53 protein-coding genes and 2 pseudogenes are annotated in these 56,080 nt (G+C 61.3%); 31 read left to right on the top strand and 24 right to left on the bottom strand.

The features are described from left to right. Nucleotides 1-490 precede the first annotated feature (490 nt). Nucleotides 491-1,297 (bottom strand): IclR family transcriptional regulator, encoded by an 807-nt coding sequence (locus VI234_RS10535; RefSeq protein WP_008309652.1) that lies wholly within the window; start codon nucleotides 1,295-1,297, stop codon nucleotides 491-493. Between the two features lie 536 nt (nucleotides 1,298-1,833). Here VI234_RS10535 and VI234_RS10530 point away from each other — a divergent pair. The 7 genes from VI234_RS10530 to VI234_RS10500 all read left to right on the top strand — a co-directional run bounded on the left by VI234_RS10530 (nucleotide 1,834) and on the right by VI234_RS10500 (nucleotide 9,455). Further along, complete coding sequence (locus tag VI234_RS10530; protein WP_008309654.1) at nucleotides 1,834-2,559, top strand: DUF7260 family protein; 726 nt, start codon at nucleotides 1,834-1,836, stop codon at nucleotides 2,557-2,559. Between the two features lie 242 nt (nucleotides 2,560-2,801). Further along, complete coding sequence (locus tag VI234_RS10525; RefSeq protein WP_008309655.1) at nucleotides 2,802-3,314, top strand: plastocyanin/azurin family copper-binding protein; 513 nt, start codon at nucleotides 2,802-2,804, stop codon at nucleotides 3,312-3,314. 1 nt (nucleotide 3,315) lies between these two features. Further along, nucleotides 3,316-5,298 carry a TAT-dependent nitrous-oxide reductase gene (gene nosZ, locus VI234_RS10520; RefSeq protein WP_336329952.1) on the top strand — a complete coding sequence of 661 codons (1,983 nt, stop codon included), beginning with the start codon at nucleotides 3,316-3,318 and terminating at the stop codon, nucleotides 5,296-5,298. Nucleotides 5,299-5,328: 30 nt separating this feature from the next. Next, on the top strand, nucleotides 5,329-6,129 hold the full coding sequence (locus VI234_RS10515; protein ID WP_008309659.1) for a hypothetical protein: 801 nt from the start codon (nucleotides 5,329-5,331) through the stop codon (nucleotides 6,127-6,129). Continuing rightward, complete coding sequence (locus VI234_RS10510) at nucleotides 6,126-7,520, top strand: right-handed parallel beta-helix repeat-containing protein (RefSeq protein WP_336329951.1); 1,395 nt, start codon at nucleotides 6,126-6,128, stop codon at nucleotides 7,518-7,520. The genes VI234_RS10515 and VI234_RS10510 overlap by 4 nt, the downstream gene beginning before the upstream one ends. Continuing rightward, a complete protein-coding gene (locus VI234_RS10505; RefSeq protein WP_336329950.1) occupies nucleotides 7,507-8,514 on the top strand; it encodes an ABC transporter ATP-binding protein in 1,008 nt (335 codons plus the stop codon). Before VI234_RS10510 ends, VI234_RS10505 begins: the two co-directional genes overlap by 14 nt. Further along, nucleotides 8,511-9,455 carry an ABC transporter permease gene (locus tag VI234_RS10500; protein ID WP_336329949.1) on the top strand — a complete coding sequence of 315 codons (945 nt, stop codon included), beginning with the start codon at nucleotides 8,511-8,513 and terminating at the stop codon, nucleotides 9,453-9,455. Before VI234_RS10505 ends, VI234_RS10500 begins: the two co-directional genes overlap by 4 nt. Nucleotides 9,456-9,463: 8 nt before the next feature. On the opposite strand, the gene VI234_RS10495 is transcribed toward VI234_RS10500, so the two are convergent. The 3 genes from VI234_RS10495 to VI234_RS10485 form a co-directional block, all read right to left on the bottom strand. Then, the gene (locus VI234_RS10495) at nucleotides 9,464-10,360 is read right to left on the bottom strand and encodes a hypothetical protein (RefSeq protein ID WP_336329948.1); all 897 of its coding nucleotides are present in this window, start codon (nucleotides 10,358-10,360) and stop codon (nucleotides 9,464-9,466) included. A gap of 39 nt (nucleotides 10,361-10,399) precedes the next feature. Continuing rightward, on the bottom strand, nucleotides 10,400-11,497 hold the full coding sequence (locus tag VI234_RS10490; protein ID WP_008309668.1) for a hypothetical protein: 1,098 nt from the start codon (nucleotides 11,495-11,497) through the stop codon (nucleotides 10,400-10,402). Between the two features lie 171 nt (nucleotides 11,498-11,668). After that, nucleotides 11,669-12,502, bottom strand: a complete 834-nt coding sequence (locus tag VI234_RS10485; protein ID WP_008309670.1) for an MBL fold metallo-hydrolase — start codon at nucleotides 12,500-12,502, stop codon at nucleotides 11,669-11,671. Between the two features lie 113 nt (nucleotides 12,503-12,615). Here VI234_RS10485 and VI234_RS10480 point away from each other — a divergent pair, with 113 nt between their 5' ends. Then, nucleotides 12,616-13,065, top strand: a complete 450-nt coding sequence (locus VI234_RS10480) for a universal stress protein (RefSeq protein ID WP_008309672.1) — start codon at nucleotides 12,616-12,618, stop codon at nucleotides 13,063-13,065. 153 nt (nucleotides 13,066-13,218) lie between these two features. Here the strand turns inward: VI234_RS10480 and VI234_RS10475 are convergent, their stop codons facing one another. Further along, a complete protein-coding gene (locus tag VI234_RS10475) occupies nucleotides 13,219-13,617 on the bottom strand; it encodes a YlbF family regulator (protein ID WP_008309674.1) in 399 nt (132 codons plus the stop codon). A gap of 266 nt (nucleotides 13,618-13,883) precedes the next feature. Between VI234_RS10475 and VI234_RS10470 the strand changes: the two genes are divergently transcribed. From VI234_RS10470 to VI234_RS10440, 7 genes are all read left to right on the top strand, one after another. Beyond that, a complete protein-coding gene (locus VI234_RS10470) occupies nucleotides 13,884-15,158 on the top strand; it encodes a methyl-accepting chemotaxis protein (RefSeq protein WP_008309676.1) in 1,275 nt (424 codons plus the stop codon). A 54-nt stretch (nucleotides 15,159-15,212) separates the two neighbouring features. Continuing rightward, the gene (gene dph2, locus VI234_RS10465; RefSeq protein ID WP_008309677.1) at nucleotides 15,213-16,259 is read left to right on the top strand and encodes a diphthamide biosynthesis enzyme Dph2; all 1,047 of its coding nucleotides are present in this window, start codon (nucleotides 15,213-15,215) and stop codon (nucleotides 16,257-16,259) included. 64 nt (nucleotides 16,260-16,323) lie between these two features. After that, nucleotides 16,324-18,255 (top strand): PAS domain-containing sensor histidine kinase, encoded by a 1,932-nt coding sequence (locus tag VI234_RS10460; protein WP_336329947.1) that lies wholly within the window; start codon nucleotides 16,324-16,326, stop codon nucleotides 18,253-18,255. Next, on the top strand, nucleotides 18,248-18,694 hold the full coding sequence (locus tag VI234_RS10455; protein ID WP_336329946.1) for a response regulator: 447 nt from the start codon (nucleotides 18,248-18,250) through the stop codon (nucleotides 18,692-18,694). The genes VI234_RS10460 and VI234_RS10455 overlap by 8 nt, the downstream gene beginning before the upstream one ends. A gap of 2 nt (nucleotides 18,695-18,696) precedes the next feature. Further along, the gene (locus VI234_RS10450; protein ID WP_336329945.1) at nucleotides 18,697-19,770 is read left to right on the top strand and encodes a hybrid sensor histidine kinase/response regulator; all 1,074 of its coding nucleotides are present in this window, start codon (nucleotides 18,697-18,699) and stop codon (nucleotides 19,768-19,770) included. 96 nt (nucleotides 19,771-19,866) lie between these two features. Next, complete coding sequence (locus VI234_RS10445) at nucleotides 19,867-21,426, top strand: PAS domain-containing sensor histidine kinase (RefSeq protein WP_336329944.1); 1,560 nt, start codon at nucleotides 19,867-19,869, stop codon at nucleotides 21,424-21,426. 50 nt (nucleotides 21,427-21,476) lie between these two features. Next, nucleotides 21,477-22,103 (top strand): METTL5 family protein, encoded by a 627-nt coding sequence (locus VI234_RS10440; protein ID WP_008309681.1) that lies wholly within the window; start codon nucleotides 21,477-21,479, stop codon nucleotides 22,101-22,103. Here the strand turns inward: VI234_RS10440 and VI234_RS10435 are convergent. Both VI234_RS10435 and VI234_RS10430 read right to left on the bottom strand, forming a co-directional pair. After that, nucleotides 22,100-23,758, bottom strand: a complete 1,659-nt coding sequence (locus VI234_RS10435) for a rhomboid family intramembrane serine protease (protein ID WP_336329943.1) — start codon at nucleotides 23,756-23,758, stop codon at nucleotides 22,100-22,102. The two genes, VI234_RS10440 and VI234_RS10435, sit on opposite strands and share 4 nt — an antisense overlap. 115 nt (nucleotides 23,759-23,873) lie before the next feature. After that, a complete protein-coding gene (locus tag VI234_RS10430) occupies nucleotides 23,874-24,293 on the bottom strand; it encodes a DoxX family membrane protein (protein WP_008309686.1) in 420 nt (139 codons plus the stop codon). Between the two features lie 136 nt (nucleotides 24,294-24,429). Here VI234_RS10430 and VI234_RS10425 point away from each other — a divergent pair, with 136 nt between their 5' ends. Next, on the top strand, nucleotides 24,430-24,780 hold the full coding sequence (locus VI234_RS10425; protein ID WP_008309689.1) for a winged helix-turn-helix transcriptional regulator: 351 nt from the start codon (nucleotides 24,430-24,432) through the stop codon (nucleotides 24,778-24,780). A gap of 46 nt (nucleotides 24,781-24,826) precedes the next feature. Beyond that, nucleotides 24,827-25,153: a hypothetical protein gene (locus VI234_RS10420; RefSeq protein WP_008309691.1), complete on the top strand. Its 327-nt coding sequence runs from the start codon at nucleotides 24,827-24,829 to the stop codon at nucleotides 25,151-25,153. Between the two features lies 1 nt (nucleotide 25,154). Here the strand turns inward: VI234_RS10420 and aglJ are convergent, their stop codons facing one another. After that, on the bottom strand, nucleotides 25,155-26,225 hold the full coding sequence (aglJ, locus tag VI234_RS10415) for an S-layer glycoprotein N-glycosyltransferase AglJ (protein ID WP_336329942.1): 1,071 nt from the start codon (nucleotides 26,223-26,225) through the stop codon (nucleotides 25,155-25,157). A gap of 328 nt (nucleotides 26,226-26,553) precedes the next feature. Here aglJ and VI234_RS10410 point away from each other — a divergent pair, with 328 nt between their 5' ends. Then, nucleotides 26,554-27,402, top strand: coding sequence for a TrmB family transcriptional regulator (locus VI234_RS10410; protein WP_336329941.1), 849 nt, complete (start codon nucleotides 26,554-26,556; stop codon nucleotides 27,400-27,402). On the opposite strand, the gene VI234_RS10405 is transcribed toward VI234_RS10410, so the two are convergent. From VI234_RS10405 to VI234_RS10390, 4 genes are all read right to left on the bottom strand, one after another. Beyond that, the gene (locus tag VI234_RS10405) at nucleotides 27,393-28,847 is read right to left on the bottom strand and encodes a sulfatase (RefSeq protein WP_336329940.1); all 1,455 of its coding nucleotides are present in this window, start codon (nucleotides 28,845-28,847) and stop codon (nucleotides 27,393-27,395) included. The genes VI234_RS10410 and VI234_RS10405 overlap by 10 nt on opposite strands. Before the next feature lie 2 nt (nucleotides 28,848-28,849). Beyond that, a complete protein-coding gene (locus tag VI234_RS10400; RefSeq protein WP_336329939.1) occupies nucleotides 28,850-29,827 on the bottom strand; it encodes an alkaline phosphatase family protein in 978 nt (325 codons plus the stop codon). 68 nt (nucleotides 29,828-29,895) lie between these two features. Beyond that, a complete protein-coding gene (locus VI234_RS10395) occupies nucleotides 29,896-31,077 on the bottom strand; it encodes a glycosyltransferase family 4 protein (RefSeq protein ID WP_044951784.1) in 1,182 nt (393 codons plus the stop codon). An 88-nt stretch (nucleotides 31,078-31,165) separates the two neighbouring features. Beyond that, nucleotides 31,166-32,113 (bottom strand): hypothetical protein, encoded by a 948-nt coding sequence (locus tag VI234_RS10390; protein WP_336329938.1) that lies wholly within the window; start codon nucleotides 32,111-32,113, stop codon nucleotides 31,166-31,168. Nucleotides 32,114-32,296: 183 nt separating this feature from the next. Between VI234_RS10390 and VI234_RS10385 the strand changes: the two genes are divergently transcribed. Continuing rightward, the gene (locus VI234_RS10385) at nucleotides 32,297-33,697 is read left to right on the top strand and encodes a flippase (RefSeq protein WP_336329937.1); all 1,401 of its coding nucleotides are present in this window, start codon (nucleotides 32,297-32,299) and stop codon (nucleotides 33,695-33,697) included. Nucleotides 33,698-33,700: 3 nt separating this feature from the next. Here the strand turns inward: VI234_RS10385 and VI234_RS10380 are convergent, their stop codons facing one another. Both VI234_RS10380 and VI234_RS10375 read right to left on the bottom strand, forming a co-directional pair. Then, entirely contained in the window at nucleotides 33,701-34,846 is a 1,146-nt protein-coding gene (locus tag VI234_RS10380) for a glycosyltransferase family 4 protein (RefSeq protein WP_336329936.1), read from the bottom strand. A 105-nt stretch (nucleotides 34,847-34,951) separates the two neighbouring features. Then, nucleotides 34,952-36,652, bottom strand: a complete 1,701-nt coding sequence (locus VI234_RS10375) for a glycosyltransferase family 39 protein (RefSeq protein ID WP_336329935.1) — start codon at nucleotides 36,650-36,652, stop codon at nucleotides 34,952-34,954. Between the two features lie 235 nt (nucleotides 36,653-36,887). Here VI234_RS10375 and VI234_RS10370 point away from each other — a divergent pair, with 235 nt between their 5' ends. Together VI234_RS10370 and VI234_RS10365 are read left to right on the top strand one after the other, a co-directional pair. Continuing rightward, the gene (locus VI234_RS10370) at nucleotides 36,888-37,922 is read left to right on the top strand and encodes a glycosyltransferase family 2 protein (RefSeq protein WP_336329934.1); all 1,035 of its coding nucleotides are present in this window, start codon (nucleotides 36,888-36,890) and stop codon (nucleotides 37,920-37,922) included. Nucleotides 37,923-37,947: 25 nt separating this feature from the next. After that, nucleotides 37,948-38,913 carry a lysylphosphatidylglycerol synthase transmembrane domain-containing protein gene (locus VI234_RS10365; protein WP_336329933.1) on the top strand — a complete coding sequence of 322 codons (966 nt, stop codon included), beginning with the start codon at nucleotides 37,948-37,950 and terminating at the stop codon, nucleotides 38,911-38,913. 35 nt (nucleotides 38,914-38,948) lie between these two features. Here VI234_RS10365 and VI234_RS10360 read toward each other — a convergent pair. Beyond that, nucleotides 38,949-39,769, bottom strand: a pseudogene (locus VI234_RS10360) (IS5 family transposase). Between the two features lie 133 nt (nucleotides 39,770-39,902). On the opposite strand from VI234_RS10360, the gene VI234_RS10355 reads away from it, so the two are divergent. Continuing rightward, complete coding sequence (locus tag VI234_RS10355; RefSeq protein WP_064287911.1) at nucleotides 39,903-41,006, top strand: sulfatase-like hydrolase/transferase; 1,104 nt, start codon at nucleotides 39,903-39,905, stop codon at nucleotides 41,004-41,006. 24 nt (nucleotides 41,007-41,030) lie between these two features. Here the strand turns inward: VI234_RS10355 and aglG are convergent, their stop codons facing one another. After that, complete coding sequence (gene aglG, locus VI234_RS10350) at nucleotides 41,031-41,966, bottom strand: glucosyl-dolichyl phosphate glucuronosyltransferase (protein WP_336329932.1); 936 nt, start codon at nucleotides 41,964-41,966, stop codon at nucleotides 41,031-41,033. A gap of 96 nt (nucleotides 41,967-42,062) precedes the next feature. Here aglG and VI234_RS10345 point away from each other — a divergent pair, with 96 nt between their 5' ends. After that, nucleotides 42,063-44,888, top strand: coding sequence for an oligosaccharyl transferase, archaeosortase A system-associated (locus VI234_RS10345; RefSeq protein WP_336329931.1), 2,826 nt, complete (start codon nucleotides 42,063-42,065; stop codon nucleotides 44,886-44,888). 133 nt (nucleotides 44,889-45,021) lie between these two features. On the opposite strand, the gene VI234_RS10340 is transcribed toward VI234_RS10345, so the two are convergent. The 4 genes from VI234_RS10340 to VI234_RS10325 all read right to left on the bottom strand — a co-directional run bounded on the left by VI234_RS10340 (nucleotide 45,022) and on the right by VI234_RS10325 (nucleotide 46,674). Then, the gene (locus VI234_RS10340) at nucleotides 45,022-45,201 is read right to left on the bottom strand and encodes an HEWD family protein (RefSeq protein WP_014040080.1); all 180 of its coding nucleotides are present in this window, start codon (nucleotides 45,199-45,201) and stop codon (nucleotides 45,022-45,024) included. A gap of 130 nt (nucleotides 45,202-45,331) precedes the next feature. Continuing rightward, a complete protein-coding gene (locus tag VI234_RS10335; protein ID WP_336329930.1) occupies nucleotides 45,332-45,787 on the bottom strand; it encodes a hypothetical protein in 456 nt (151 codons plus the stop codon). 110 nt (nucleotides 45,788-45,897) lie between these two features. Next, on the bottom strand, nucleotides 45,898-46,341 hold the full coding sequence (locus VI234_RS10330; RefSeq protein ID WP_336329929.1) for an acyl-CoA thioesterase: 444 nt from the start codon (nucleotides 46,339-46,341) through the stop codon (nucleotides 45,898-45,900). Between the two features lie 57 nt (nucleotides 46,342-46,398). Next, complete coding sequence (locus VI234_RS10325) at nucleotides 46,399-46,674, bottom strand: PadR family transcriptional regulator (RefSeq protein ID WP_004515723.1); 276 nt, start codon at nucleotides 46,672-46,674, stop codon at nucleotides 46,399-46,401. Nucleotides 46,675-46,921: 247 nt separating this feature from the next. Here VI234_RS10325 and VI234_RS10320 point away from each other — a divergent pair, with 247 nt between their 5' ends. Genes VI234_RS10320 through purM form a run of 3 tightly spaced genes read left to right on the top strand, consistent with a single transcriptional unit; the run spans nucleotide 46,922 to nucleotide 50,202 of the window. Further along, entirely contained in the window at nucleotides 46,922-48,451 is a 1,530-nt protein-coding gene (locus tag VI234_RS10320) for a TraB/GumN family protein (protein WP_336329928.1), read from the top strand. Further along, the gene (locus VI234_RS10315; RefSeq protein WP_008309725.1) at nucleotides 48,451-49,125 is read left to right on the top strand and encodes a site-2 protease family protein; all 675 of its coding nucleotides are present in this window, start codon (nucleotides 48,451-48,453) and stop codon (nucleotides 49,123-49,125) included. Before VI234_RS10320 ends, VI234_RS10315 begins: the two co-directional genes overlap by 1 nt. A 60-nt stretch (nucleotides 49,126-49,185) precedes the next feature. After that, the gene (purM, locus tag VI234_RS10310; protein ID WP_008309728.1) at nucleotides 49,186-50,202 is read left to right on the top strand and encodes a phosphoribosylformylglycinamidine cyclo-ligase; all 1,017 of its coding nucleotides are present in this window, start codon (nucleotides 49,186-49,188) and stop codon (nucleotides 50,200-50,202) included. A gap of 27 nt (nucleotides 50,203-50,229) precedes the next feature. Here the strand turns inward: purM and VI234_RS10305 are convergent, their stop codons facing one another. The 3 genes from VI234_RS10305 to VI234_RS10295 all read right to left on the bottom strand — a co-directional run bounded on the left by VI234_RS10305 (nucleotide 50,230) and on the right by VI234_RS10295 (nucleotide 51,481). Beyond that, nucleotides 50,230-50,409 carry a hypothetical protein gene (locus VI234_RS10305; RefSeq protein WP_008309729.1) on the bottom strand — a complete coding sequence of 60 codons (180 nt, stop codon included), beginning with the start codon at nucleotides 50,407-50,409 and terminating at the stop codon, nucleotides 50,230-50,232. A gap of 86 nt (nucleotides 50,410-50,495) precedes the next feature. Beyond that, the gene (locus VI234_RS10300; RefSeq protein ID WP_008309731.1) at nucleotides 50,496-51,038 is read right to left on the bottom strand and encodes a CBS domain-containing protein; all 543 of its coding nucleotides are present in this window, start codon (nucleotides 51,036-51,038) and stop codon (nucleotides 50,496-50,498) included. A 71-nt stretch (nucleotides 51,039-51,109) separates the two neighbouring features. Continuing rightward, a complete protein-coding gene (locus VI234_RS10295; RefSeq protein ID WP_336329927.1) occupies nucleotides 51,110-51,481 on the bottom strand; it encodes a DUF555 domain-containing protein in 372 nt (123 codons plus the stop codon). A 273-nt stretch (nucleotides 51,482-51,754) separates the two neighbouring features. On the opposite strand from VI234_RS10295, the gene VI234_RS10290 reads away from it, so the two are divergent. From VI234_RS10290 to VI234_RS10270, 5 genes are all read left to right on the top strand, one after another. Next, nucleotides 51,755-51,925 carry a hypothetical protein gene (locus VI234_RS10290; protein ID WP_004593118.1) on the top strand — a complete coding sequence of 57 codons (171 nt, stop codon included), beginning with the start codon at nucleotides 51,755-51,757 and terminating at the stop codon, nucleotides 51,923-51,925. 102 nt (nucleotides 51,926-52,027) lie between these two features. After that, nucleotides 52,028-52,741, top strand: a complete 714-nt coding sequence (gene psmB, locus VI234_RS10285) for an archaeal proteasome endopeptidase complex subunit beta (protein ID WP_008309732.1) — start codon at nucleotides 52,028-52,030, stop codon at nucleotides 52,739-52,741. A gap of 133 nt (nucleotides 52,742-52,874) precedes the next feature. Beyond that, nucleotides 52,875-54,242 (top strand): phosphopentomutase/phosphoglucosamine mutase, encoded by a 1,368-nt coding sequence (locus tag VI234_RS10280; RefSeq protein ID WP_008309734.1) that lies wholly within the window; start codon nucleotides 52,875-52,877, stop codon nucleotides 54,240-54,242. Between the two features lie 71 nt (nucleotides 54,243-54,313). Next, the gene (gene cdd, locus VI234_RS10275; protein ID WP_004962275.1) at nucleotides 54,314-54,700 is read left to right on the top strand and encodes a cytidine deaminase; all 387 of its coding nucleotides are present in this window, start codon (nucleotides 54,314-54,316) and stop codon (nucleotides 54,698-54,700) included. Beyond that, a complete protein-coding gene (locus tag VI234_RS10270; protein WP_008309739.1) occupies nucleotides 54,697-55,521 on the top strand; it encodes a nucleoside phosphorylase in 825 nt (274 codons plus the stop codon). Before cdd ends, VI234_RS10270 begins: the two co-directional genes overlap by 4 nt. Nucleotides 55,522-55,749: 228 nt before the next feature. Here VI234_RS10270 and VI234_RS10265 read toward each other — a convergent pair. Next, nucleotides 55,750-56,080, bottom strand: a pseudogene (locus VI234_RS10265) (NAD(P)/FAD-dependent oxidoreductase); the annotation flags it as partial.

Here is a 56,080-nt window from a genome sequence, read left to right as displayed (position 1 = left end):
AGTATTATGGGCCAGATTAGTGGCGTATTTGCGGAATATTCCATAAATATGGATTTGATATGCCCAATATGAGCAAGACCACATTGGTCAGATGAAGCTGCGCCAGATAGCATAAATGTCGATGCAGACGTGCTGTACCATGGCCTGGTACTGAACAGAGAATTATCGCGTATTTTGACTATTTCAAAAATAGACTTGGCACGGCAGTGTCGGAGCACTGTACTGGGAGAGACCACCCACGACAGGTATAACTCCCGCGGCGACCCGCCGGAAACAGCCTGTAGGCATGGCTATCGGGCCTGATACGCTACCTCGACCTCTTACTAACGATGGTACGACTGTTATTGTGACACATTTGCCGGGTGAGTCGCTCCGTTCGACGGTCACAGTAGCACAGCCGAGATTTGAGCTATCCAAATGTCGGAGACCGGACGCCGTCGTCGTTTCATGGTCGTCGCCGACACATGGCGACGAGTGTCCGACGCCGTCGTTACGTGCCCCGGTCAAACGAGGTCATTTCGAGATTGACTTCGATGAGGTTCGCGGCCTCCATCACCATCTCTGGGATTTCGGTGTCGAAACGGGTCCCTTTCAGACGGCTGGTCGGTGCAGTCACACTGACCGCGCCGACGACGGTCCCGTCGTTGTCCAGAATCGGCGCACCGACCGCCCGAAGGCCCCGAATCTCTTCCTCGTCGTTCGTCGCGTACCCTCGCTCCCGGATGGTCTCTAGCTCGTCGCAGAGCGTCTCTCGGTCCGTAATCGTGTGCTGTGTCTGTCGGGAGAGCCCTTCACGGTCGATTATTTCCTCGACGCGTTCGGACGGGAGACACGAGAGGATCGCCTTCCCCGAAGCACTGTCGTGGAGGTGCTGTGGGGCCTCCCGCAACTGGAGGTGATAGTCCATCCCGACGGCGTGTTCCCCTCGCCGCTCGTAGATGGCGACTTCGCGCCCGTCGTTTTCGACGACCAGATGGACGTATTCGCCGGACCTGTCCGCCAGTTTGTCCACTTCCTCCTGTCCGGCGGTGTAGAGTTCCGTCTCGTTGCGGACGTGTTCGCCCATCGTGACGAACCGAAAACCGAGCTGGTACGTGTCGTTGTCCTTCGTGAGGAAGCCACAGTCGGTCAGCGTCGCGAGATACGTGTGAAGCGTTCCCTGGGAGAGCTCGATTCGCTCGTTCAGTTCCTGCAACGTCGCGCTGTTTGACTCCTGAACAGCTTCGATGATCTCGCAGGCGTTCTCCACGGACTGTATCCGCCGGCCCGTGTTTTGTGTGTCGGCGTCGTCGGTCATTACCCCAGTAGAGTTGCCGTCATTATTTAAAAACCCGGATGTGAGCGATGAGCGACCGGAACACCCGCTTGGACGCTACCGACCGACAGGAAGTAATGCCACGCACAGTATGACCGTCCGACTCATTGCGGACAGAATCGGTAACAGCCGAGCTGTGAGTGTGTCTGTGCTGTGAGCCGTAGGGCGCTGTCTTATCGAGGCGTTCAGATTGACGGCCGATCTGCACCTACTATTGGTTTATAAATTCTTAAGCTATCAATTCCAATATCGTATATTGCACTTCTAGATTGAAAGTCCTGAATTCTCTCTAATATAGTCCGTTTTGCAATCCAGAAATGGCGAATATAGATATATAGTCACCTCTGATAGAATCTGCTGCTATTTTACAGTACCGTAACGCTGCTAGATCGAAACCGCACGATGGGTCCCGGAGACGGTGGTGCTAGCCGACAAGGCTATATAAATAGTCGTCCAGAACACGGGGGTGTTGTCCGGTAACTAAAACACTTATTGTTGTTACCGGCCGAGACACTAGTATGTCAACGACGCCTGCGCAGGACGGCACGCAGTGGTTCCTGCATACATGGCGAGACCACATTCTCGAGCCGATAGAGACGGCTCTCTCCGTGCTTGACGTGGAGCATACGGAACTCGCGGCCGAGCAAGGTGGTCTCGAAGACTTCCTCCAGCGCCTGCGTGCCGTCGACCCCGCCGACCAGCCCTCCTCCCCCGTCGGTGCGCGAGGTCGACAGTCCGCATCAGACCCCGTCGAAGCGCTACGGGACGCCTACGCCGACACGGTGCTGGCTGTCGACCACTACGAATCAGTGTACGACGAATCGCTGGTCGAGAACGTCGCTATCGAGTTCGGGCCGGACTACGCAGCGCTGTTTCACCCCGAGACGAACGTCGGGTTCTCGCCGCCGCTCAAACGCTCGCTGGTGGCAGCGACCGAGCAAGCAATCGACGAACGGACCTCGCTGGACCGCGCTGTCAAAATCGAACAGGAGTCGATGCGGAAGTATCGCGGCAGTCTGCAGGAGATCATCGAGACGCTCGACAGCACAGTCGTGCCCGAGTGGTATCGCGAGACGTTCCAGAGTGACGTTACTGCGCTTCTACAGGAACGCCAGGACCAGCTCCACTCAAGCGTCTACCGGTTCGAGACACACGAGTTCTGCACGTACATGTACGAAGAGCAACTCTGGACGTATCCGGTGTTGACCAGTCTCGCGCGGTTACAGGAATCTGTGGACAGCTGAACGGGCGGCTCTCTGGCAGACAGGTGTAGGCGTCACTGAAGCGCGGTGAACTGGACGCCGGCACACCCTCCCAACTTGGGGAGTACTGAGACGAGTACACAGTCGTTGTATTCTGCGGCAACCGTCACGAGAGGACACCATTCACTATCTCCGGGCGAACATATTCGCCCCGCTTCCTGCGAGATGAGAGTGCGGTTCCCTATATATACAGGTTGGTCTTCGAGTTGCAGCCGTGAGCTACCATGGAAACGCGTAGAACATTCGTGCGCGGTCTGGGTCTCGCGGCTGGAGTTGCGCTAGCTGGCTGTTCATCGGGCGGCGGCTCCGACAGTAGCGGGGACGGCGACTCAGGAAGCGGCGGTGACGGAGCAGACGGCGGCGAGACCGAGTCCAGCGACGGCGGGAGCGGGTCCGAATGGACCGAGACGAGCACCGTCGAAATGACGGACGAACTGGCATACGAGCCGAAGAAAATCCAGGTCGAGGCAGGCACGACGGTCACGTTCGAGAACGTCGGCAGCATCGGCCACACGGTGACGGCCTACGAGGACGAGATCCCCGACGGCGCGGACTACTTCGCGTCCGGCGGGTTCGACTCCCTGCAGGCCGCGAAAGACGGCTACAGCAACGGGCAGGAAGGCAACATCCCGAAAGGCGAGAGCTACGAGGTCACGCTGGAGACGACGGGGACCTACGAGTACTACTGCATCCCCCACGAGATGAACGGGATGGTCGGCACAATCAAGGTGGTCTGATATGAGCAAAAACGAAACCCCACGCGATCCGAACGAAGTCCTCGAAGAGTACGAAGAAACCCTCGACTCGGTACTGGCAGAGGTCGAGTCTCCGGACGAAACGACTGAGGACGACGATATCTCGCTGGGACTGCCCGGCCTCTCGCTCGGTCGCCGAGACTTCATGAAGGCCGGCGTCGCCGCCGGTGCGATGGGCTCTGTCGCCGGCTGTTCGGCGCTGACCGGCGGTGGCGATGGCAGTGCCGGCAGCCAGTCGACACCCTCGGGCAGCGGCGCGAGCCACACGGTCGAACCCGGCGAACACGACGAGTACTACGGCTTCTGGTCCGGTGGCCACTCCGGCGAACTACGGGTCATCGGCATCCCGTCGATGCGCGAACTCACCCGCATTCCGGTGTTCAACACCGACTGTGCGTCTGGCTATGGTTTCACCGATGATACCAGGGAACTGCTCGAAGAGAGCGGCGGCTACTCCTGGGGTGACAACCACCACCCGAACCTCTCGGAGACAGACGGGGACTACGACGGCGAGTACCTGTACGTCAACGACAAGGCCAACGGCCGCATCGCTCGCGTGAACCTCACGTACTTCGAGACGGACGCCATCACGGACGTCCCGAACATGCAGGCCATCCACGGCTGTTGTGTCCTCTCGCCGGACACGAAGTACGTGCTGGGCAACGGCGAGTTCCGCGTGCCGCTGCCCAACGACGGGACCGACGCGAAGAACCCGGACAACTACACGTCGCTGTTCGTCGCCGTCGACCCCGAGTCGATGGAGACCCAGTGGCAGGTCAAGGTCGACGGCAACCTCGACATCGTCGACACCGGCAAAGAGGGTCGGTGGGCCATCTCCTCGGCGTACAACAGCGAGGAGGCCACCGACATTCAGGGCATGACGAAGGACGACCGGGACAACGTCAAGGCCTTCGACATCCCGGCCATCGAGCAGGCCGTCGAGAACGGCAACTACGAGGAGGTCAACGGCATCCCCGTCGTCGACGGGACGCAGGAGAGTTCGCTCAACCAGGGCGACCGCCCCATCGTGAAATACATCCCGACGCCGAAAAGCCCCCACTGTGTCGAGGTCGGGCCGAACGGCGACTACGCCTTCGTCGCGGGGAAGCTCTCGCCGACGGTGACGATGATCGACCTGAACGCGCTGGCCGATTCCTCCGACCCGGAGGATGTCGTCGCCGGGCGACCGCGCGTCGGGCTCGGCCCGCTGCACACGACCTTCGACGGCAACGGACACGCCTACACGTCGCTGTTCATCGACTCCCAGGCCGTCAAGTGGGACATCGAGGCGGCCGTCGAGGCCGAAGAAGGATCCGAGGACCCCATCATCGAGAAGCAGGACGTCCACTACAACCCGGGCCACATTCAGGCGCTCGAGGCGATGACGACCGACCCCGACGGGGAGTGGCTGGTTAGCCTCAACAAACTCTCGAAGGACCGGTTCCTCCCGGTCGGCCCCATCATGCCCGACAACGACCAGCTCATCCACATCGGGCAGGGCGAGGAGGAGATGGAACTGGTCGCGGACCACCCGGCCTACCCCGAGCCACACGACTGCGTGTTCGCCCACAAGGACAAGATCGACGCCAAGAAGGTGTACGACAAGGACGACTACGAGGAGACCTACATCACGGAGGAGGACTCCGGCGTCGAGCGCACGGGCGACAACAGCGTCCACGTCAAGATGACGACCAAGCGCTCGGAGTTCGGCCTGCCGGACTTCACGGTCCAGGAGGGCGACGAGGTGAAACTCTCCACGACCAACATCGAGGGCGTGCAGGACATCATCCACGGCGTTGCCATCCCCGAGCACGACATCAACTACGCCGTGGCCCCACAGGACACCCGCGAGGTCACGTTCACAGCTGACGACCCCGGTGTGTACTGGATCTACTGCACGTACTTCTGTAGCGCCCTGCACCTGGAGATGCGCAGCCGGATGATCGTCGAACCGGCGGAGGGGTAGCGCCACAACCCATTTCGGAGGTGTTCAGCCATGCAACGACCCACCATCGACGACTTCCGTGAGATACGGCGGGGCCTCCCCGTGGGAGCGGCGCTGCTGTTCGTCGCGGCGCTCGCGTTCCCGATGTGGCAAATTAGCGTCGACGCGGTCCAGTACCCCAGCACGACGCTCCACGTCTCGCTGTACGCCTACCCCAGACTCGCCGGGGACTTTACCGAGATGGCAAGGTTAAACCACTACGTCGGGTTCTACTTCCCCGACCCGGTGCTGATCGAGCCGAACTTCCCCGTCGAGGAGAACGCCATCGACGTGCCCGAGTGGTCGCTGGGTCCGGTGGCGTTCATCGGCGTCTCGCTGCTGTCGGTGTTCGTCGCTATCGCCCCGACCACCGAGAAGCTCAAACGCGGTCTGAAGTACCAGTTCGCCGGCACGGTGTTCGTGTTTACCGCGATGCTGGTGCTCATCCAAGCCCGACTCTGGCAGGCCGGCCACACGCTCGATCCCGGTGCGCCGGTGATGGGCGTCGACGGCTTCACGCCGCCGCTGTGGGGCCAGTATCAGGTCGCCAACATCACGAGCGTCTCCCGGTTCGGCCTCGGCGCGTACATGGCCGCAGCTGCCGTTGGACTGCTCGCGGTTTCGTACTACTACCGCGACCAGGCGGCGACGTTCGGTGAGCTCCCGGTCCGAGTTCGCGACGGACTCACCGGGCTTCCCGACGCCGTCCGGGACCGCCTCGGCCGTGACGGCGACACCGACGACGAGGAGGACGCCCCGCACCGCCCGACGACCACCGCGGTCAAATCTGACCAATCAGAAACTCACTCATGAGCCCACTGTCCCACGATTTCGAGCGCGCGTTCGCCGTCGCTACCGCGGTCCTGCTCGTGCTGTCGGTCGTCGCTGTCGGGATGGCCAGCGCCGGCCCAACTGACAGCGCAGGCAGCGACGACCTCGCCTTCGACCCCGACGTGCCCGACACTGACTCGTTCACCGCCCCGTCGGCCGACGGCACCGCGACGGTCGACGGCGAGACCTACGACAGCGCGCAGGCGGCGGTTGACGCCGCAGACCCCGGCGACACCGTCACGCTCGACGGTCGCTTCGACGAGACTCTCGTCGTGACGACGCCGAACGTCACGCTCTCCGGGAGCGGTCCCGGGTCAGCGCTGCTGCACGGCGACGGCGAGGGCGACGTGCTCGCCGTCGAAGCACAGGGCGTCACCGTGACGGACCTCTGGGTCCGCAACAGCGGCTACAGCACCGCGACGAACGACGCCGCGATATTCGTCAACGGAAGCGACGTCACCGTCCGCGACAGCCGCGTCACCGACATGACCTTCGGTATCTGGCTCGACGGCGTCGACGACGCCGAGATCCGCAACAACACCATCGTCGGCCGCGAGGAGATTACGCAGCTGACCAAGCGCGGCAACGGCGTCCAGATCTGGAAGACCGAGGACAGCGTCATCCGGAACAACGACATCACCACCGTCCGGGACGGACTCTACTTCAACTGGGCGAAAGACGTCAACGCCAGCGGGAACACGATGTGGGACCTCCGCTATGGAGTCCACTACATGTACTCGGACGACTCGCACCTGCGGGACAACACCGCCTTCGACAACGACGTCGGGTACGCGCTGATGGTGTCGAAACACCTCGTCATCGCGGACAACGTGGCGGTGAACAACAGCGGGCAGTCCGGCCACGGCATCCTTGTCAAGAGCATCGACGACACGGACATCCGCGGCAACCACCTCGTCGACAACGAGAACGGGCTGTTCGTCTACAACTCCGTCAGCAATCGCATCGTCGGCAACCTCGTCGTCGGCAACGACATCGGTGTCCACATCGCCGCGGGGAGTACCGACGGCACCGTGACCGAGAACAGTTTCATCCGCAACAACAGACCGGTGCTGGCGGTCATGAGCGACCAGGTCCACTGGAACGAGAGCGTCGGGAACTACTGGTCCCGGGCGAACCCGACGGACGTTGACGACGACGGCGTCGGCGACACCCGCTACCAGCCGGCCGGGACCGTCCAGCAGGTCACCGCGAAAAAGCCCGCCGCGCGAGTGTTCGCCAGCAGCCCGGCCTTCGACGCCGTTCGGCTGGCCGAGTCGTCCGTCCCGGTCGTCCAGTCGCCCGGCGTCGTCGATGCCCGCCCGCTGACCGAACCACCCCACGAGAACTGGAGGAGCTACTATGAACGTGATTGATGTCGACGACGTATCGAAATCCTACGGCGACGTGCAGGCGCTTGACGGACTGAGTCTGTCTGTCGAACAGGGGGCCACCCTCGGCGTGTTCGGCACGAACGGGGCCGGCAAAACGACGCTGTTCAAACTGCTCGTCGGACTGAACCGACCGGACGATGGCAGCGTCTCCGTCGCCGGCGCGGACCCGACCGACGGGACCACCGTTCGTGAACGAGTACGCTACCTGCCGGAGCACGCCGGTTTCCCGCCGAGCCTGACCGGCCGCGAGATACTCAGCTTCCACGCCCGGATGCGCTCGGTGCCCCGGGAAGACCGGGCCCACCACGTCGAGCGCATCCTGCACACAGTCGGACTCGCAGACGCCGCGGACCGCCGCGTCGGCGGCTACTCCAACGGGATGAACCGTCGGCTCGGCCTCGGCACCGCGCTCGTCGGCGAGCCGGCCGTGCTGATACTCGACGAACCGACCGCGGGGCTCGACCCCGACGGCATCCGGGCGTTCCACGAGGTCGTGGAGTCCCTGGCGGCCGAGACGGACGTGACTATCGTCTTCTCCTCGCACGCGCTCGGGGAGATTCAGCGACTCTGCTCGGAGGCGGTCATCATCGCCGATGGACAGGTGGCGACTGCGGGACCGGTCGAGGAGCTTCGCCGCGCCGCCGCCGACGAGGTGACGGTGTCGCTGTCGCTCGCGTCCGAGGCGGTTGCGAGCGACGTGGCAGGCATGCTTCGCGACCACGAGGGCGCGTCGAGTGTCAGCCGCGCCGGCGTCGACCTGACTGTCACCGCCACCCCGACCGACGCGTACGACCTGCTAACCGCCGTCGGTGAGGGATACGACATCGACCGCTTCGAGGTCCGCGAGCCGGGCCTCGAAGCCGCGTTCCACGAGGCCGTCGAGGCGGACGACAGCGATGGCCCCGGCTCCGACAGCACGGCGGCGGCAGCGGCTGCGGAGGCGGCGACCGAGGACTCCGGAGGTGAGCCGGCATGAGCGAGGGCGACTCCTCGACAGATCCGACCCCGGACGGCGGCGTCGTTTCGGTCGACGCTCCGGCCACCCGGTTGCACGACGGCGGAACCGAGGGGAATACGGCCACGGACGCGGCCGACGGATCGGCGCTTGCCCGACTCGCCGACAGCAGTCTGCTCACCATCGCGCGCCGGGAATACCGGCTGGCCGTCCGGAGCCGATGGGCGCTCGGCGTGGCGCTGCTGTTCGGCCTCTTTACCACCGCCGTCGTTCAGTTCGGCGCGAGTTCGGTCGGCCCGGGTCGCTTCGACGCGGTCATCGCGACCATCGCCGAACTCGGCGTCTACCTCGTCCCCCTGACGGCGCTGGCGGTCGGCTACGACGCCATCGTCGGGGCCGACGAGCGCGGGTCGCTCGAACTCATGCTCGCGCTCCCGGTGACGAAAGGCCGTGTCGTCGTCGGGACCGCCGTCGGCCGGGCGGCGGTGCTGTCCGGCGCGATGTTGCTCGGCTTCGTCCCCGGCGCGCTGCTGACCGTCCGCTACATCGGTCTCGCCAGCGTCGGCCAGTACGCGGCTGTCGCCCTCGCTGCGGTGCTGACCGCCTGTGCGATGCTGGGCGTGGCAGTGCTGGTCTCGACGGTCGCCCGGACGAAGACCCACGCGCTCGGTGCCGCACTCGCCATCTGGCTGTGGGTCGCGCTGTTGCACGACCTGGTCGCACTGGGGGCCGTCGCGGGATTCGACCTCGGGTCCGGCGCTATCGCCGCGGCAATACTCCTCAATCCCGTGGACTGCTTCCGCGTGCTCGCGCTCTCACAGGTGGACGTGGTCGCCGGCGGCTTCGGCAGCGTGCTGGCACAGGCCGGGCTGACCACGCCGATGGTCGCCGCGGCGCTCGCGGCGTGGATCGTCGTGCCCGTCAGTGTCGCTGCGAAACTCATCCAGCGACGCCGTCTCTGAAAACGGTTTTAGACCGACTGCAGCGCTGTTTCTTCCGGTTCCTCGAACAGACTGGCGACCTGTTTCGTCGTCTCGGTGCGCTCGTGGGCGTTTTCCAGAAGCACGGTCTCGCTGGGGAACAACTGCTCGCCGAGTTCGAGGCCGTGGTCGCGCGCGGTCGACCCCGTGACGGTGAGGTAGACGCCGAGGCCGGTCGCCGCGATGTCTTCCTCTTCTTCGCCGCCCTCCGTCGGATAGGTAAAGGAGACGCCGTCGAGCGCGCTCGTCCCGAGAACGGCTTCGACGAGGCGCTCGTAGCGCGGTGAGATGCAGAGTTCGCCCTCGTAGTTGGTGACGAAGGCCCGGTCGAGAGGGCCGTCCTGTGAGTCAATGACATCCGGCGTCGCCAGCAGGGTGTGATACACCGTATCGCCCAGCCCGGTCACGACCCGTACGTCCGTGTCCAGCGGGTCGATGCGGTCGTTGATCTCGTGGATGGCGGTCAGCGGTTCGTCCCGAAGCTGGACGACTTCTTCGAGAACGAGGTCGGCGCTGTCGAACCCGAGCGCGAACTCGTGGGTCCGGAGCGCCCGGAACGGCTCCTCGCGGCCGACCAGCTGGACGTCACCGTGTTCGGTCGGAACCGTGACGCTGTCGAAGACGATCCGTCGGGGCATCCCGTCGCGGTCGTCACGGAGCAGCGTGTATTCCGGCTCGTATGGCTCATCGATCGAGGAGTAGTCGCTGATGCGATGGTACACGTCGGCGACCGCGTCCTGGTTACCCTTGGTGACGGCTTTCTCGTAGCGAAGCGTCGAGATGATATCGTCGGCCAGGTCGGTCGTCCCCGTTCGTCCGGCGAGTCGCTCCAGCACTGCTTCGAGGGGCCGGCCCTTGCGCGGAACGGCCACTCTCGTCGTCGTCATTATGCAGGCACAGACGGGGGATCGGTAAAACGAGTTCGGTTATTCGCCGCCGCCGATAACCGACGACAGCTGTTCGCGCCACTGTTTGAGCTCTTCGATCTCCGATTCGGTTTCGTCGATCCGGTCGGCGAGTTCGCCGTCGTCGATCTCCTCGCGGACAGCTTCGATATCGTCTTCGAGGGCGTCAAGCTGCCCTTCGACGCTCTCGACATCCCCGGAGAGGTCGTCGACCTGATCGGAGGCGGACGTGGCTGCATCCGTCGCCGACTGGACCTCGTCCTCGAAATCCTCCAGAGTCGCTTCGAAGGAATCGAGGCGCTCGCCGAACTCCTGAATCATGTCCTCGCCGGTGCCGTTCTCTTCGAGGAACTCCTCGAGAGCGTCGGTGTACGCACGGAGGTCCGCGACATCGCTCTGGATGCGCTGGATCCGGGCGTCGTTGACGCCGCCGGCGTCGCTGTCGTCCTCGGAGACGGCGTCGAGCGCGCGCTTGAGGAGCTTCACGTCTTCGGGGGAGACGTTCTGATCGCGGATTTCCTGTGCCATCGTCGCGACGACAGCACCGGATTGGACCTCGGAATCAGCCGGTGCGGCGTTGCTCTCTTCGGGGGCCTCGACGCTTGAGTCCGGGTTGTTCGGGTCCGAAAGATCCAGTGTCTCGATGTCCTCGTCGTCATCGTCTTCCAGACCGGGAACGCTGTCGGCGTCACCGGCGATAACGTCCCGAACAGCCTCGTCGCCCCCACCGACGAGGTCTTCCTCATCTTCGTCCAGAGGCGGGTTCACACTCTCGATTTCGGGTTCCGTCAGGAACTTCTCGACGTCGTCGGTTCCCGTCGCACGGATACCGTAGACGGTCGTGTAGTCGGCTTCGGGTTCAAGTTCCTTCTCGAAAGCGATCCGGTTTTCGTTGATATCCCAGTACTCGCTGCCGTACTCGGGGTGGAAGCCCAGATCCTCGACTGCTACGTCTTCCGGAACGGTGTCGACTAGCCTGACCGTCACCGGAACAGACCGTCGCGAAGTGAGATTGAACGCTATCGCGGGTACGGGGAACTCGTCCGCCTCGAACCGCTTGGTCACTGTCACGCCATCTGCGGCGACAGTGACTTCGTCGTAGGCTTGCGAATTGCTCATGGTCTGTATGGTCTCAGCAATAGTATTAAAGGTACGTACCTGACCAACATTTACACCTTTTTTCTATACGATACTGGTTAATATAATATAGAGACGTAACCTCAGTAACACGAACAGGACGTGAGCCAGCAAAGACGGACAGACCGTCCGTGCGACACTGGCAGACCGTTGTCAGTCGAGATCGTACCGGTCGCCGATTTCAACGATTGAAAGCGTCGAGGGATGCGCGAAGCTGTTGGCGTGGTTGTGCAGGACGGTCGGCTCCGTCGTCATCCCCTTCCACATGTCCCAGTGGGTCGGGACGAGGGTGTCCAGTTGGAGTTCGTTCGCGGCTTCGATAATCATGTTCTCGTCGTTGTACCACTGCGTTCGCGTGGGTTCGCCGGTCTCCTTGTCGTCTATCATCCCGACGGTCCCGAACGCGAGGACGCCGACGTCGATGTCGTAGCGCTCGCCGACGGTTTCGAACTCGCCGGGGCGGGCGTCGCCGCCGTGGAAGAACGTGCCGGATTCGTGTTCGAACACGTATGACACCGGATGGTCGGCGTCGGGGTCGTTTGCCGGTTCGACGTGGACCGTCAGGTCGCCGATTTCGAGCGTATCGCCCTCCGTGACTTCGTGCAGTTGGTCGTCGGTGACGCTGTAGTTCTCCAGCCACGCTTCCTCCCGGATGACTTCGTGACCGCTGTCGGTCGTGTAGTAGTCCGCGCCCGTCCCAGCGAGAATCGGGGCCTGTGACGGCCCGTGAACGTGGTCGGTGTGTTCGTGGGTGCCCAGAACCGCGTCGCACTCGGTGATGTCCTCGGGGTTGAACGGCACCGGGACCATCCGCACGGTCCGCGGGGGGTCGCCCGTGCCGAGATACGGGTCGATGAAGACGGTCGTTCCGCCGCTCGATTTCACGATGAAGCCGTTACAGCCCAGATACCAGATCGCCAGCCCGTCAGGCGTCGCCGACTCCACCGCACGCGGGAGCCAGTCGTCCCAATCAGATTCGACTGTCATGTGCAGAGATGCCACGCCCGGTCGCTAAGATGTTTCGAAGACGCCGGGTCGTCTCCCGCTGTCTGAGAACGGAACCCTCGGTTTATTTCCCAGTTGGGAGAAATACGACCTGTATGTACGATCACATCCTCCTCGCCTCGGATGGGACAGAAGCCTCGACCAACGCCGAATCCCACGCGATTGCCCTCGCAGCGGAACACGGCGCGGCCCTCCACGCGCTGTATGTCGTCGACGAAGACGTGTACACTGCCTACAGCGGCGACGAGTACGTCGACGAGTCGGAGGGGCCGGAACACGGCCTCGAAGAGACGGGCCAGGAGACGCTGGCCCGGATAGAGGCCGATGCAGAGGCATCCGGCGTCGACGTGACGACGACTCTGAAACACGGACGGCCGGCCGAATCCATCATCGAAACCGCCGACGAAGCGGACGTCGACCTGCTCGTCCTCGGGACGAAGCGGCGGCCGGCGGAGTACCGGAGTCTCCTCGGCAGCATCACCGACAAGGTGCTTCGGCTGACCGAGCGACCGGCGGTCGTGGTGAAAACCGAAGTCGAGGAGTGACAGCACAGCCCGGCCAGCGGGGCCGTGTCACTGACTGGCGATAGCTGTCGGTGGAACAGTGCGGCTGACGGATGGTAGCTGTCGGCGGCATCTGCGTTCCTGACCGGTAGCTTCGGAGTCTGCGAAAAACGCGACCGCGAGAAGTACCGCTGTTCAGTCCTCGCAGCAACCGCCGGCTTTCTGGCCGAAGTCGACGGCCAGTTCCTCGGAGACGATCTCGTTGAGTTCCTGCAGGCGCAGTTCGAGTTCGTTCTGGGCCTCCAGATAGTCGCTCATCACCGGGATGTCGTGGAGTTCCTCCTGCTTTTGCTGGACCTTCCGGAGGTCCTCCTGCGAGGCGTTCCCGGTCTGGCGGGCGAGCATGAACTCCTCGCGGATCTGCTCGAACTCCTTGATGGCCGCCTGCGCCTCGTCGTGGTTTTCGACGGCGTCTTTCGTCTCCTTGAATCGCTGGTACACCGGCAACTCGGCGATTGCCTCGCCGAACTCTGTAGCGAGCGCCTCGACGTGGTCACCGTCGATATCAGCGGCGGTATCGGTCTCGATACTCATCACCGATTGGTATGGACTCGGGCGGTATAGGCCTGCCGAAACCGGGTTGTTTCAGGCGGGATAGCTGCCCAGTGCTGGTACGACAGGCTGCGTCTGTTACCCCGTGGGACTGCTGTTCCAGTCGTGAATTCCCGTCTCTCCTCGGTGTCAATATGACGCCACTCCGTTATCAGCGGTTGTAATCGGCCAGAAATCATTTACCCAGGTCATTGCTGTTTACGGTAATGGCTAAACAAGCTACAGCGAGGGAACTGCTGCCGGAATCTGTGGACAACAGCGGAGAATTCTGGCTCCACGCGTTCGAGTCGCTTGTCGAAGATCTACCAGAAGCGGCGTTCGTGGTCGACGCGGACGGCGATATCACACACTGGAACGACACGGTCGAAGGTATGCTCGGGCTCCCGGCGAGCAAGGCGGTCGGGATGAACGCCTACGACGTGTTTGGCACGGAAGGCCAAGACGAGACGCTCGCCCAGGAGGTCATCAGAACCGGGGAGCCAGTCCGCGAAAACGAGTTCCGCTCGGCCGAACGGCCAGACGGGACGATGGCACACGCGCGGGCAGTGGCAATCCCGCTCATGGGTCCCGGCGGGGACGCTATCGGTGCGCTAGAGCTACTGATCGATTTCAGCGATATCGTCGAACAGCGCGAAGCGCTCCAGAACCTCCAGTCGCAGATGGCGACGGACGTCGAGTCGGCGGTCGGCGAAATCAGCGACTCCGCCGCGGCCGTTACCGAGCAGTCCGACGAGATCAAAGACATGGCCGGCGAGCAGTCCGACAACCTCGACGAGGTCCAGTCCGAGGTCTCCGGGTTCAGCGCGACCGTCGAGGAAATCGCCTCCAGCGCCGAGGAAGTGAGCAGTCAGAGCGGCGAGGCCAGGGAGCTCGCCGAGGAGTCCGTCGAGACTGCCGAGGAAACCATTGAACGCGTCGAGGACGCGACTGAGTCCGCCGAACAGGTCGCGTCGGACTCGACGGAGCTTCGGGGTCACATCGAGGAGATCGACGAGTTCGTCGAGGTCATCAACGACATCGCGGACCAGACGAACATGCTGGCGCTGAACGCCAACATCGAGGCCGCGCGGAGCAACAGCGACAGCGACGGGTTCGCGGTCGTCGCCGACGAGATCAAGGAACTGGCCGACGAGTCCAAACAGCACGCCGACGAGGTCGAGCGCATCGTCGGCGAGGTCCGCGAGATGGCCGACAACACCGCCGAAAACGTCGAAGAAACGACCGATGCGGTTCAGCAAGCCCTCACCGATCTGGAGACGGTGCTAGACAACCAGCAGGCCATCCTCGACGCGACCTCGGAGACGGAACAGGGTATCAGCGAGGTCGCGGAGGCGACGGACGACCAGGCCGCAAGCGCCGAAGAAATCGCCAGCATGATCGACGAGATCGCCCAGCGTGCCGCCGAGGTCTCCGAGTCCATCGACGAACTGGCTGACGCCAACGGGACGCAACACCAGATGGCTCGTGACTTAGAGGAGAACGTCGAGCGGGTCGAGCGACAGCTCGCCGAGATTATGGAGTAACTGTCGCTCGCCGAAACACGGGGGTTATGGCGCTCGAACCGATACAGGGTTGCAATGAGTCAAGAGCGGACTGACGGCGACCTCCGGAACACCGGACTGTCGCTCAAACACGACCGCGAGTGGGATTACGAGCTTGACCGAATCGTCGAAGCCGTCGAGGAGCGAGACGCCGAGAAGGTGGGACTGCAGTTCCCCGAGGGGCTGAAACGCCGCGGCCCGGCCGTCGCCGACGACCTCCGCGAGAACCTCCCCGACGATGTGACGGTACTGCTCTCGGGACAGCCGTGTTACGGGGCCTGCGACCTCGACACGTACATGATGCGCCGGACGGACGTGTTCGTCCACTTCGGCCACTCGCCGATGAAGGAATCGGACAAGATCATCTACGTGCCGCTGTTCTCCAACGTCGACGTCTTCCCCATCATGGAGCAGGCCCGCGAGGAACAGCTCGCGGACCCAGAGGAGGACCCTGACGTGGGGCTGGTGACGACGGCCCAGCACATGAACAAGTTCGACGAGATGCGCGAGTGGCTGGAAGAGCGTGGCTACACCGTCCACACGCGCCGGGGCGACGAGCGGCTCACCCACGAGGGACAGGTGCTCGGCTGTAACTACGCCAGCGCCGACGTCGACGCCGACCAGATGCTGTACGTCGGCGGCGGGAAGTTCCACCCGCTCGGGCTGGCGATGGAACACCCCGAGAAACACGTCGTTATCGCCGATCCCGTCAACAACGTCGTCACCGTCGCCGACACTGAGAAGTTCATGAAGCAGCGCTACGGCGCGGTCCACCGCGCGATGGACGCCGAGTCCTGGGGCGTCATCTTCTGTACCAAAATCGGCCAGGGCCGTTGGGACAAGGCCCAGGAGATCGTCGACAACAACGAGAACGCCTACCTCATCACGATGGACGAGGTGACGCCGGACCGGCTGACGAACTTCGGGATGGACGCCTACGTCAACACCGGTTGTCCCCGTATCACCACCGACGACGGCCCGCAGTTCAAGAAGCCGATGCTCACGCCCGGCGAATACGAAATCGCCATCGGCGAGAAGCCACTCGACTCGCTGGAGTTCGACACCTTCAAAGGTACCTGGTAACCGCTGTTCTCACCTCTGAGAACAAGAGACATACTGTCTTGTAGTTCGAGCGCCGAAAGGAGCTATGGCTTCTACAGAGGATGCTGTTATTTATCAGGATGTTTTTGACGCGAGTCCGGACCCGATTATGGTCCACGATGTCGACACCGGGACCGTGGTCCGGGCTAATGAGGCCGCGGGCGCGTTGCTTGGGTGTGCGCCGGCGGACATCGTCGGGATGCATGTCGGCGAGTTCAGCCCCTCGGGGTTCTCCACGGCGGACGCAAACGACCTGATAGCCGAGGCAGCCACGTCGGGGTCGGCGCAGGTCGAGTGGGCGACCGAGGGTCCCGACGGCGCGGACCAGCTGGTCGAGGTAACGCTCGAGCGAGCCACTCTCGGCGACGAGACTCGCGTTGTAGCGTTCATCCACGATGTGACCACCATCCGTGAGCAGGAGCGAAAGCACACAGAACAAAGCGAACAGCTCCAGACGCTGATGGAGAATCTCCCTGTCGTCGTGTTCACGCTCGACCCGGACGGCGTGTTCACCTACTCGGCCGGGAAGGGCCTGGAAGGACTCGGAGTGGAACCCGGCGACTTCGAAGGGACGTCGGTGTTCGAGGCCTACGGCGAGTACCCAAACATCATCGCCGCCGTCGAACAGGCGCTGGACGGCGAGGAGGTCCGGGTGACCCAGGATATCGACGACCTCGTCTTCGAGACGTGGTATCGACCGGTGTTCGACGATGCCGGGCAGGTCAAACAGGTCGTCAGTGTCGCCCGAGACATCACTGACCTCAAGCGCCGCGAGGAGCGCATCGAGGCGCTCAGCGACGCGACCAACGAACTGCTGTACAGCCGCACGGAGACTGCGGCCGCAGACACAGTCGTCCAGATCGCACAGCGTATTATCGACCAACCACTTACCGCAATCTGGTCCTACGACAGCGGCGACGACACGCTCTATCCCATCGGTGCGACGGCGATGGCGACCGAGTTCGCCGGCGTGGAAACGCCGGCAGACCTTCCGCCGATGGGTCCAGGCAGCGACGAACACCGTATTTTCCACGCCGGCGAACCCACCGTGATAGAGGACTATCAGGAGCTGTCGAACCCTTCAGCACCGGCGATGCCGATGCGGACGCTCCTGTGCCTCCCGCTCGACGACTGGGGAATGCTGTGTATCGGGTCCGACACCGTGTCGTCGTTCGACAACGACGAGCGGTTCCTGCTGGAGATTCTCACGAGTACGGCGGCTGCCGCGCTGGAGCGACTCGAACGCGAGACGCGGCTCAAATCGAAACAGGCCGAACTGGAGCGCTCGAACGAGGCGCTCCAGCAGTTCGCCTACATCGCGTCCCACGACCTGCAGGAACCGCTCCGGATGGTGTCGAGCTACGTCGACCTGCTGAACAGCGAGTACGGCGACGACCTCGACGAGGAGGCCGCCGAGTACATGGCCTTCGCCGTCGACGGTGCCCACCGGATGCAGGAGATGGTCGACGCCCTGCTCCGGTACTCCCGCGTCGAGACGAAGGCGGGCGACTTCGAGGAGACGGACCCGGAAGCGGTTCTCGACCGCACGCTGGACGCCTTGCAGATGCGAATAGAGGAGGTGGACGCTACCATCACGGCAGAGTCACTGCCACGCGTCGACGCCGACTCGAACCAGGTCGGCCAAGTGTTCCAGAATCTGCTGGAAAACGCCATCGAGTACGCGACGGAGGCCGGCATCGAACCCCATATCGAGGTCAGCGCCGAAGAAGACGACGGCATGGTGACGTTCACCGTCTCGGACAACGGGCCGGGGATTCCGGCGGCGGACCGCGAGGAGGTGTTCGACATCTTCCACCGCGCCGGTGCCCACGACACGGAGGGCACCGGCATCGGGCTGGCCGTCTGCCAGCGAATCGTCCTGCGCCACGACGGCCGCATCTGGGTCGAACCGTCCGACGACGGCGCGACATTCAAATTTACGCTGCCCGCGGTGACGGGGGTGAGTGGCGATGACTGACTCCAGCGAGGGGCGGCCGGTGGAGATTCTGCTGGCGGAGGACAACCCCGGCGATGTCAAACTGACCGAGAAAGCCCTGGAGAAGGGGAAGGTGCTGAACAACCTTCACGTCGTCAACGACGGCGTCGAGGCGCTTGCGTTCCTCCGGCAGGAAGGTGAGTACGGCGACGCACCGCGGCCGGACCTGCTGTTGCTCGATCTCAATATGCCCCGCAAAGGAGGGCAGGAAGTCCTCGAAGAGATGAAAGGCGACGAGTCGCTCCGGCGGATTCCGGTCGTCGTGCTGACCAGTTCCGAAGCGGAAGAGGATATCATCGAATCGTACGACCTCCACGCGAACGCCTACCTGACGAAGCCAGTCGACTTCGACGGGTTCGTCGACATCGTGAGTAGCGTCGAGGAGTTCTTCCTCACGGTGGTCAAGCGGCCGCCGAAATAACGATGACCGAGACGGTACATCTCGATGTGCTCCTCATCGAGGACAACCCGGGCGACGCCCGCCTCGTCGAACATCACCTCAACTCGCCGGCTGTGGCGCATTTCGTCGACGACGTGACGGTTTCCCACGTCGAGTCGCTGGCCCCGGTCGCCGATCATTCCGGGGCGGCGTACGACGTGGTGTTGCTGGACCTCGGACTCCCAGAGTCCACGGGGCTTGCGACGCTCGACCGGGCGACCGAGATGGTGGACGCAGTGCCGATCATCGTCCTCACGGGGATGCAGGACCGGGAGGTGGCTATCGAAGCGATCAACCGGGGCGCACAGGACTACCTGCCGAAGGAAGACCTGGACGGTGACCGACTCGTGAGGGCGCTCCGGTACGCAGTCGTCAGGAGCCGCCAGCAGCGTGCCATTCAGCGCCAGACCGACCAGATGGATTTCTTCAACAGCATCCTGCAACACGACATCCTCAACGGGATGAACGTCATTCGGGCGCGCGGGGAACTCCTCGAAGACACGCTCGACAGCGAGGAACGCGAGTACGCGTCGACCATCGTCCAGTGGAGCGACGACCTCATCGAACTCACCGAGAAGGTCCGGTCAGTGCTGGAGACGGTCACCGAAGAGGGCGGACGGGACCACGGACACCGGGAGCTACAGGCCGTCCTCGACGATGCAGCGGACCGCGCCCGGTCAGTCAGCGACGACTGTACCGTCACAATCGAGCCACAGGCGGTCACTGTCGTCGCCGACGAGTTGCTCGATGACGTGTTCGGGAACCTCTTTCTCAACGCGGTCGAACACGGCGGCGACGACGTAACTATCGACGTGACGACGACGGTCGAGGAGGGGGTCGTGACTGTCCGTTTAGCAGACGACGGAGACGGGATTCCGAGCAGTGATGCCCGCCGCATCTTCGAGCGTGGCGAGAAAGGGTCTGAGTCCGGCGGCACTGGCTTCGGCCTCTACTTCGTGGACACGATGGTCCGGAGCTACGGCGGCGATGTCTGGGTCGAGGACAGCGACAGCGGCGGTGCAGCGTTTTACGTTGAACTCCCGCACGCGACTCTGTAGGGGTGGCTGCTTGTCACACCGTCATCGCTCGGGTGCATTTCAGCTCCTGAGAAACGGGTCCGAATCTTCAACTCCCGGGAGACCGAGTCACCTGCTATGGATGATCCGCTGGACTGTCCCGAGGGTAGCGACTCGGAGGAGCGAGATCGCTATCTGGCAGCTATGCAGGACCTCACTGCAGCGATGGCGGCCAGCGGGACCTCGTTTCGGGAGCGTGTCGAGCCAGTCTTGGACGTCGGTCGAGAACACCTGGGGTTTCCGAACGGGCATATCGCGGTCGTCTCCGGCGACGAACACACAATCGTCGCCAGTAGCGGCCTGTCTTCGACGATTACGCCGGGGGCCGAGACACAACTTTCCGAGACGTACTGCAGACACACCCTCGACGAATCCGGGATACACATCGTCACCAGCGCGAGCGAGTCAATGTCGACTGACCCCGCCTACGAGCGGTTCGGACTGGAGGCGTATGTCGGCACGACACTTCGAGCGGACGGGGCGGAGTACGGAACGCTGTGTTTCGTCAACGACAACGAGGCGATTTCTGAGTTCTCGGACTGGCAACAGACGCTGTTCGAGCATCTCACGCAGTGGGTCGAAGCGGAGATCGAACGCGAGCTAGCTGTCGACACACGCGAGCAGAGCCAGCAACTGTTGGAAGCGACGTTCAACTCACCGGAGACGTTCATCGGTATCCTCGACGCTGACGGAAACCTCCTCAGGGCGAACGAAACAGCGCTCGGGTTCGTCGATGCTGATGACGAAGCCGTATTCGGGGAACCGTTCTGGGACACGCCCTGGTGGAACCACAATGAGGAAGTGGCGTACCGTTGTCAGGACGCTGTCGAGCGGGCGATGGACGGTGAGATGGTCAGGTTCGAGGCTGAGCATATCGGCGCAGACGGCCAGCGGATCTCGACCTCCGTCGTGGCTCGGCCGGTAACGGTCGACGGGACCGTGCAGAAAATAATCGTCGAGGGGACAGACATCACGGATCTCAAGCGCCACGAAGAGCAGATGGAGTTTTTCAACAGCATCCTCAGACACGACATCCTCAACGGGATGACCGTCATCGAAGCGCGTGCGGAAACGCTTGCAGACGCACTCGGCGGGACACAGGCGACTTACGCCGAAACGATTCTGGACTGGAGTCGGGATATCGTCGACCTCACACAGAAGGTCCGGAGCGTGCTGAGCACGATGTCTGACGACGGCCTGACCGAAGCAGAGACAATCGCACTGGGGCCGGTCGTCGAAGGGGCCACGAGAAAAGCGGCCTCGATGGACGAGGACTGCACGCTCAAAACAGACATCCCTGACGGCATCGAGGTCGTGGCTGACGACCTCCTCGACGATGTTGTCGGGAACATCTTGACGAACGCCGTCGAGCACGGCGGTCCAGGCACTACAATCGAGGTGACGACGGAACGCGTCGACTCGATGGTCCACCTTCGCATCGCGGACGACGGCCCCGGGATACCGCCCGAAGAGCGCGAGGCGATCTTCGAGAAGGGGGAGCGTGGAACCGAGTCGACGGGGACTGGGTTCGGACTCTACTTCGTGTCGGTGATGGTCGACAGCTACGGCGGCGACATCTGGGTGGAAGAAAGCGACCTCGGCGGCAGCGAATTCGTCGTCGCACTCCCGTCCGAATAACTACTGGGCATTTCCAAACGTTTTTGAATGAATCGGGCGTATCTCCAGTAATGCCGACAAAGAGTGCGCTCGCCCAGCAACTCGCCGTTGTCGCCGGGTTCGACAACCCACGGGCCAGTCTCGAACAGTACCGGACACCGCCGGACCTGGCGGCGCATCTGGTCCATACTGCGGACCTCCAGGACGATATCCAGGGACAGACGGTCGTCGACCTCGGCTGTGGCACCGGGATGCTGGCGCTGGGTGCAGCGCTGCGGTCGCCGGCGCGGGTGGTCGGGCTAGATATCGACCCCGCACCACTGTCGACGGCGCGCGAAAACGAGCGGAAGGTCGGGTCGACGACGCCAGTGTCGTGGGTTCGAGCGGATGCCACCACAGCCCCGCTGTGTCCGCCCACCGAGGAAACCACCGTCGTGATGAACCCGCCCTTCGGCGCGCAGTCGGACAACGAACACGCCGACCGTCGGTTCCTCGAAACCGCCGCGTCCATCACGGGCGTCTCCTACTCGATTCACAACGAGGGGAGCCAGTCGTTCGTCGAGTCCTTCGCCGCCGACAACGGCGGCGAGGTGACCCACGCCTTCGAGACGGAGTTCGATCTGCCGCGACAGTTCGAGTTCCACGAATCGGACCGGCAGGCGATCACCGCGGAAGTGTACCGCATCGACTGGACCTAGTTCCGCGCCGCTTGCTGGCGGCGCTCCGCGATTTTGACGCGAGTGCCGTCGGTCCGTGCGTACAGCCGCGACCGGTTCCGCTCGAAGGTCAGCCCGCCGATCCGCGTCCGCGTCATGTTCGCCGGGAGCGGTGCCTGCCCGACCGTTTCGTTCCCCCGCGTTACGCTCACGTCGAACCCGTTCTGCCGGGCAGCCACTGTCACGTTCCGTCCGTCCAGTATCACGTCCGCCGTCGACGGCTCTGAGGTGTAGGCCGTCCGGGGCTGGCCGCCCTCGCGCCTGAGTTGGACCCGATAGACACTGTCGTTGCCGAGCACTGACCAGTCCGTCCGGTTCGCGTAGACCGATTCGCGCCAGGTCGCCCCGCCGACTGTGACCCGCTCCTCGCCGTTGACCGCGAGCCGGCCCGGCTGGACGGCGGCGATCCAGACCTCCCGCTCCGCGCTGGCGACGATGACGCCGCTCGCGTTGACGCTCGCCCCCTCTCGCTGCGTTGGGACCCAGATGCTCTCGAAGTACGCGTTGGGCACGTTCTCGTCGTAGGTCACCACGTAGTCTCTGATCTCGATGCCGTCTTCGGGGAGCTGGTCCTCCTGCAGGTCGACGACGTTCGTGGGGACGGCAGCGAGACTCAGTGCGCCGAGGACGACGAGCAGGACCATCACTGCGAGTGACGCCGGCCGGCGGTCAAACGACGGGCGAAAACTCCGGTCAGAACCGACGGTCGCCGCTGCGACGACGAGCGCCAGAACGAACACCAGCGCCGTCCCGGCCCAGCGGAACAGCCGAAACCGGCCGCCACCGAGCGGTATGTACACCGCCCACAGTCCCTGCGCGACGGCGAACACGAGCGTCGCAAAGAACACCCGCAGCGTGTCAGGGCGTTCGTTCCGGTTCCACAGGAGCGCGAGGGCCACGACGACGCCAGCCAGAATGCCGATGGCGTGGCCCTGGATGGCGATGTTGGACCACCACGGCGTCACGAACCGGGTCTGACCCGAGGCCGTCGACACGGGGTAGCGAAGCGCCGAATACAGGAGGTCGAGCACGCGGTTTCCGAGAAACGCGCCGAGAAACAGCGTCGGCCGCGTCACGAGCGCGAACCCGGCGATGGCAAACACCACGCCGGAAAAGCCCACAATCGGCCCGATGGCGAACACCGCGGAGAACACGCCGACGACGAACATGGCGACGGGAACAGCCAGAATCCGGGCGAGTGGGTTCGTCCGCAGCGACGTGAAGGTCTGGACGCCCCGCTTGCGAGGGTAGTGTCCCCAGACGTACTCCGCGACCGTCCCGTACACCAGCGTGCCCATGAGGTTCCCCGTAATATGCCCCTGGCTGCCGTGGGTGAACGCCCCGGTGAGCATCCCGAACGGGTAGAAGTACGACCACGTCCGGAACGGAGTAACGAGCGGGTTCCGCGGGTGCCACCACGCGCCCTGCAGGAACAGGTACACCGCCGCGACGCCGGCCATCGTCAGCAGCGTCCCCCACGGGACCCCAAGGAGGAACCGTGTCCGTATGCTGTCGCCAGGTCGCGCATCCGAGAAGCGGCGGACGGCAACGAGGACAGCGAGCACCACGGTGAGAACGACCGCTTCCTGCCACGGGAGCCACGCGGGGATGGCCGGCGTCGGCAGCGACTGCATCATCTGTCCGCTATTCGGGTACGGGACGGCTTATGGATGGCGGCAGATGTCACTCACCAACAGTGACGAACGGGGAGCGGACCGGACTCAGGCAGCCGTCCCAGACAGATACGTCGCCTCAGAACAGGGACATGCCAACGCTGTAGGGCCAGGACGTGCCGGCCACCGCAAGCAGCGACAGCGCGCCGCCGGCGAGAGCAACGTTCTTGAGGAACTGCGTCATCTCGTCCTGTACCTGGTCGTCCGGAACCGCCCAGAAGTTGTGCATCATGACGGCGGAGGCGACGAGGAACGTCGCCAGCGCCCCGGCCGCGATAACGGGGTACGCCCCGAGGACGACGAGGACACCGCTGACGAGGAGCAATCCGCCGCTTCCGTAAACCGAGGCCGCGGGTGCTGGGAGCCCCTTCGCCTCGGCGTAGGGGGTCATCTGCCCGGCGTTCTGGAAGTGATTCAGGCCTGTGAAGGCGAGGACGCCACCGAACAGGAGGCGACCAAGCAGGAACAGTTCGCCCGCCCCGGCGGACTCGAACGCCATCAGGCGCTCACCTCCGGCGCAGGGGTGGTTTCGCTACGAGACTGTCGAACCGCGATTGGTAGTTTCATTACGTTACTTGGTTCGTATGCGAACCTATTTGTACGTTCCCGGACAAGGGAGATACCAGGTAGCACCGATGTCATCTGAAGTATTCACCGCCGCGGACGAGGAGGAAGAGAGCGGGCCGTGTGCCGTCATCGAGTCGCTGGAACAGATCGGATCGCGCTGGCGGCTGGTCGTCCTCCACGAACTCCAGAACGGCGAACAGCGGTTCAACGAACTCAAACGCGCCACCGATGCCAGCTCCCGCACCCTCTCGCGGGTCCTCGACGACCTGCAGGAGATGGACTTCGTCGACCGACGGCTCGAAGAGGACGCACCCGTCGCGACGTACTACCAGCTCACGCCCAAGGGCGAATCCCTCTGTCCAGTGTTCGACGAAATCGAGGACTGGGCCGAGGAGTGGCTGGCCGGTTGCCAGAGCTGATCCGACAACGCAGACTTTTCTATCCCCCGGCCCCATCGCTTTACCAATGGGAGTACGGCCACCAGCCGATAACAGCGACGAGCCAGACGTCATCGAGTTCGGTATCGCGGCACTCGACGCCCGCCTGTCGGACGTGGACATCGAGTATCCCGCGACGGCGAGGGAGGTCCGGGACGCCGCCGGCCACATCGCGGTCCCGTTCGACGCGTCGGGCCACTCGATGACCGTCGCCGAGGCGCTCGAGGAGACGACTGCCACGGAGTTCGACAACGAGCAGGAGCTACTCAACGACCTCCATCCGATATTCGAACGGAAACGGGAAGCAACCAGAAACAGTATTCTCTCCCAGCTCCGCGCGCTGGTCCCGTTCTAAATTACTCGTCGGGTTGGTGCGGCGATACCGCCGGCTCTGTCTCTATATCGCTGTCTTCGGTGCCTTCCGCGTCGCCCTTCTTGCTGTGCTCTGCGCCGCCGACCTGCTGGTCGTCGAACACGCCCGCCGGCCGATTGCGGCTCTCGTGTGTGAGTTGGACGGCGATGTCCTCTAACCGGCGCGTCTGCTCGCGGTTCACTGCCACGAGCATATCCGATAAGACGCCGAACATGAGGAGCTGAATCCCCAGCAGAATGGCGAACGAGCCGACAACGGCGATCACCTCGTGTGAGATACTGTTGACAACCCAGTCGTAGGCCACGTACGCGCCGAGCAGGAACCCGACCACAGTGCTCCCGAGCCCGACGCTCCCGAAGTAAAACAGCGGATTGTTCGTCTTCGCCATCTGGTACAGCGTCAGTATAATCGTTGCGCCATCCCGAAACGGCCGGAGGTTCGTGTCGGACTCGTCTGGTCGGGGCTGATAGGTGATTGGCACCACCGCCGTCGAGATGTTGTGTTTGACACACTCGACGGCCATCTCCGTCTCGATACCGAAGCCCGACGCCGTCAGCGAACTCCGCTGGAACGACTGTCGCGTGAACGCTCGATACCCCGAGAGGATATCGGTGAGGTCCCGGCCATGAATCGTCTCGAAGGCCCTGTTGATGATGCGGTTGCCGATCTGGTTCAGTTTCGTCATCGCGCCGGGTTGCATATCCGCAAACCGGTTTCCGATGACGTGTGCGGCCTGACCCGACAACAGCGGTTCGAGTAGCCTGTCCGCCTCGTCGGGCCGATAGGTCGCGTCGCCATCGGCCATCAGCACGTACGGCTGTTCGATGTGGCGCGTCACCGCCTCTCTGACGGCCTGTCCCTTTCCGGAGCCGGACTGTTCGACCACCCGCGCGCCGGCCAATTCAGCGAGGTCCTGTGTCCCGTCGGTCGACCCGCCGTCGATGACGAGGACGTTGTCGAAGCCCTGCTCGCGGAACCCGGACACGACCGACTCGATAGTCTCGGCCTCGTTGAATGTCGGCAACAGTATACAGACGTCGTCTCGGTCGGCCATTGATTCAACGTCATCCACGCGAAGGCAAATAAATGCGGGTCTGGCCGCGTTCGGATTCTGTTTTAAGTTCCCGCGATCATCGGCGAGCAAGCGGCGACAGTCGGAAGCAACTGATAACAGCCGTGTCAGTCGTCGCGCTGCTCGCTCATGTGCTCCCAGACCTCCGCGCAGCCACAGCCGTCTTCGATGTCTGCCAGGTGATCGTCTTCTTCGGTCTGGGATGTCGCAGTCATGTTACTCACTCTGCGAGTAACTACTCGCCCCCACCCACTAATAGATTTGGGCACCGGGCGACGCGTTTTACATCCCCTGCCACACATGAGCGTGTATGAGCGACCCTGCGGACGTGTTCGACCTGGTCGGGCTGACCGAATACGAGGCGACGGCGCTGGAACAGTTGCTCTCGCTCGGCCGAACGACGGCCCCGAATCTCGCTGAAGCGAGCGGCATCCCGAAGGCCCGCGTCTACGGCGTGCTGGAAGCGCTGTCCGACCGCGGCTTCATCAAGGTGATTCCCGGTCGCCCCAAGGAATACCAGCCGAAATCGCCCGGCGAAATCCTCGACCGGGCCGTCGAGAACCACAGACAGTCATACGAATCGTTCGCCGCCGATATCGATTCCTGCCGCGACGCGTTCCTCGCCGAGTACGAACCGCGGTTCGACCGCGCCAGCGAGGACATCTCGCCAACGGCCGAACTGTTCCACGTCGTCGACGTGGGCGAACCGAGCGAACGCGAGACCAGACGGCTATACGACGACGCCGCCGAGACGCTTCGGGTTATCACCAATAGCTTCGCCTACCTCGACAACGTCGAGCGCGCACTGGCCGAGACACTCGACCGTGGGGTCGAAGTCAGCGTTCTCTTCCTGCATCCCGACGAACTCCCACCGGAGAAGGCAGCTATCCAGGCTGACATCGTCGAGCGGCTGACGGTGGAGTTCCCCGCTGTCGACCTGCGGTTCAGCACGGAGAAGCTCCCCTGGCGCGGCACGCTCGTCGACCCGAGCATGGACTACGACAGCGGCGAGGCGATTCTGCTGGTCGAGGAGCCGGACGTTCCCAACCACATGCGCCAAGCCGCGATTACGGACAACGGGTCGTTCGTCGCCGGGATGAAGCGCTACTTCGATCTGATCTGGGAGTACGAGAGCGTCGAAACGGCCCATCAGACGTAGCCGAGGTCTTCCAGCCGCTGGTACGTCCCGTCGTCGAGGTCGTCGAAGTCCTCGCCTGCCGTCTTGACGTCGAGTTCCTCTATCGAGTCGAATGCGCTGTCGACGTGTTCCGCACCGCCGTCGGACACTTTGTACGACGTCTGGGCGTCGCGGCTGACGACTGTGGCGGCGCGGTCGCGGTTAGTACAGTACTTGACAACCCCCTCACTGTCATCTTCAAACACCGCTCGCGACGTGGCGGTCCACGGCGACAGGTCCTCGACGTACGCACCGGCGCGTTCCTGCAGCGGCTCGTCGAGGCCGACCGCAGTAGCGAGGACCGGTCCGTCGGGACAGAAGCCGGCAGTCTGCTGATCGTCGGCCCGAAGCCGGTTCACGACCCGCGGAAATTCGACCAGCGACGCGGGACGGTCGACCCGATGAGACTCGGTCTGGCCCGGATAGCGCACGATGAGCGGGACGTGGAGTACGCTGTCGTGAATCGCGACGCCGTGTTCGGCGACCCGGATGCCCGGCCGAACGTCGCTCCGTTCGCCGAAGCCCTCGCCGTGATCGCTCGTGATGACGAGAAGCGTGTCATCAAGCTCACCACGCCGTTCGAGCGACGAGACGAGCCGTTCGAGTTCCGCGTCCATCTGGCGAATCCCCCCGTCGTACAGCGACTCGACCGCCTTCTTTTGCCACCACGGGCGGTGCCCGCCGTTGAAGTCCCACTTCTGGTCCTCGAAGGCGGCCTGCAGGGACGACGCCTCCGAGCCGCCCCAGTGGTCGTATTCCGGCATCGGTTCGTACGGAATGTGGGCGTCCATCAGGTTGAGACACGCCGCCCACGGCCCGTCCTGTCGGTCGCTCCAGTCCAGCAGCGAGTCCACGTAGACGTCCGCCGGCGTCGACGCTCTGACGCTATCCGGGAGGAACCGCTTGTAATCGGACTGGAGTTTCGTCGCCACACCGTTTGCCAGCGACCGGAGCGGTGCGTCGTCTGTCAGCGCGAGTCTGACGAACTCCGCGTACTGTCCCCGTCCCTCGTTCGAGACAAACTCGTGGGGGTTGACTGCGCCCGGGAACGGGACGTTCCGCGCCCCGACGATATCGTCGAATCCGTCCCGGAGTCCGACATCGACGGCCGTCAGCCAGTCATTTTCGGTGAACACGCCGGTGCTGTACCCGTCTTCTCGCAGCTGTGCGAAGACTGACGCCGACGGGTCGAGCCGATGCCCCGCCGAGACGATACCGTGTTCTTCGACGTGCAACCCGGAGAAAATGCTCGCGTGGCTCGTTACGCTCCGCGCACCAGGCGCTCGGGCCTGCTCGTACAGCGTCGCCCGCTCTGTGGCGAACGAGTCCAGAAACGGCGTCGTCTCGTTGACGTGGCCGTAGGCGCTGAGGTTCTGTGCACGGACGCTGTCGAGGATGACCAGCAAGATGTTTGGATCGCCCGACATGGCTACATATACCCGAGATCTTCGAGGTGCTCTTTGACTTCCGCCCCCGACCGGTCGCCGTCGTCCGACGCCGTCACCTGCGGTGTCGACGTGTGGTCTGTTTCGTCGAGTTCGGCTTCGATAGCCGCCCGGACGTCGACGACACTCTCGATTGCGTCGACCATGGCTGCGTCGGTCCCCGCAACCATCGCCTCATCGGTGTGGACGCCGTCCTGCAGACCGTGGTCGCTGACGAGTAGTAGCTCGTCGTTGTCACCGAGGTCGTCTCGAACCTCGCCGACGAACTCGTCGAGTTCTTCATAGGCGCGGTCCTGTAGAGACGGTTGTTCGTACGCAACGTGGCCGATGAGGTCGAGCCCGCTCGTGTATGCAAACACCAGTTCGTGTCGCCCACCTCTGAGCGCCCGTCGTGCGCGAGCGAGGCGAACCATCGACATTTCGAGGCACTGCTCGTAGAACAGTGCCGGGTCTGTCGACGAGTGGCCGCCTTTCGCTTCGAGGTCGCGCTCGAAGAGGTCGCCGAGGTTCCGCCGGAGGCTGTGTTCGCGGTCCTCCGTGCCCGGGTCGATGACGTAGTTGGGGATGCCGATTGGAGCCGCCTCCCGGCCGTCGAACACTGTCGACAGGTCGTTCTCCTCGTAGTAGGTCGCCGGGATCCGGAACGCGTCCTGTTCGGTGTTGTTCAGTAGCCACGCGCCGAGACGCGTCTGCAGCCCCGACGGGAGAAGGTAGTCCGCGGCAGCACTCCCGAACCGGAGGACGGGGTTCTCCCAGGCAACGCCGTCGTCAAGCGTGATGCCGTGTTCCGGGGGCCTGAGCCCGGTAATGATCGTCGGCCAGAGTTCGTGCGTGCTGGGGCCGCCCTCGACGCTCCTGATCGTCTCGATAGCGTGGTGGTCAGCGAGCGTCAAATTCGGATGTGCCGTCGAGTCTACTAGTTCCGGGTCGAGTGCATCGATACCCAGCACTACGAGGACCATATCTACCCTGAACGTCTCAGTCGACGGCTTAAGACCTTTCGATGCACGCGATAGACGGCGGTACGACCTTAGCCAGACAGCGAACGGTACAGGTCGAGGTACTCCTCCGCGATTTTCCGCCAGTCGTACTTCTCCTCAACACGGTCTCGTGCCTGTCTGGATATCTGTTTCGTGAGTTCGTAATCGGAGAGCAAGGTGGTGACGGCGTCTGCGATTGGTTCCGGTTCCTCTGTCGGAACGACAAAGCCCTCCTCCCCGTCGCGGACCATTTCGTTTGCTCCAGAAACATTGGTAACGACCACTGGACAGCCGGTCGACATGGCTTCCAGACGGACCATGGAAAAGCCCTCTGACCGAGAAGGGTGGACGAAGGCACGTGCTCGGGATAAGTGTTCTCGGACAATAGACTGGTCAACATACCCGTGGAACGTGACGTTTTCGTCTAGATCGAGATGCTTGACCTGAGCGACCAATTCGTCTTCTTGCGGCCCGTCACCAAAGACGTGGAGCTGGACTTCGGGATATTCCTGCTGGATTTGATCAAGTGCTTCGATCAAGATATCATAGCCTTTCCGTTCCCGAAGGCTACCGATGGCCACGAGTTCATGTGAGTCGTCCGGTTCACTGTATTCGAAAACGTCCGGATCAACGCCCAGCGGGATCGTCCGGAGCTTCGATTCGTCAACGAGGTCAGCATACATCTCGTAGGCTTCTTGATCGACAACCACAATTCGGTCTGCGGCGTCAAGCGTTCGCTTGAACAAATCCATCCGAGGTGGATCAAGGATTACATCGCGAGTCGCATCAACAATTGTGTGAAGTGGATCAGTAAATGGCCTCGGAAGGTTTCTCCCCACCCAAGAAGAAAGCATCCGATTGAATTCCTCAGCCATGATGGCATGCCCTGTTTGGCACGGTCCAACGACGACAGGAACATTGTCATGAAGCTCTGAAACGAGGATTGGATTGAACCACCTGTAGCTGAGATTCATGTGGTGATATATATCAACAGATCCCTCCCGAAGTTCTCTTAAAAGTCTATAATACAAATAACTATAGAACGAGATCCTGTTAGAGCCCCCAAGCGGATACACAGTAACGTTTTCCGGTCTAAGAGTATCAGAAACTGATCTCGTGTATATATCGACAGTAAAATTATCGTCGTACAGGTTATTCAGGAGATTGTAACTCTTCCCGTATTCGTTGTTATGAATGTCTGTTTTGGTCGGTCCGATGAGAACTCGCGGCATACTGATGGTGGGAGATGGGGGAATTAACAGTTATTCTTGTCGTCTCTCTACTAGCCAGATAGCCATGGAGTGTATTCAGATATGATTATCACTTATAACCTAAGGCTTCAAGTTGCGATTCACGGGCAGGCTTTTGATCATCTCCGCCGCTATCAGAGACATTATACTCAGGGGTATATTCCTCAGTATCTATCCCGTCTAGTGTAATCCACGGGACCTCTCTTACAGCACTGACCGGAACTCCTTTGGGGTGGCCATATACCCCCCACTCACCTTTTGCATTGCCGTGGTCAGCGGTTAGAGCGATGGAGCCATCAATAGACGTTGAGAGGATACTAACTTCTTCCAGTATCCACTCTAGGTTGTCAATATATGCAGTCCAGAAGTCGTCGTGCGAAACGGTGCCATCACAGAGGCGCCACCAGACTTTGCTACCGAACTTCTTTGTGCCCTTGAATTCACGAAACCACTCTGGTCTCGACCGGAAGGGTGCATGCGGTTGCATATAATGAACAATCATTCTATCAACGCCCTTCTCGTCGCGTTTTCTCCAAGTGTTAATCGCGTGATCAGTCAGTTTCCGAGGCGAAACCGTCCGAATATCATACTCCGTATTGGCGATCCCAAAATGAGTGAACTCTGAAAACTCATCGTATTGTATCTGGCCCGTATATGGATTGCCTGTGATATATGCGGTTTCTTGGATCTCTGCTGAATGTCTTTCATTAAACGTTTTTTTGATCCATTCAGAGCTGGTACCGCCGACTGACCAGCGCGTCTCGAGTTTGCTATCAGCAAAAAGAGATTGATAAGAAGTACCCTGTATGATTTCTTCCATGGCATCAGCCCTGCATCCGTCCAAGATGACCAATATATCCCAGTCTTCGTCCCAAACCACCTGCCCTTCCTGTTGCTTTGGAGCGAATCTCCCGAGCAAGCCAGCCCATAACTTTCTGAGTGCTATCTCGAGATTCTTTGGAGAAGGATCTGATTGTAGGCGGTCCACTGTATCAAAAAACCAATCAGAGAAGCTCATCTGTACTGTGTTGATTTGGTGGTCAAATGAATGTTTTGAAATGGCACCCTGTCCAGGCCCAGATAATTAAATACGGTACAATTGGAGAGTAGAGTTGAGTGACAACAGCTAGCATCGCTAAGAACCCTCGTTGTTTTAATAAGGACAGAATAATAAACATATGGGAGAAATCCACAGATATCGATGGATATCGACCGGTCAAGTGTTGTTATATACGCCAGTAATATCGTACTGAGTCTAATTGGTTTTGTTGGAACCGCATATTTTGCTCAAACTCTCGGAGGAACGGTTCTTGGAATCTTTTTCACCTTTGATGCGGTCACGAGCGTGCTGATGACCGGAGCGCGGCTTGGAGTCGATACAGGGATAGAGAAGCGAATCAGCGAAACGACAACTCAACAGCGTGGGTCGTACTTGACTGCAGGATACCTCATAACACTCGCTCCAATTGTAATTATGTCTCTCGGATTGTTCGTACTTGAAGGCTATGTAGACGAATATATTGGTGTGGCGGCCGTACCCTTACTGATTGTATTTATTATTTCCAGTACCGGGAGATGGCTTACCGGAGCGGCCCTTCGTGGTGAAGGGCGAGTGGCGCTTAGCTCTCTTATCGAACTCTTTGGTGAAGTAATTCGTATAGTAACAAGTATCGCGCTAATCATAGCCGGGTTGAAGATATTTGCTCTGTTATATGGTGTCTTGATTGGAGTTGTCGTGAAATTTGCCATATTTTACTTCGCCTTATCAAGTACGCTATCTATCCCAACTTGGGAAACTGTCAGAGACCTCTGGAGTTTCTCGAAGTATACATCATTCAATAGTGTGAGTTCGCTAGCATACAACTGGGCAGACACGCTCGTGTTGGCATACTTCGCGTCAAAGACCGCTGTTGCCGTATACGAGGCTTCTTGGAAGGTCAGTGTAGTCGCAGTAATGGCTAGCCAAGCCCTAAGCCAGGCAGTGTTTCCATCTATCAGCGAGTGGGCGTCACGCAATGAGTACAGTCGCATTGAAACGGCCCTAAGCGAAGGCTTCACATATGGTCTCCTGCTTGTCATCCCCGCCGTAGTCGGTGTAGCGATACTCGCCGATCCATTCATGCAACTCGTCTATGGCTTCGACACGGGTGGGTTAATCCTCATCCTCCTGATGGCGGAGAAGTTGTTGCAGGCCCCGAGAATCCTGATCCAGCGGACGCTCACGGGGATCGGCCACCCGAATCTCGTATTCCGGACGGCAGCGCTGACCCTCGTTGCAAACGTTGTACTCAATCTGTTACTGGTCCCGGAACTCGGATCGTTCGGTGCAGCGGCGGCAACAATAACGACAGTCAGCATCGCGCTCGTCATTCAGATCGCGTATCTCCGGCGGTTCATCACTGTGACAGCAAACTGGCGGGCGCTCGGAAGGCAGACGGTCACAGCGTTAATGATGGGCGCAGTGGTGTACGCGGCGTCAACCATCTTACCGCCATCGACGCTTTTGAAGCTTGGTGGCTTAGTCGCACTCGGCGTCGTCGCGTACGGTCTCGGCATGGCAACGGACCGCGAAATCAGAGAGCGCGTGTTACAGATGGTGTAGCGCCTACCGATTGCACGCCACAAGTATCGACCTGTACCGCTCGCAGGCCGCCTCAAAGCTGTACTCGGTCTCGATTCGATCGCGTCCGTTCTCGCTGATGCTGTCGAGGTCGTCTCGGTCCAGAATATCGAGTATTGTCTGTCGAAGCGCCGCCGGCTCCCGTGAATCGAGCAGGAAGCCGGTTTCGCCCTCGCGGACAACGTCTGGAACGCCCGAAACCGGCGAGGCCAGTACCGGCGTTCCGCAGGCCAGCGCCTCCAGAATTGTCGTCGGTAGTCCCTCCGTCGGCTGTGACGGCAACACGAGCAGCGAGAGATCGTTGAGTTGATCGGGTACGTCGTCGTGATCCACCCAGCCGGTGAGTTCGACTGCGCCACGTTCGATTTCAGACGCGAGTTCGGTTTCCAGCCACTCACAGAGGTCACCGTCGCCGATGAACCGGAACGTCACGTCATCAGGTAGTTCCGCGGCGACAGAAGCGAGTTCCCGGATGCCCTTCTCTTCGTCGAGCCGTCCGAGGAACCCAACGACACGGTCGCGGTCGGCGTAGGACTGCTGGACGCGAAATTCGTCCGTCCGGACGTAGCGCGCCCCCGTCGGATACACGGTCGGGGATTCCGGATGCAGGTCCAGTTGGCGGGCCATCTCGGGCGTGTAGGTGATGACCCCGTGAGCCGCGGCGAAGCCGGCTCGTTCGAGTGCACGGACGGCACCGGCGAGCCCGGCAGCCACCGGGTCCGGCAACTGCTGTTCCCAGTTCAGCCGGAGCGTCAGCGGCACGTCGCCGCGGGGTTCGACGAGAACCGTTTTACCGAGCAACCGAGCCGCGATAATAGGAAGCAGGTACGACGTTGCGCCGAAAAACAGGACCACGTCTTCGTCACGGTCAGCAATAACGCGACACATCCGGAGTTGGTTCAGCAGGAACCGGACGGCGGCGGTGACGACGGAGTCGCCCGCGCCTTTTCGCGTGAGCTCGACAAGTTCGTGCCGGTCGCGAATCTCGGAATCAGCCGGCAGGTCAGCCGTCACGAGCGCGACTGATGTAATCGCAGAGAGTATATCCAGTAGGCTCCGGGTCGCGTTCTCGCCGGCCGCAGCAAGCGGATGCGTGACGACACAGACACTCTGGAGCGATTCGTCAGTCATAGATGCCACTTTCGCCCAGTGTCACGGGTGATTCGCTGGCTACTCTGTAGTGTCCGTGGGCGGAGAGAACGGGTCCCGGGGAGTGACTTAGACATATAGTTGTCATTAGCAGGTCGGTTCATCGTCTATCCGCTTCATCACGAGGATAGTCGGGTTTCCGTCCTCGGGGAACGACGAAAGTCCGGCGCTGTCTCTGAACTTTCGCTCCGCGCTGAGTTCGGTGTTCACCGGCGGACCGAACGTCCGGACGATTTCGTAGTCTTCCTCGGCAAACAGCGCCGACATGCGTTCAGTCACACCCGGGAACACGGACGGATCCTTGAAAAAGCGGAAGTAGTGGTAACTGGAGAGCACGACGTACTCGGGCGCGTTACAGTCCAGACGTTCAAGCCCTGGCTGCCAGTTTTCTCGGGGGAAGGTGGAGTGGATTTCATATCGGTTCACAGTTGTCTCGTCTGGAAATTCTGGGAGATACACTTGCTGCGAGTACACGTCAACAGTGTCGGAGCTATCTAGGTTGGCGTGTGTCCACGCCGTGGCCTCCTGACGTGATTCGTTAATATCTGCGACACCAACGGTCGTGTGTACGCCAGAAAAGACAATGACAAGCGTTAGAAGTCCGATCCCGGCTAGACGGACCGGATGGGAGAACTGACTCAACTCCGAGCCAGCGATACCAGCGAGGACCGCGAGAATCGGGAAGAGCGGCATTACCCGAGGGAACTGTGTCATATTCCCTTGCGTGATGACGATGAAGTACGGGATGGCATAGACGAGCAACAGCCAAACCGCACTGTCGAGGGTACCTCGCAAGAGGAAGGCGATGACAAGCAGTACGGACAGTATAGAAAACAGGAATAGCACGATTCCCTGCCCTTCGGCGAGGTGTGCGAGCTGGATGAGCCACCCCGGGTCCGACCAATTGTACGCAACAGAATCGCTCGTACTTCGGTAGATATATCGAGATATCTCGTCGGCCCATGAACCCGGATGGACGAATATCGATGGCGTTGTAGTGATGTAGCTGAGTATAGTTAGCGTCGGGTACCTCCAAACCGCTTTGACGAACTCACCAACGGTCCTCGACCCGTCCCAGTGGCGTTCGATGATGACGATAGCGATCGGAAGAACGAGGAGCCCGGCCGTTGCTTTCGTTGACGCTGCCAGGCCAGCGACCAGTGCGGCAGCCAACAGCGTTCTGGTCTCTCTCGAATGAAACGCACGAACCGTTAGCAGGAACCCGAGCATGAGAAAGAACGTCATCGGGACGTCCTCAGTTGCGTAGTGGGCGGTGAGGACATACCCGACAGAAGTCGTGAGAAAAACGGACGCGAGGATTCCGGCACGGCGGTCCAGTAGTTCTCTACCGAGGTAATAGAGGACGACAACAGTCCCAACACCGAACAGGACAGATACTAGCCGACCGGCGAACAGCACGTCGTAGAAGGCTGTGAGAAGATCAGGCGACACACCCCAACTCGGCGAGCTGCCGACGCTAGCTGCGCCCGACATGATGTCGCCGAACTGTCCGGTCACGAGCCAGTACAGCGTCACCGGGACAAAAGAGAGAGCCAGAAGGTAGAGATGAAGGTTCCCACCCTTCCGGAAGTTATCGATGAAGGGGTTCTGCTCGTATCCCATCCTGAGAGCGAGTTCGATAGCGCCAGTTTCGTCCGGAAACGTCAGATGCGGCCGTAGTCGCCAGGTACCGAAGACCATCAACAGGAACGCAGCGAGCGCAATGATCGGGACAACCGGCTCACGTCGGACCGACTTACTGATTCTGTTCCACAGATTAGAGGGCATTTCTTCTTGATTACCCACTGACTGTAATAGTCTGTGCGATTTTACGAGAGTACCCTCTGCACATAGTTATCATAACTTGTTCTTCGTGCTGAGATTACTGAGTATTCTCCAGCCCAGAAGACCATTACTAACAACTACCGATACAACGACTCTATATAATTTATATCGTGGGCAGTATTGTGAATGACAACTGTTAATAAACCTGCTTGAAGAATCACAGTCACGGCATCACATAATGGCGACGACAGAGGACGTACGGGGTAACGCAAGTGAATCCACAGGTGAAGACTATGACAAGGTTCGAACCTCCGTTGTACTGCCAGCGTACAATGAAGTGGATAATGTCGAGCCACTAATCGAGGAAATCCAGTCAGTATTCCAGGACGAACCGGCATTTTCGCCATATAACATCGTTATCGTTGATGATGGTAGTACCGATGGTACTAGGAGCGTTATCCGTGACTTGGCAGAACACAATGAGAACGTTCTCGGATTATTACTGTCCCGCAACTTTGGACAAAGTGCAGCCTTGAACGCGGGTATCAAACAAGCAACTGGCGAATTTATCGTAACTCTTGATGCTGATCGACAGAACGACCCACAAGACATTCCGGAGCTTCTCAATATGTTGATAAGTGGGGACAGCGAATCCGATAGCTATGATTGCGTCAGTGGCTGGCGGCGAGACCGGAACGACCCGCTGACAAAGACGATACCATCCGCGATACAGACACGGATGGCACGCTGGACCGGGCCAGATATCCACGATTTCGGTTGTACTCTGAAGGCATATCGGTCAGATGCTCTTAACGAAATAGAGTTGTATGGAGAGGGTCACCGGTATATTCCGGCAAAATTGTACAACCGGGGCTACAGAATTACAGAGATCCCAGTTAACCATCGCCCCCGGACGGAGGGCAGTTCAAAATACGGCACGAAACGACTCATAAGGGGCTTTGTTGACCTCTTGTTTCAGGTATTCTGGAACCGGTACTCAACCCGACCGGTTCACTTCCTCGGTGGGGTCGGATTGGTTTCGTTTGGGATAGGGATGCTAATCGGGATTCATGCAGTGTTCTCGAAGTACGTATTGGGTGTCCCGCTACTGCCAAATCTTCCCCGACTTGTACTAACGGTTGCACTCGTTCTGTTTGGCCTTATTTTGATTATGTTCGGATTTCTGGCGGAGATGATTACAAAGTTACACTACATTGAGAGAGACCCCTACCGTGTGGAAGTAGTTATCGGCGGTGGCGCGGAAAACAAGTGACCTATATCTGACACCCTGTATTAGTATGTCAAGAAGAAACACAGACATCCGTAGCATCCTCTCGGCTTTGCTTCGCGTTTCTATCAGTGTAATACTACTCTGGTATGTGATCAGTAGAGTCGGATTCGACACACTCATTGAACAACTCCAAACGCTTGAGCCAGTCACACTAATTATCGCTGTTGGACTAAGTGTTCTTGGTGTCGGCCTCAGCGCTTGGAAGTGGCGAGTTTTACTTGCTGTAAAAGGTATAAAATTAACGCTCCTAACCGCTTGGGTTTATTACTACATCGGCCAGTTCTTCAATGCGTTCCTCCCATCAATTATCGGTGGAGACACTGCACGGATGTACTACCTCTATGCGGATACAAACGACGGATCCGCATCAGTTTCTTCTGTCGTGATTGAGCGGATTGCTGGCCTCTACTCGATCTTGTGTATCGTTTTGGTTGCGGTCGCATTTGGCTACGAACTAGTTCCGACTCGGATCGCAGATATGGTACTCATCGGCTGTGCGGTCGGGATAATTACGACACCACTATTGCTATTTACTGACCTGTTACGTCCAGTCCTGGAAACAACGATTTTTGACATACAAGTGCTCGACATCGGGAACCGGGCTGAAAGATTGTACACTGCAGTGTACGAGTATCGTCAAGCTAAACGAGCAGTGGTCATTGCACTTTCACTTTCGGTCGTGTTCCGAGTCTTACTGATCGCCAGCAACTACGTCGTCGCCTTGGGGCTTGGGATTGAGATACCACTCGTGTACTTTTTTGTATTTATTCCACTAGTGGAACTCTTCCTCTTTTTGCCGATATCAATCCAAGGCTTTGGGGTGCGTGAGAGCGCGTATCTATATCTGTTCACTTCGGTGGGAGTCGGGGACGGTGTCGCGTTGACGTTCGGAGTCGTAATGCAGCTTATTCTCCGAGTAATAAACAATATTATCGGTGGCGCCGTATACGCCGTTCATACTCTCCGTTCCTGAAACTTCTGCCGTGTTGAATAGATGCTGAGTCACGGTTAGAGTGGTTCACAGAGCGGTTCTATGTTCGAGATGGCGAACATCAGGACAATCTCACGGAACTGTCGATACCAGCCGAGCGCTCGCACGGCGTCGCCGAGCGAGCGCTTCGTTGTCGAATACGATGTTTCGGCCAGCCAGCGCTGAGAGTAGCCTTTTGTCCGGATGAGTGCGTTGTGTCCTAGCGTCAACGGTCTCGATCCACGCTGTAAGATGAGTGGTTCGATGCCAAGTGCGTAGAGCTCGTATTTCGTGATCCAGTTGTGGAAGGCTTTGTCGGCAGCCACGGACAGCAGGTCGTCCGCGTTCCGGCGGACGACCTGCGGCCCGGTCTTCGTATCGTGTTTCCACCGGGCAGATATGTGTACGTCAAGGACAGCAAGAGACTCTCTATCGGTTAGTGTCGTCACTTTCAGTGAACGGTGCTTCCCGACCGCTGGCGGTAGTACGATGAGGGTGAGCGGCGGTCGAAGAACGTGCTATCGAGTGCGGCGTGGCCAGACTGCGGGTGCTGCTGCGCTGAAACGCGCAGCAGCGCCCGCCACACCCACATTACCAGCCGGTCGAATGACTTGTAGACCGCGGTAAAGTCAGGTAGATCGTCCGGATCTAGACCAAGTGCATCACAAATCTCGGTCATATACTGTAGCCGATTCGGTGTTTCACGGTAGCTGTGGCCGTCTTCGACCCGGAAACAGTGGAGAACGACGTGCTTCCAGCGGGCGAACCCGCCGCTGGCGGGCTCGCCCGCGTGCTTCCCCAACGCTCGTTTGACTAGCTGCCGACACTGCTCAACGAAGTCGAGGAGATCGACTTCCATAGCCAGAATTGATTTCCTCGGCTTCGTCCATCTAACCCGTGATAACCGCCGATTAGATCGCTATTCAACGCGGCAGAAACTTCGAAACCTGATTCAAGAAGAGATATAATGCCCGACTGTCAATCCCAAGTAAATGAACGATATCGTGCTGATTACAGCTGATTCGGTCCGGTATGACTACATCGAAGAGATGGAGTTTCTTTCGGGATTCCCAACACAATCGGGAACGACAGTCGGCCATTACACCAGGCCGAGTCTAGCAGGCCTCCTGTCTAGTCAGTACCAGGCAACGATGAAGTCGGCTGTAGCTGGACCAACAATACCCGAAGTCATGTCGAACGCCGGTTACACGACAATCGGTCTAGCTCCGAGCCCACAACTTGACGAAGTGTTCAATTTCAATCAGGGGTTCGATAAGTACGAGAATTTCGTTGATGCAGGCAATCGCGGCAGCAACCGACGGGAGATTCTCGGGCAGTTTGATCTTCTTCGAAAAGTCTACCATCGGTTCTTTCCGCCACATGCGAAAATGTCCGATCTTCCGACTGATAAAGCGGTTGTCGAGCAAGCAATAGAGCAGTTCAACGAAGCTACTGGGCCTCGGTTCATGTGGGTGCATTTAATGGGTAGCCATCGGCCATATGGCCGTGGTGATGACGCTATTTCGAGGTCACTCGATAGGAAAGCCTTGTTTTCACCGTCCTCGCTCAAGGATTCCGAACACCAAGAGATTACATCAGCCTATAAAAATGCCCTCTCAAGAGTCGACACCGTCATTGAAGATCTTTTGATGGATCTCGATGGCGATCCGACGTTCATATTCACCTCAGATCACGGCGATGAATTCGGGGAAGAGGGGTACTACTATCATCAACCACAGCGCAGGCGAACAGCCGATAAGCTGGTCACCGTTCCCATTGTCAGCAACGATATTTCGCTTACTGGAGATCGGTGTAGTCTCCTCGACATTGGGCCGATGATCGCTACTCAAGCCGGCATAGATCCGCCCGAGGAGTGGAACGGTATCGATATTCGATCAGAATCCAGGTCGTATACGCTGACAATTGCGCCCTGGCACAATACGGCTTCACTCCGACTCGCAACCAACGACTACACCGTTACCAGCACCGATGGACGTGTATCGATGACGGAAGCAGGTACTGATACCCATGTCGAAAGGAACGAACAGGCAGAAGAGGTCCAAGAGCGACTTCAGGACCTTGGATACGTTGAGTAACGTCGTACTGTAGACCGGTCAGTGCTATCTCCAGACGTACATTCCGTAAAGGTATCCCACGCCGACACTGCTGGTGAGAAGAAATAGGAAGACCAACTGCAGGACTGCGCCGAGAGACGGAGATTCGACGAGTCCACGGAGACGTAACGGGAGGAACCGAAACAGGAGGTCGCCGAGGAAATCGGACTCCTCGCCGGTCGATTCCGGTACAAACACCTCCATGCCGCGCTTCGAGTACCCCTGCCAGAACGCGCGGTCGACGAGCCACCCGGGGTCGGTTCGGTAGTCGAATATCTTGTGCGCGACGAGCGCGTCCGGGGTGTAGTACACTCCCTCGTCGTATTCCGTTCGCAAGCGCGCACAGAGTTCCGTCTCCCCGCCCTGGAGGTTCTTCTCGCCCTGGCGGCCGCCGATGTCGTCGTCGAAGCCGCCCAGTTCGAGGAACACGTCCCGGTCGAAGGAGATGTTCGAGCCGAAGGTGTTGCGGACGACGCCGGGTTCGTCGGGGTCGCCGTTCGGGCCAAAGCCACGGTGGGTGACGCCGATGAGCCAGTAGAACTCCTCGGGGAGAAAGCTCGGTTTGCCGGCGACCCACGCCGGCGTCATTCGGCCGCCGACCGCGAGGGCGTCGTGTCGTTCGTAGGCATCGACTAGCGCCGCGACCCACTCTTCATCGGCGATTGCGTCGTCGTCGATGAACGCGACTACGTCACCGGTGGCGACTTCGGCCCCGTTGTTCCGGCTCTCTAGCAGTCCAACGTTCTCGTCGTTGCAGTGAGTCAGGACGTCGTCCCGCTCGCCAAAGTCGGATTCGTACTGTTCGTACACTTCGCGGTTCCCATCCGAGACCAGTACGAGTTCCACGTCGCCGTAGGTCTGGGCTAAGACGCTCTCGGCCGCCGTTCGGCAGTCGTCGTACCGCTCCATCGTGTGCGTACAGAGCACGACCGAGACTCGCATGGTCGGTGGTGTGCCACCGGTGCTGTTAGGCGTTTCCATCCTGCGCTCGCACAGAGGTCAAAAGGCTTATGCGCGCCTTGGCAGTTTTTCCGTGCAATGAGTCAATCACGGGGCTATCTTGACGACAACCCCGAACTCGAGTCCGCCCTGGAGTGGGCCGAGCGCTGGTACCACGTTCCGGTCCTCCTGGTACTGCTCGGGTTCATGCTGTGGAATCGTGTCCGGAGTTGGCAGAACTTTATCGTTGATGGCGAGGTGCTGTTCAGCGGGAACGACGCCTGGTACCACTACCGTTCGACGCAGTACGTGGTCCAGAACTGGCCTACGACGATGCCGTTCGACCCCTGGACGGCGTTCCCGTACGGGACCAGTAACGGGCAGTTCGGGACGCTGTTCGATCAGATCATCGCGACGGTTGCCCTCATTATCGGTCTGGGTTCGCCCAGCGACCAGACGGTCGCGATGACGCTCCTGTTCGCGCCGGCCGTGTTCGGGACGCTCGTTGCGGTTCCGACGTACCTCATCGGACGGCGACTCGGCGGCCGCCTCGGTGGTGTAACTGCAGTTACTGTGATGGCATTCTCGACGGGGTGGCTCCTGCGGCGGAGCCTCGTCGGTTTCTCCGACCACCACGTCGCTGAAGCGCTCTTTCAGGTACTCGGTGTCCTCGGAGTCATGGTGGCTGTCAGCATCGCCGCGCGGGACAAGCCGATCTACGAGCAGTTCCTTGAGCGAGATATCGATGCATTGCGGGACACCATCAGTTGGTCCATGCTGGCCGGTGTGGCGATTGCGCTGTATCTCTGGGTTTGGCCGCCGGGTGTACTCCTTCTCGGGATACTCGGTGTCTTCTTCCTGCTCCGGTTGTGTCTGGAGTACGTTCACGACAGCAGCCCGGAACACACGGCCATCGCGGGCGCAATCACGATGACGACTACCGCTGTAGTGAGCGCGTCTCGAATCACCGTCCTTGAAATCACAGCGACCTCTCAGTCGCTGCTACAGCCGGGTCTGGCACTGGCCGTTGGCCTCGGTTGCGTGTTCATGGCATGGCTGGCCCGATTCATGGAGCAGCGCGAGTACGGCCGGTACGTGTACCCTGCGACCGTGTTCGGGATTCTCGCTATCGGGGCTGTCCTGATGGCCGTCTTGACCCCTACTCTGTGGGAATTCTTTACGCGAAACGTAATGCGGGTCATCGGATTCTCCATCAGCGAAACGGCCAGCACCGTCGGTGAAGCCGCTCCGCTGCCGGGCGTCGGCGTTCTGTTTAACGCACACGGCTTCGCTGTCATCGTTGCGGCGATCGGTGGCCTGTTTTTGCTCGGAAAGCAGCTCCTCTCCGACGACGCCCCCGCCGAAGAGCTACTCGTCGTCGTCTGGGCGCTGTTCATTCTGCTTGCTACGTTCACCCAGCAGCGGTTCGCGTACTATATCGCTGCGCCAATCGCAGTGCTGTCAGGGATGGTCGTCGGTCGGTTTATACTCTGGTTCGATTTCAGTGCCGACGACGGGATCGAATACTATCAGGTCATAACAATTCTCGCGGTCCTCCTCGTCATCGTCGTCCCGCTGTTCGCCTTCGGTACGACGTCGCCGGTCGAGGCTGGCGAGACCGGCCCCGGCCCAAGTATCCAGGGCTGGGACGAGAGCCTGCAGTGGATGGAAGGGAACACGCCTGCGGAGGGCGCGTACGGCTCCGGTGGCGACGCGACGCTCGATTACTACGGTACGTACGAGCAACAAGAGGACTTCGACTATCAGGAAGGGCAGTACGGCGTCCTGTCGTGGTGGGACTACGGGCACTGGATTACTACCAGGGCCGAGCGCGTCCCGAATGCGAACCCCTTCCAGCAGGGAACGGACACGGCTGCCCCGTTCCTAGTTGCACAGAACGAAACGCGGGCGAACGATGTCCTCGACAGCACAGACGAGGATGACGCGAAGACGCGGTACGTGGCCGTCGACTGGCGGATGGTCGAGACGAACGGGAACGACCCCTACCGTGGCAAGTTTTTCGCTCCATCGGCATTCGTCGACGGGGTGCAGGCCAGTGACTTCTACAGTCGAATGTACGTCCAGTCTCGGGGCGGCGGTGTCCAGCAGGTGACGTTCCAGCAGCAGGCCTACTACGAGACGATGGTCACTCGGCTGTACCGGTTCCACGGCAGTGCCGCGGAGCCGCAACCGATTGTCATCGACTGGGAGAACAAGGAGACTCGCCAGGGAGGCCAGTACCGTGGTGCGCCGACCAACGAAGAGGAACCGGAGGGCCAGCGGCAGGGACAGATCGTTCGCCAGTTCCAGAGCATGGAGGAAGCCCGTCAGTACGTCGAACAGGACACGACCTCACAACTCGGTGGGTACGGTGGCGCTCCACCCGAGCGGGTTCCGGCGATGGAGCACTACCGCCTGGTTGGGTCCAGTGAGACCGAGGCGTTCCCAGACACTTCGCAGTACCGGCACTCGGCCTGGACGAAGATATTCGAGCGCGTCCCCGGTGCGACGGTCGAAGGGACTGGACCGGCGAACACGACAGTGCGGACCGCCGTGGAGATGCGTAACCCGGCCACGAACAAGACGTTCGTCTACCGCCAGCGCACCCAGACAGATCAAAACGGGAACTTCGAGATGACCGTTCCCTACTCGACTACCGGATACGACGACTGGGGGACCGACGAGGGCTACACGAACGTGAGCGTCCGTGCCGAGACTCAGTACCAGTTCACAGCAATCGGGACCAACGACGGGAACCGGACCGGCTTTACCGGCACGACTGAGGTCACTGAAGGACAGGTCATCGGTGAGGACGACTCCGCCGCAACCGTCGAACTGGAGCCGATAACGATTCAGCAGGGCGACGAGACCAGCGGTGAATCGCGCACCCCGATGACCGAGGACGCGGCTGAAGCGGGCGCATAACGGAGTCACAGCGGTCTGTCACTGTCCGACCGCCTGTTCGATCCACTTGAGACTGTTTACAGGATTCCGTCGACGGACTGCGTTCTAGCAGTGGTCCATGCTCGCGAAAAAATCGACAGCAGCGGTACCGTGCTCACTCGGCTAGCGGATTGAACGTGCCGTTGATGTCCCACTCGTGGAGACAGTGTGGGTCGCCGGACTGCTTGGTGTCGTCGTCGGTGACGATGCGCCAACTGTGTTGTTCTGGGTCCCACTCGTCGACCCGCCCACACCGCTCACACTCGCGTTTGCGTGGGGTGACGATTTCAGCCATATCTGGTGCAAGCGCGTGGGTCGTTATCAGGCTGCCGGTCCCTGACCGGCCCGTGCGAAGCGATTCGCAGCCGACGACGTGGGTGTGCTGTACCGACACTGACTCCCGGGTAGTGCAAACGATACGACGCTCAAAAGTCCGGGAGGTCGTCCGCACCGACTTCCTCCGCTTCCCAGTCGATGTACTCGTCGGCCAGCACCTCACAGACGACCTGTCCGAACTCGGTCAGTCCGGCGTTGATACCTGAGACAGTGCCCCAGGAGTCGATGTCCGGGTGAATCTCCCGTTCACGCCAGTCCTCGGGCAAGCCCGGGGCATGGTAGCCGACACGGCCCGCGAAGGAGTCCCAGAAGAAATCGAACTCCTCGATGAGTCCCAGGTCGGTGACGATTTCCCACTGGTCGGCATCGAGCGACGCGTCCGCAGCCCACTCTTCGAAAGCGTCCGCCCACGCGCCGTCGTCGAGGGCCTCGGCGAGTTCCTCGCGCCGGTATTCGTCGCCCTGTACTTCGGCGTCGTCGTACTCGTCGGCAGCGACGCCGGTGGACAGTTCTGGCCGTTCCGGCGTCTCGACATCCAGTGTCATAGTCGTGGTTGGCAGCGGAGCGGAATAAAGGTCGTACTGTTGGCTGTCTCTCTGACGGTCGTCGTCACTCCGAGGTGGCAATATCCGTCGCGTGAGTACAGCAGACAGTATCAGCGGTTCGCTTCCCCGTCGAGGGCGCGCTGTCGCAGTCGTTCCCCGCGGTCAGTCTCGGCCGTCACGTCGGGAACGAGAACCGGGTTCCTGTCCTCGTCGACCGCGACGTACACCGAGTACGACTCCGCTGTCGACTCAGTCTCGCCGGTTCTGAGGTTCTCTCGGGCGACTCGAAGTCGAACTTTGACACTCGTTTCGCCCGTGTCGTAGACGAACGCTTCAATGAGAGCCGTGTCACCGACAGGTATCGGCCGTTTGAAGTTCACTTGGTCCATCCGCGCGGTGACGCAGGTCTCGCCGGCAAAGCGCATCGCCGACATCGCCCCGAGTTCGTCCATCCACTTCAGTACGTTCCCTCCGTGAGTCGAACCCAGGTGGTTCGAGTGGTTGGGCTGAACCATCCAGCGGTTCTCGATATAGGTTTCCAGTACCGTCGGCATGGCGCGAGGTTGGCCAGCACCTGGGTTGAGTCTGTCGGACGGGCGTCGAAAACGTGACTATGCCGAAACGTACTGCGCTTCCCACTCCTTCCGGGCGTCGAGTTCGCGCTGGCCGCGCTTGGTCAGCGTGTAAAAGTTCGTTCGGCGGTCGCGTTCGCCCTTCTCGATGAGCGCCTTTTCGACGAGCGTGTCAAGGTTCGGATACAGTCGGCCGTGGTTGACTTCGCTCTCGTAGTAGTTTTCGAGTTCTTCCTTGATCGCTAACCCGTGGGGCTCGTCAAGGCCTGCAATGACGTACAGCAGGTCCCGCTGGAATCCAGTCAGGTCATACATCGTATATCCGATACAGTTTGACCCTGTACATATCAGTCTTTTGAATCGGCAAATCTATTGCGTATTTACAAACGCCGCCACCGTCCAGTAGTTACCACGGCATCTGTGGCTGTATTAACACGAGAGTCGGTAATAGCTTCGCCGCGTAACGGGAACATACAATGCCGCAGACATGATTTCGGCCGCCGTTTCTCGGCAGTCACCCGGACCCGACAAGGGTAAAGGAAACGAATGTGTAACGCGGGTGATGACCGAACACGCGGAGTCGGCGGCAGACGAGTTCCCGGAACCGTCAGGTTCGGGACGCGTCGATGTCGTCGGAACCGCTCACGTTTCCGAGCACAGCGTCACGGAAGTGGAATCAGCGATCGAAGAATCCGAGCCCGATATCGTCGCCGTGGAACTCGACGAGGGCCGGTATCGCCAGATCAAGGGCGAAACGCCTGACGACCTCGATGCGAGCGACCTCCTGCGCGGGAACACCGTCTTTCAGTTCCTCGCGTACTGGATGCTGTCGTACATCCAGACCAGACTGGGCGACCGGTTCGACATCGAGCCGGGTGCGGACATGAAGGCGGGTATCGACACCGCCGAACGGCTCGGTCTGGGCGTCGCACTCGTCGACCGGGACATTCAGACGACCGTCCAGCGGTTCTGGGCGCGGCTGACAGCCGTCGAGAAACTCAAACTCGTCGGCAGCCTCGCAGCCGAGATGGGGCCGCCGTTGACCGTCGGGCTGACCATCGGTGCCGTCTTCGGCGGGCTGTTTGCAGTCGTCGCCGGGGCCTTCGGTGGCCCGTTCATCGTCCCGAGCGGGGCTCTTTCGGTTTTGCCGGGCAGCCTCGGCAGCACTGCTGAGGGGCTGCTCGATACGCTGTTGCTCATCTGTGTCGTCGCGGCCGGTATCGGGATTCCCATCGCTGCGCTGTTGGTCCAGTTCCGCGGTGAGGCCGACGTCGAGGAGTTCGACATGGAGACACTGACTGATACAGACGTGGTCAGCGCGATGATGGAGGAGTTCCGTCAGTTCTCCCCCGGCGGCGCGGAGGCGCTCATCGACGAACGCGACGCGTTCATCGCTCACCGACTCATCGCTCTCCGTGAGGCCGGCTATCACGTCCTCGCCGTCGTCGGGGCCGGCCACCGCGAGGGGATTCAGGGCTATCTCGACAACCCGGAGACGCTCCCACCGATGGAATCGCTCACCGGAACCGAAGGCGGTCGTCGCTTTTCACTGTACAAGTTCGTCGGCTACGGCTTCGGCGTCGTCTTCCTCGTCTTCTTCGGCCTGCTCATCCTCGGTGGCGCGAGCCAGGCGGTGCTGCTAAAGCTGTTCGTCGCGCTGGTCGCCGTCAACGCCGTACTGGCCGGCGGGCTGGCGAAGGTGGCCGGCGCTCACTGGTCGAGCGCGGCTGCCGCCGGCGCGTTCGGCTGGCTGACGAGCCTGTTTCCGCTGCTTGCCGCCGGCTGGTTCGCGGGCTACGTCGAACTGCGGTACATCTCCGTCAACATCAGCGATATCGCGACGCTCAACGAGATACTCAACGACCAGGAGTCGCCGGTCATGGACCTCGTCAGCCGGATGCGCGGCGTGCCGCTGTTCCGGCTGATCCTCGTCGTCGCGCTGACGAACGTCGGCAGCGCAATCGCCTCATACGTCGTCTTCCCAGTGTTGATCCCGTACATCTCGTCGGACATCGGCGGGATGCAGGGCGTCTCGCGCCTGCTCTGGCAGGGCGTCCGCGAAGGGACGCAGATACTCGTGGGGGTCCTCTGATGGCGGGTCGCCGACAGCGAACCGCTGGAGGCCGGACCGTCGGCGGCCTCAGCTTCAGCCAGCGCGAACTCCGGGACCTCCTCGTCGCCTGGCTCGCGCTCGGACTGGCGTTTACGTTCTTCCTCGAACGGGAGTTCCGCCGCATCGTCTTCGGCCAGTTCGGCGGGCTCTCGGGAGCCGAAATCGCCAGCACGTTCGCCGTCAGCCTGTTGACCGTCGGCGTCGGCTTCCTGCTGCACGAACTGGCCCACAAGGTTGTCGCCGTCCGCTTCGGTCAGATCGCCGCGTTCAAGGCCGATTACCGGATGCTCGGGTTCGCAGTCCTGGGCGGCCTCGTCGGCTTCCTGTTCGCCGCGCCGGGCGCAGTCGTTCATCGTGGCCGCCTCACGGCGAAGCAACACGGCCTCATCGCCGTCGCGGGACCGGTGACGAACCTCGCGCTCGCCGTCGTGTTCCTCGTGCCGTTCGTCGCGGCGCTGCTGTTGAGTACGAGCGGCTTCCTCTGGGAGGTCGCGCGAATGGGCCTGCAGATCAACCTCCTGCTGGCCGGCTTCAATATGCTGCCCTTTGGCCCGCTCGACGGCCGAACGGTTCGAGAGTGGAGTACGCCGGTGTTTCTCGCCGTGGCAGTTCCGTCGATTCTGCTCGGAGTCGGCGCGCTGTTCGTTCTCTGAGCGGGCGCAACGCTCCGCCGGAACGACGCTCTTTTGCCCGCGCCACGCACGCTCTCGGGTATGACCGACGGTGAACCCGAGACCGAGGACACAGGCGACGAAGATGCGGAGGGACTGACCTACGCGGAAACCGGCGTGGACATCGACGCCAGCGAGGCGGCCACGAAGGCGCTCATCGGCGCGGCCGGCGAGTTCGAGGGTGACTACGCGGGGCTGGTCGACATCGGCGACCAGTACCTCGCGCTCGCGACGGACGGGGTCGGCACCAAGCTCCTCGTCGCCGAGGCCGTCGACGACTACTCGACTATCGGCATCGACTGCATCGCGATGAACGCTAACGACCTCATCGCGACCGGCGTCGAGCCGGTGGCGTTCGTCGACTACCTCGCAGTCGAGACGCCGGACGAGGAGACGAGCGAGGACATCGGCGCGGGGCTCCGGACGGGGGCCGAGCGGGCCGGCGTGGCGCTCGTGGGCGGCGAAACTGCCGTGATGCCGGACGTCATCAAGGGGCTGGACATCGCCGGCACCTGCGCCGGACTGGCACCGAAAGACGCCGTCTTCCCCGGCGAGGCCGAGCCCGGCGACGCCATCGTCGGCTGGCCGTCCTCCGGGATTCACTCCAACGGGCTCACGCTCGCACGCGAGGCGGTCACACAGGACCACGAGTACACCGACCCGTTCCCGCCAAACCCGGACCGGACTATCGCCGAGGAACTGTTGACGCCGACGCGGATTTACAGTGAGGTACTGGAGCCGCTTCGTGCCAGCGAGACCCATGCGGCCGCACACGTCACCGGCGGCGGCTGGACCAACCTCACGCGGATGGGAGGCTACCGGTACGAGATCACGGATCCCTTCGAGGCCCAGCCCGTCTTCGAGTTCGTTCAGGCGGAAGGCGAGGTAACCGACGAAGAGATGCACCGGACGTTCAACATGGGTACTGGGTTCGTCGCTGCGGTCCCCGAGGCTGACGCCGACGAGATCGTCGCCGACAGCGAGGACGCTCGCGTGATTGGCGAAGTGGCTGATGGAGACGAGGCGGTCGCGATTCGCGGGCTCGAACTCACCGACTGAGTGGTTTGAAGATCTGACGGAACCCGGTCAGGCGGACAAGATGTCTTTGCCGGCGGTCTCCTCCGCAATCCGTATCTGGAGCGCCTGCCGGATGTGATATCTGGCCGCTTCGCTTTCGGCGTTCTCGAGGGCCTTTTCGAGTTCGGCATACAGTGGGTCGCTGGGATTAGGCATGTCGCTACGTCTCTCATTGGTGAGAATAGACATATATCCCTGACACTGTTTTCGGTATTAAGCCCCTCCTACGGGTAGTACGCGGCCACTATCGCAGTTCGCGCTTCTGAGAATTAGAGTTAGCTGACCGTACGCGCGATGTCCGCTTCGGTTATGACACCGATAGTTTCCCCGCCTTCGACGACCATCACAGCGGCATTGTGGTTCAGGTAAGCATCGACTTCGTCGATGGGAGCGTCGGGTTCGACGGTCGCGATAGATTCGTTCATCACCTCGGCGACGGGAAGTTCGCCGACGTTCTCTTCGGGGCGCTGGCGGATATCGGAGTTGCCGATGAGGCCCTGTGGTGCCCCGTCCCGGATGACAGGGACCTGTGAGTACCCCTTCTCGTCCATCAGCTCCTTGGCCTGGTGGACGGAATCGTCGGGCGCGACGCCAACGACGGGAGAGTTCATCAGGTCGCGGGCCTTGATGATGCCGCCCTCGGCCTCTTCCAGTGCAGTCACGATCCGGCGGAGTGTCGACAGCCGCGGGTCCACGTCACCGCCTTCGATACGAGCGATAAGGGGCTGAGAGACGTCAGCCCGCTCCGCCAGTTCGCTCTGGGTCAATCCGAGTTCGTTGCGGCGCTCCCGCAGGTCCTGTGGCGTCGGTAAGTCCATATCCGCTAATTACCAGAGGTAATATAAAAAGCCCACGGCTGCTGCGGCGGGCGAACCAAGTGGAGCGCCGATTACGCCTCGGCTTCGGCTTCGTCCTCGTCGGCTTCGGTCTCGAATACTTCGATGACTTTCAGCGGCACGTCCCGGAGCGCGCCGCCGATCTCGCTCTTGGCGATCCGCTGGGCGTGCTCTGGGGATTCGGCGTTGAACACGTCCATCTCAAGGACCAGTCCGACCAGCGCCGTGTCGGCCGCGATAAACACCGAGTCGAACGGTTCGCCACAGGCCGGGCAGCCGGTCGCGCCGACCTCGACCTCGACGTAGTCCATCTCGGCCTCGTTGAGCCGCTTCCCCGCTTCACTCACTGCGACACCGATAGCGTCGTCAATGTCGTCTACGTCACGAACCAGCCAGGCTGCTTCCATCGCCACGAGGTAGTTCATACACTAGCTCTCGTGGCCCGACTATTCGATAGTTTTGATTCGCTTCTGTTGCGCACGTCACCGTTACTATCTCTATAACTTATGCGAACCAACCACCTGACTCACGCCCCTATTATGTCTGTGAGCGGAATCGTTCGGGTAGTAGTCCATTCTCTCAGGTATCTCAGCAAACCGCAAGACGGCGAGGGATTGTTTTGCCACAAAAGATAATCTAAAACAGAGTTTCGGCAACAAGACTTATATACCAGACTCACTCTGGAACGACCGAGGAAGATGGTAGCTCGACTGTACACCGCAACGCTGTTCGCACTGTATCAACTCACCCTGCTGCTGGGCATCATGCTGCTGCCGGTGGCGATGCTCACGGAGCAGTTCGGTCTCCGACTGCCGATGGACCGGGCCGTGTCGGGACTCAACGAGGCCTACGACCAAGCGAGCGCGTAACGCGGGCAGCCGATAGCCGCCTGGCCGGACGGTGGCGGTCAGGCCCCACTAGGAAAAGAGGTTTTATCAGCGCCCGACTAGTACCACACAGTAATGCGAGATATGACTCCGGGGCCGGAGCTTTCTGGACCCCAGGCTGCTGACGAGTTCCAGAGCGACCCGTACGCGCCCGAAGTCGGCGAGCTCCCCGAACAGTCCGCACAGGATTCGGAGAAGGTGAACAAGACCGGAACGACCACTATCGGCATCAGCACGTCCGAGGGCGTCGTCATCGCGACTGATATGCGCGCCTCGCTCGGTGGTCGCTTCGTCTCGAACAAGAACGTCCAGAAGGTCGAGCAGATTCACCCCACAGCGGCGCTGACCCTCGTCGGCAGCGTCGGCGGCGCACAGTCGTTCATCCGGACGCTTCGTGCCGAGGTCAACCTCTACGAAGCGCGGCGCGGCGAGGACATCAGCATGAAGGCCCTCTCGACGCTGGCCGGCAACTTCGCCCGCGGTGGCCCCTTCTTCGCCATCAACCCTATCCTCGGCGGCGTCGACGACGACGGCCACCACGTCTACTCCATCGACCCGGCCGGCGGCGTCATGAAAGACGACTACACTGTCACTGGCTCCGGGCTCACCGTCGCGTACGGGACCCTCGAAGACCGCTACGAGGAAGACATGACAAACGAGGAGGCAAAAGAGGTCGCGGCCGCCTCGATCAACGCCGCCGCCGAGCGTGACACCGGCTCCGGTAACGGCATCTACCTCGCCGATGTCACCGCCGAGGGCGTCGACATCAACGGCTACGACTTCGACGAACTGCTGTAACCCGGCACATCGCGGCCCCTTTTGACCTGTTTGTATCCAACATCAGCCATCGTTCTCGTCCAACCGGCCACACGGCGACCCTGAACTGACGTGCGAACGAGAGAATTATACGGTCGGCTTCCGCATCGCCGGTATGGAACTGTTCGGGACCGCGGGCATCCGCGGTGATGTCGTATCGAAGGTGACGCCGGACCTTGCACTGCGAGTTGGACAGGCTACTGGGCAGGACGGCGAGACGTTCGTACTGGGGTACGACGGTCGCGTGACCTCGCCAGCGCTCGCTGATGCGATGGCCGCGGGACTGCAAAGCGCCGGCGCGCGAGTCGTCAGAATCGGCCGCGTGCCGACGCCGGCACTGGCGTACGCATCGCAGGGCCGCCACGGCGTGATGATTACCGCGAGCCACAACCCGCCGACGGACAACGGCATCAAGGTGTTCGCCGACGGCACCGAGTACGGCGACACCGACGAGACACGCATCGAAGGGCGAATCGAGGACGGTTCGACGCCGACGGCCTGGCGCGACTGGGGCGACACAGAATCGGTCGACTACCTCGACGAGTACCGAGGCGCTGTCGCCGACTACGCCGAGTCGCTCGGCGGCGACCCGTCGGGGCTGACGGTGGCGGTCGACTGCGGGAACGGCATGGCCAGCGTGGCGACGCCGCAGGTCCTCCGGGAACTGGGTGCCGACGTGCTGGCGACGGAGGCGAACGTGGACGGGACCTTCCCCGGCCGCGAGAGCAAGCCGACGCCGGAGACGCTGTCCGACTTCCGCGAGTTCGTTGCCGAGACGGACGCCGACTTCGGGTTCGGCCACGACGGTGACGCCGACCGCATCGTCGTGGTCGATGCCGACGGCGACGTCATCCACGAGGACACGATACTCGCGATGCTCGCCGAACACTACACGCGTGCCGCGGCCGTCTCGGACCCCGTCGTCGTGACGACGCCCAACGCCTCCGGTCGTATCGACGAACGAGTCGAAGCCGCCGGCGGCCGCGTCGAGCGCATCCACCTCGGTTCACTCCACGTCGGCATCGCCGACGTTCGTGCGGACGCGACCGAGGAGACCGAGGTCGTCTTCGCCGCCGAACCCTGGAAGCACATCCACACCGCCTTCGGCGGCTGGATAGACGGCGTGGCGAGCGCAGCCGTGCTGACACGCCTGTTCGCCGAGGAGAGCGTCGCCGACAGGCGGGCCGTCATCTCCGAACGGCCCTACGAGAAGGTGAGCGTCGAGTGTCCCGACGACGCCAAAGCCGAGACGATGGCCCGACTCGAATCCAGCCTGCCGGATGCGTTCCCCGAGGCTGATGTCTCGACCGAGTACGGCGTCCGACTCTCCTTCGACGACGGGTCGTGGACGCTTGTTCGACCAAGCGGCACTGAGCCGTACGTCCGGGTGTACGCGGAGAGCGACGACATCGACGCGCTGGTCGCGGAAACCACACAGGCGGTCCGTGACGCTGTTGGCGCTGTCAGTGCAGCCGACGCCTGAACCCGAAGCAGGCACGCCCGCCCGCTTCCGAGACCGATAGAATTTCTACACGGCCCTTCGACGCCCAGTGCATGGAGGACCTCCTCGACGCAGCGAGAGACGCCATCGACGAGGCGTACGCACCGTACTCCGAGTACACCGTCGGTGCGGCGCTCGAAACGAGCGACGGCAGCGTCTACACCGGCTGTAACATCGAGAACGCCAACTACAGCAACAGCTTGCACGCCGAAGAAGTAGCCATCGGCGCGGCTGTCAGCGACGGCCACCGGTCATTCGAGCGCGTCGCCGTCACCTCGGGCAAGCGAGACGGCGTCACTCCCTGTGGGATGTGCCGCCAGACGTTCAGCGAGTTCTGCGACGAGTCGTTCGAAATCATCACCGACGGCGACGAGCCGACGGTGTACGAGCTCGGGGAGCTCCTGCCAACGACAATCACCAGCGACCATCTCGACAAATGACAAGCGACAGTGAAGACCCGAACGACGACGTACAGTACCATCTGGAAGTGAGCGAGGCCGACGTGGCCGACAGCGTCCTGCTGCCGGGGAACCCCGAGCGCGTGGAAAAGGTCGTCGACTACTGGGACGACCACGATATCGTGGCCGAACACCGCGAGTACCGCACGGCGACGGGCACTCACGACGGCACGCCCATCTCTGTGACCTCGACGGGTATCGGCGGCCCGTCGGCCGCAATCGCGCTCGAAGAACTGGCCCGCGTCGGCGCTGACTCCTTTATCCGGGTCGGCTCCTGTGGCGCAATTCAAGAGGAAGCCAGCATCGGCGATCTCGTCATCACGACCGGCGCAGTGCGGCAGGAGGGGACCAGCAAGGAGTACGTCCGCGAGGACTACCCCGCCAGCGCCGACCACCGGATCGTTTCGGCCCTCGTCGCCGCCGCCGAGGAACTCGGTTACGACTACCACCTCGGCGTCACCTGCTCGACAGACAGTTTCTACGCCGGCCAGTCGCGCCCCGGATTCAAGGACTTCGAGGCCAGCGGCAGCGACGAACGCATCGAAGCACTCCAAGAGGCCGGCGTCCTCAATTTCGAGATGGAGGCCGCGACGATTCTCACGCTCGCGAACCTGTACGGCCTGCGGGCCGGCGCTGTCTGTACGGTGTACGCCAACCGCGTCACCGGCGAGTTCCGAACCGAAGGCGAGCGCAAAGCGGCGAAATGCGCTAGCCTCGCTGTCTCGTATCTGGCCGAGATGGACGCCGCTGTCGAGGAAGCCGACGCCGACGGGTGGCACGCCGGCCTGTCCATTGACCGCTAGTCCGATTCCGGACCACTGCTAGTCGCGAGGGGATGCGGTACAGTTGCAGTCGCGATTGCGGTAGTGATTGCAGTGCGGTAGAAACAGCATACCGCGCGCCATCGGCGCGCGGTTTCACTTCTCGCGACCAGCGGGAGCGAGACGGTCGTTTTTAGCGTAGATTTTTGCGAACCCGCTCCCCGCAGCGGCGCGAAGCGCCGCGAGGAGAGGGGGTGACGTAAAAAGGTACTACATGTCAGGCCAGGCCTTGGCGGCCCGACCGACGCCAGTAACGTCCTTGATCCAGCGGGCGGCAATCGCCTTCTTCAGCAGTTTCGCGGGCATCCCGCCGAAGGTTTCGATGGGCATGTTCACCACGTCGTGGGCGACGGCTTTCTCGCCGACCGACACGACCGTCCCCTTGTCCTTGTGGGTCCACGTTTTGAGCGGCTGGCCGCGAGCGGCGCGAGCGAGGTTCTCGCCGGCAACCTCGGCGGCTTGCCAGGCGGCCTGGGCCGTCGGCGGCGCGGGCTGGTCGCCGGGCTGGTCGATGAGTGCCGAGTCACCAATCGCAAAGACG

It is taken from the genome of Haloarcula sp. CGMCC 1.2071 (assembly GCF_037078445.1).
In the GTDB taxonomy this organism is placed as follows: domain Archaea; phylum Halobacteriota; class Halobacteria; order Halobacteriales; family Haloarculaceae; genus Haloarcula; species Haloarcula amylolytica.
The sequence above is the reverse complement of the archived record's forward strand: the minus strand, read 5'-3'. Positions and strand labels throughout refer to the sequence as shown.

Excerpts from the sequence above, each read along its gene's own strand:
- VI234_RS10475 (WP_008309674.1), bottom strand. The coding sequence starts at position 13,617 with ATGAGTATCGAGACCGATACCGCCGCTGATATCGACGGTGACCACGTC.
- VI234_RS10450 (WP_336329945.1), top strand. The coding sequence starts at position 18,697 with ATGACCGAGACGGTACATCTCGATGTGCTCCTCATCGAGGACAACCCG.
- psmB (WP_008309732.1), top strand. The coding sequence starts at position 52,028 with ATGACTCCGGGGCCGGAGCTTTCTGGACCCCAGGCTGCTGACGAGTTC.
- VI234_RS10515 (WP_008309659.1), top strand. The coding sequence starts at position 5,329 with ATGCAACGACCCACCATCGACGACTTCCGTGAGATACGGCGGGGCCTC.
- VI234_RS10320 (WP_336329928.1), top strand. The coding sequence starts at position 46,922 with ATGACCGAACACGCGGAGTCGGCGGCAGACGAGTTCCCGGAACCGTCA.
- VI234_RS10485 (WP_008309670.1), bottom strand. The coding sequence starts at position 12,502 with ATGACAGTCGAATCTGATTGGGACGACTGGCTCCCGCGTGCGGTGGAG.
- VI234_RS10390 (WP_336329938.1), bottom strand. The coding sequence starts at position 32,113 with ATGAGCTTCTCTGATTGGTTTTTTGATACAGTGGACCGCCTACAATCA.
- VI234_RS10340 (WP_014040080.1), bottom strand. The coding sequence starts at position 45,201 with ATGGCTGAAATCGTCACCCCACGCAAACGCGAGTGTGAGCGGTGTGGG.
- VI234_RS10435 (WP_336329943.1), bottom strand. The coding sequence starts at position 23,758 with ATGATGCAGTCGCTGCCGACGCCGGCCATCCCCGCGTGGCTCCCGTGG.
- VI234_RS10460 (WP_336329947.1), top strand. The coding sequence starts at position 16,324 with ATGGCTTCTACAGAGGATGCTGTTATTTATCAGGATGTTTTTGACGCG.
- VI234_RS10445 (WP_336329944.1), top strand. The coding sequence starts at position 19,867 with ATGGATGATCCGCTGGACTGTCCCGAGGGTAGCGACTCGGAGGAGCGA.
- VI234_RS10290 (WP_004593118.1), top strand. The coding sequence starts at position 51,755 with ATGGTAGCTCGACTGTACACCGCAACGCTGTTCGCACTGTATCAACTC.
- VI234_RS10365 (WP_336329933.1), top strand. The coding sequence starts at position 37,948 with ATGTCAAGAAGAAACACAGACATCCGTAGCATCCTCTCGGCTTTGCTT.
- VI234_RS10395 (WP_044951784.1), bottom strand. The coding sequence starts at position 31,077 with ATGCCGCGAGTTCTCATCGGACCGACCAAAACAGACATTCATAACAAC.
- VI234_RS10270 (WP_008309739.1), top strand. The coding sequence starts at position 54,697 with ATGACAAGCGACAGTGAAGACCCGAACGACGACGTACAGTACCATCTG.
- dph2 (WP_008309677.1), top strand. The coding sequence starts at position 15,213 with ATGAGTCAAGAGCGGACTGACGGCGACCTCCGGAACACCGGACTGTCG.
- aglJ (WP_336329942.1), bottom strand. The coding sequence starts at position 26,225 with ATGGCCGACCGAGACGACGTCTGTATACTGTTGCCGACATTCAACGAG.
- VI234_RS10300 (WP_008309731.1), bottom strand. The coding sequence starts at position 51,038 with ATGGACTTACCGACGCCACAGGACCTGCGGGAGCGCCGCAACGAACTC.
- VI234_RS10430 (WP_008309686.1), bottom strand. The coding sequence starts at position 24,293 with ATGGCGTTCGAGTCCGCCGGGGCGGGCGAACTGTTCCTGCTTGGTCGC.
- VI234_RS10335 (WP_336329930.1), bottom strand. The coding sequence starts at position 45,787 with ATGACACTGGATGTCGAGACGCCGGAACGGCCAGAACTGTCCACCGGC.
- VI234_RS10535 (WP_008309652.1), bottom strand. The coding sequence starts at position 1,297 with ATGACCGACGACGCCGACACACAAAACACGGGCCGGCGGATACAGTCC.
- VI234_RS10380 (WP_336329936.1), bottom strand. The coding sequence starts at position 34,846 with ATGACTGACGAATCGCTCCAGAGTGTCTGTGTCGTCACGCATCCGCTT.
- VI234_RS10400 (WP_336329939.1), bottom strand. The coding sequence starts at position 29,827 with ATGGTCCTCGTAGTGCTGGGTATCGATGCACTCGACCCGGAACTAGTA.
- VI234_RS10345 (WP_336329931.1), top strand. The coding sequence starts at position 42,063 with ATGAGTCAATCACGGGGCTATCTTGACGACAACCCCGAACTCGAGTCC.
- VI234_RS10355 (WP_064287911.1), top strand. The coding sequence starts at position 39,903 with ATGAACGATATCGTGCTGATTACAGCTGATTCGGTCCGGTATGACTAC.
- VI234_RS10480 (WP_008309672.1), top strand. The coding sequence starts at position 12,616 with ATGTACGATCACATCCTCCTCGCCTCGGATGGGACAGAAGCCTCGACC.
- VI234_RS10420 (WP_008309691.1), top strand. The coding sequence starts at position 24,827 with ATGGGAGTACGGCCACCAGCCGATAACAGCGACGAGCCAGACGTCATC.
- nosZ (WP_336329952.1), top strand. The coding sequence starts at position 3,316 with ATGAGCAAAAACGAAACCCCACGCGATCCGAACGAAGTCCTCGAAGAG.
- VI234_RS10440 (WP_008309681.1), top strand. The coding sequence starts at position 21,477 with ATGCCGACAAAGAGTGCGCTCGCCCAGCAACTCGCCGTTGTCGCCGGG.
- VI234_RS10495 (WP_336329948.1), bottom strand. The coding sequence starts at position 10,360 with ATGACGACGACGAGAGTGGCCGTTCCGCGCAAGGGCCGGCCCCTCGAA.
- VI234_RS10525 (WP_008309655.1), top strand. The coding sequence starts at position 2,802 with ATGGAAACGCGTAGAACATTCGTGCGCGGTCTGGGTCTCGCGGCTGGA.
- VI234_RS10305 (WP_008309729.1), bottom strand. The coding sequence starts at position 50,409 with ATGTCTATTCTCACCAATGAGAGACGTAGCGACATGCCTAATCCCAGC.
- VI234_RS10385 (WP_336329937.1), top strand. The coding sequence starts at position 32,297 with ATGGATATCGACCGGTCAAGTGTTGTTATATACGCCAGTAATATCGTA.
- VI234_RS10500 (WP_336329949.1), top strand. The coding sequence starts at position 8,511 with ATGAGCGAGGGCGACTCCTCGACAGATCCGACCCCGGACGGCGGCGTC.
- aglG (WP_336329932.1), bottom strand. The coding sequence starts at position 41,966 with ATGCGAGTCTCGGTCGTGCTCTGTACGCACACGATGGAGCGGTACGAC.
- VI234_RS10490 (WP_008309668.1), bottom strand. The coding sequence starts at position 11,497 with ATGAGCAATTCGCAAGCCTACGACGAAGTCACTGTCGCCGCAGATGGC.
- VI234_RS10325 (WP_004515723.1), bottom strand. The coding sequence starts at position 46,674 with ATGTATGACCTGACTGGATTCCAGCGGGACCTGCTGTACGTCATTGCA.
- VI234_RS10280 (WP_008309734.1), top strand. The coding sequence starts at position 52,875 with ATGGAACTGTTCGGGACCGCGGGCATCCGCGGTGATGTCGTATCGAAG.
- VI234_RS10530 (WP_008309654.1), top strand. The coding sequence starts at position 1,834 with ATGTCAACGACGCCTGCGCAGGACGGCACGCAGTGGTTCCTGCATACA.
- VI234_RS10330 (WP_336329929.1), bottom strand. The coding sequence starts at position 46,341 with ATGCCGACGGTACTGGAAACCTATATCGAGAACCGCTGGATGGTTCAG.
- VI234_RS10455 (WP_336329946.1), top strand. The coding sequence starts at position 18,248 with ATGACTGACTCCAGCGAGGGGCGGCCGGTGGAGATTCTGCTGGCGGAG.
- VI234_RS10370 (WP_336329934.1), top strand. The coding sequence starts at position 36,888 with ATGGCGACGACAGAGGACGTACGGGGTAACGCAAGTGAATCCACAGGT.
- VI234_RS10425 (WP_008309689.1), top strand. The coding sequence starts at position 24,430 with ATGTCATCTGAAGTATTCACCGCCGCGGACGAGGAGGAAGAGAGCGGG.
- cdd (WP_004962275.1), top strand. The coding sequence starts at position 54,314 with ATGGAGGACCTCCTCGACGCAGCGAGAGACGCCATCGACGAGGCGTAC.
- VI234_RS10315 (WP_008309725.1), top strand. The coding sequence starts at position 48,451 with ATGGCGGGTCGCCGACAGCGAACCGCTGGAGGCCGGACCGTCGGCGGC.
- VI234_RS10375 (WP_336329935.1), bottom strand. The coding sequence starts at position 36,652 with ATGCCCTCTAATCTGTGGAACAGAATCAGTAAGTCGGTCCGACGTGAG.
- VI234_RS10405 (WP_336329940.1), bottom strand. The coding sequence starts at position 28,847 with ATGTCGGGCGATCCAAACATCTTGCTGGTCATCCTCGACAGCGTCCGT.
- VI234_RS10410 (WP_336329941.1), top strand. The coding sequence starts at position 26,554 with ATGAGCGACCCTGCGGACGTGTTCGACCTGGTCGGGCTGACCGAATAC.
- VI234_RS10505 (WP_336329950.1), top strand. The coding sequence starts at position 7,507 with ATGAACGTGATTGATGTCGACGACGTATCGAAATCCTACGGCGACGTG.
- VI234_RS10295 (WP_336329927.1), bottom strand. The coding sequence starts at position 51,481 with ATGAACTACCTCGTGGCGATGGAAGCAGCCTGGCTGGTTCGTGACGTA.
- purM (WP_008309728.1), top strand. The coding sequence starts at position 49,186 with ATGACCGACGGTGAACCCGAGACCGAGGACACAGGCGACGAAGATGCG.
- VI234_RS10510 (WP_336329951.1), top strand. The coding sequence starts at position 6,126 with ATGAGCCCACTGTCCCACGATTTCGAGCGCGCGTTCGCCGTCGCTACC.